This is a genomic window from Gemmatimonas sp. (assembly GCF_021298855.1).
Lineage (GTDB): Bacteria > Gemmatimonadota > Gemmatimonadetes > Gemmatimonadales > Gemmatimonadaceae > Gemmatimonas.
In genome coordinates this window covers 114,417-172,087 of sequence record NZ_JAJTHI010000005.1, presented here as the reverse complement: position 1 = coordinate 172,087, position 57,671 = coordinate 114,417, and the positions used below count along the sequence as shown (strand labels likewise).

The window sequence follows — 57,671 nt, the reverse complement described above, 5'->3', positions numbered from 1 at the left end:
CAACCGCCTCGTCGGCGAAAAACTCGCCATCACCTCGAGCAAACCACAAAGCACCAGGCACCGCATCGTCGGCATCAGAACCGAGGGCGAAGCCCAAATGGTCATCCTCGATACCCCGGGCCTCCTCGAGCCCAAGGACACCCTCCACAGCGCCATGCGCAACGCGGCCCTCGCCGCCGTGCGCGATGCCGATGTCCTCGTCCACGTCGTCGATGCCACCGCCCGCGTGCCCGAGTCCTTTCAGGCCGCCGCACAACTCGAGCACCCGCCGCGCGCCCACGTCGTGCTGGCGCTCAACAAGCTCGATCAGCTCTCCCGCCCACAACGCGAACAACTCGCCGCCGCGCACCCCGACGCGATCTTCCTCAGCGCCGCTACGGGAGAGGGGCTCGACGCACTCGTGGCTGCGGTCACCGCCGCGCTGCCCGTCAGTCCGTACCTCTACCCCGACGACGACATCTCCACACAGCCCGTGCGCTTCTTCTGCGCGGAGTTCGTGCGCGAGACCGCGCTCGAGCAGCTTGGCGACGAACTGCCCCACGCGCTCGCCTGCGAAATCGAGGAGTTCCGCGAAGGTTCGTCACCACTGTACATTCGTGCGGTCCTGCATGTCGAACGTGACAGCCAAAAGCGCATCGTGATCGGAGCAAACGGTCAGCAAATCAAGAAGCTGGGACGCAGCGCGCGAGAGAAGATCGAGCGCTTCGTCGGCGAACCCGTCTATCTCGATCTCTGGGTGAAAGTGCTGCCGAACTGGCGCAAGAACCGGAGCGCGGTGCTCCGCCTCGGCTACGGCGAACCGAACACGCGCGGGTGATGCGGCGATCCCGAACGCGTCGTGGCGTCCGCGGCGCACCAGCGGCGGAGTCCCCATCCTGGTCGCTACTCGGGGGGATCCTCCGCTGCGCCATGGCGACCGTGCTCCTGCTGGGCATGGCCGGCACCGAGGCCGCGGCCCAGAACGGCGGGCTGTTTCTGCTGGTGCCCTTCGGCGCCCGTGCCGTGGGGCAGGGCGAGGCCGTGGTTGCCGATACCACCCTGGGGACCGAAGGCATGTGGTGGAATGCCGCGGCGCTGGCGCGTCTCAAGAAGAAGGAGGTGGCCATTCACCATTCCCAAACGGTGATCGCCACCAGTGACATGCTCACGTTCGCCTTTCCGTCGAAGGTCCTCGGCACGCTTGCTGCCTCGGCCTTCCTCGTGAACTATGGCGACCAGCAGGCGACCGATGCGCAAACGGGCACGCCCATTGGCACCATTACCAACCGCAACTACCAGCTGGCGCTTTCTTACGCGACCCCCGTCGGGGCGCGCTTCAATGCCGGACTGACGTACAAGTTCGTCATGCTGCGCTTCCAGTGCAGCGGCGTCTGTGGCGCCATCCCCATCATCAGTGGCTCCACCAGCGCGCTCGATCTTGGCGCACAATACGTATTGCCCACCCGCCTCCCGGTCACGGTCGCCGCCTCGGTGCGCAACCTCGGTCCGGCCCTGCAGGTCAGGGACGCGGAGCAGGCCGACCCCCTCCCGCGCGTCATTCAGGTGGGCGCACGAGTGCGCGTGCCCATCAAGGCGCTCGAACGCTCCAAGGCCACCCTCGATGCGACCACCGACCTGATCAGCGCGCCGGCGCTCGGGGGCGGTGCCGGCGGTATCGGTGTGGCGTTGGGGTACCGGGAGCAGGCATTCGTGCGCGCCGGGTACAAGGTGCAGCAGGGGCAGGGATCGGGGCCGTCGGTTGGCCTCGGCTTTCAGCGCGGCGGATTCGGCGTGGACATCGCCCGCCGCTTCGACGCCCTGTCGGCGCAGCTCGGCGAGCCACCGACCTACGTGTCGATCCGGGCGCGCTTCTGATGCAACGTGTGCGCGGATCCTGCGGCGCCCCCGGCGCACGACCATCCGGCATGGTGTACGGTCCCGGTCGGTCCAGCCTGCGACAGCGCACCCTGGCCGGCCTGTTCGCGGTGCTCCTGAAGGCAGGCAACCTGTGGGCGCAATCCGCCCAATCGGCGCCCCCGGTGACGCCGGTGACGCCGGTGGCATATGGCACCGAGGGGCAGGGCATGGTGGCGCTCCGGCGCCCCGTGACCCCGTTGGCCCTTCTCGCGCCCCGAAGCGACCAGGGCGTCGATACCGCTGGGGTGGCCGCTGGTGTCGTCGCAGGCGTTGGCCGCGTCATCGGGAGTCCAGCGGGGAGTTTGGGCGCACCCGCACTACTGCGTGCCGACCCTTCCAGGGGACCGGCCCCCTGGTGGGCTCCGGTTGCGTCCCTGGCCATCCCGGGATCCGGACAGTTCGCCTTGCGTCAGCAGCGGAGTGTGGCGTATCTGGTCGCCGAAGTGTTCCTGCTCGTGCAGTACGTCTCGGCACAGCGCGACGGCGATCGGGAACGGACTGCGTATCGGGAACTCGCGAAGAACGTGGCCCGCAAGCCATTCGGGGGCACCCAGCCCGGGACGTGGGACTACTATGAGCGTCTCGAGCAATTCCTCGAGAGTGGGGCGTATGATCGCATACCGGGCGGGGGGCTCGATCCGGAGCTCGACGCGAGCACATTCAACGGCGCACGCTGGCGCCTGGCCCGCGAGACCTTCTGGCGCAACCCCGACGTCGCACCGGCGGTCTCCAGCGCCGAGTATCAGCGCGCCCTCGATTTCTACCGGCGGACGGCGGTGGGTGAGGCGTTCCGCTGGAGCTGGTTCGATGCGACGCTCGAGCAGGACGTCTATGTCCAGACCATTCGCAGCGCGAACCGCAGCTATCAGCGCGCGGTAAACGTGCTGGGCGCGGTGGCCATGAACCACCTGGCCAGTCTCATCGACGGCTACGTGAGCGTGCGCATCCGTCGCTACGGGGGCGTGCAGGTGGCCGGGTTCACCCTCGATGGCCTGCAGGTGACCTACCAGCCGGCGCTCGGCGCGCCCGCGGGGAGTATGCAAACCGGGCTGCGCTTCACGCGCTGAGACGCACGGGGACCGTTCCGCCGTGGGCACCCGGAGGCATGCCGCCGGTCGAATGGGCAGGAAACGACGCACTTTGTGACGGTGGTCACGTCGTGCCGAAGCGCGGCGCATGATCGTCAGTGGAGTGCGCACGAGTCCGGCCGCGGTACCCGCCAGTGACCGCACCGTGCCTCCACCGTCCGTCCTGCTCTCGGCATGCAAACGGGCGATGTGGCCCCAGCCCCTCGACGATGACGCTCACCATCAACGATCAGAGCGCTGTTCAGCTGTCGGTGCGCCCCGTTTTGCCGGCATGGCTCACGTCGTGGTGGTCGACCTACGCTGGCGCCTGCCGCACGACGCATGACGCAGGCGACGTCATGGACATGGCCCTCAAGACCCGCCCACGCCTGATCGTGCTCGATGGCTGCGGCGTGCCGGCGTGGACGACGGAGGTGCTCGACGTCTGCCGCCGGCTGAAGCGCGATGGGTTCACGGGTATCGTCCCCGTGTTCGTGATCGTGCCATCCGAGGCGTTCGCGGCGGCCTTCGTGGCTGGTGCCGACGAGGTCGTGCGTGACGACGTGGAGTCGGACGAGGCGCTGGCGCGACTGGGGGCCATGCTGCGGCGCAGCGACCGCGATACCGATGTGCACCCGTCAACCCGGCTTCCCGGGGCCCGTGAAATCGAGGCCGAACTGGAGCGGCGGGTGCGGAGCGGGGACAAGTTCGCGGCCTGTTACGCCGACCTCGATCACTTCAAGGAGTTCAACGACCGGTACGGGTACCACCATGGCGACCAGGTCATCCGCCTGGTGGCCCGTATTCTCCACGACGTGGTCAAGGGGCTCTGTGGCGAGGACGGCTTCGTCGGGCACATCGGGGGGGACGACTTCCTGTACACCATCCCGCTGCCGGCCGTCCCCCGGGTTTGTGACGAAGTGGTGCACGTGTTTGACGAATTGATTCCATGGCAGTATTCCGACCAGGACCGTCGTGTAGGATATTTCTTCGGCAAGGATCGGCGTGGGCAGTTGCACCGGGTGCCGTTGATGACGCTCTCGGTGGGAGTGGTCACGAACCAGCGGCGTCACTTCACGCGCGGTATCGAGGTCAGCGAGTTGGCGACGGAAATGAAGAGTTATGCGAAGACGTTGCCCGGCTCCGTGTGGGCCGTGGACCGCCGACGGGATGAGCCGGCAACGGTCTCGGCAACCGGCGGTGGGCTCGGGCGTGAGCAGGTGGACCAGCGTTCGGCGGGAGGCGCGTCATGACAGTCTCATGTCCGGAGTGCCGGTCGGTTTTTCGCGTGGACCCGGCCAAAGTGCCGGCGACGGGCGTGCGCGCCCGGTGCTCGGTGTGCGGCGGCGTCATGGCGATCGCCGGTGGCACGCTGCCCGTGGCGGTGACGCCCTTGGGCGGCAGTTCCGGGGGGCCGGCCTTGAGCGGCGGCGTATCGCGGGCCACTCCGGCCGCGGTGACGGTGTCTGCTGCCGTATCCGGTGCAGCCTCCGCGCAGCCTGTACCGGCGGGAACGCCGCTGAGCGCGGCGCCTGCGGTTGCTCCCGGTCTGGCGCCGTCCACTGACACCCCGGCGGATGCGCCGACTGAAGCGCCGGCTGCGCCGACGCCACGGTACGCGGCCGCTGCTCGGCTCACCCCCGTTGCCTCCCGCACACCGGTCGCGGCGCGGGCTGTGGTGCCTACCCCCGGCGTGGGGCAGCCAGCGGCAGTCCCCCGTACCCCCACTCCGCACGCGTCGATGGCCCCAAGCCCCGACGCCGTGCCGGTGAGTTTCCCACTGGCTGGCATTCGCACGCCGGCCGCGTCTGCCACTCCCGTGCGATCGGCGGCAGCGGTTCCCGCGCCAGCTTTCCCCGGGGCCATCCCGACCCCCGCTTCCGTCCCCACGCCGGTGTCCGTGGGCGCAGGGACAGGGACGGTGGCAGGGGCGGCGCCGCGGGTGTCCACGGCCGCGCCGACGCCGGCGTGGCAGGCGCCGAGTGTCGCCGCGCCCACCCCGGCAGGCGGCCGCGCACCCATCAATCCGTTCCTGCGAGCCGATCCGTCCCAGCGAGCACGTCGGCTTGCCCGGGCCCTCGTCTCCGACCTCGTGGCGTACCATCCGCAGAAGCGGGAGGAAGGATTGCGGGACGGCACACTTCGCCAGCTCTTTCGCGAAGAGATCAAGAAGAGCTACGAGGAGTACGTCGAACAGGTGGGGCGTGAGCAGGCGGAAGCCGCTCCGCACTTCCAGGACGCGCTCAACGACATTCTCGCCGGTGGTCGCCGCCTGTTCTGAGCGGCAGGCATGGCGTGCCGGGGCGGCACGGCGACGATGCGGCCGCACCGCACTGTTCCGGGACTGCGGGACCCGATAGCTTTCCGCCATACAGCGTGGGTCACGCAACGGGCACATCTCGGGCCGCTTTCCCCCTGCGGAAGGCGGCCCGCGTCGTACATGGAGAACGGCATGCAGGACGGGGAACGGCTGAAGGTGCTGGCGCGGTCGGAAGAGCGCCTTGCGGACATGCGGAGGTATCTTTGACGTCGAATCGAAGCGATCGACGCTGAACGCCTACGAAGAGGAGATGGCGGACGCGGCGTTCTGGAATGATCAGGACCACGCGCGTGACATCGTGCAGCAGGTGAAGGTGCTCAAGGGCTGGGTGGAGCCGATGGATTCGCTCACCGCCCGCATCGAGAGTGCGCGCGAGCTCGACGAGCTGTTGGCGCTGGAACCCGATGAGAGCATGTACAAGGACCTCGATCAGGAGGTGCAGCGCATCCTCGCCGATCTCGAGGCGTTCGAGCTCAAGTCGCTGTTGCGTGGCAAAGACGACTTTCGCGACGCGCAGGTGGAGATCTCGGCGGGTGCCGGCGGGACGGAGGCGCAGGACTGGGCCAGCATGCTGCTGCGCCTCTATACGCGCTGGGCGGAACGCAAGGGATTCGAGATCGAAATGCTCGATCTCTCCGAGGGAGAAGAAGCCGGCATCAAGGGGGCGGTGCTCGAGATCAAGGGGCAGTACGCCTACGGATTCCTGCGCCCCGAATCCGGGGTGCATCGGCTCGTGCGCATCTCGCCATTCGACTCGCAGGCTCGCCGGCATACCAGTTTTGCCTCGGTCTTCGTGTACCCGGTGGTGAACGAGGAGATCAACATCGAGATCCGTGAGGAAGACCTGCGGATCGACGTGTACCGGGCCTCGGGGGCCGGCGGTCAGCACGTCAACAAGACCTCGTCGGCCGTGCGCATCACCCACGTGCCCACGGGCATCGTGTGCGCATCCCAGCAGGAGCGGTCACAGTTCAAGAACAAGGCCACGGCCATGAAGCAGCTCAAGAACCGCCTGTACCAGCTCGAAGCGGACAAGCAGGCGGCGGTCAAGGCGGCGTTCGATGCGAACAAGCAGGATGTGACGTTCGGCAGTCAGATTCGCAGCTATGTCTTCCAGCCCTACACGATGGTCAACGACCACCGCACCGAACTCAAGATCGCCGACGTGCAGAAGGTGATGGACGGCGACATCGACCCGTTCATACAGGCGTATCTGAAGGCCGAGAGCGAAAGTGGCGCCCAGGGCGGTGTGTCATGAGTGCGGACTCGACACCGGGGAGCGCCGAGTCGCAGGCCGACGGGGCGGCGGAGCCGCGGCAGGAGCTCAACTTTCTCATGCAGGCGCGCCGCGAGAAGCTCGAGCGGTTGCGTGCCGCCGGGGTGGAACCGTTCGGCTACTCCTTCGATCGCTCACATACGGCCACCGAAGCGGTAGCGGCGCTCGGTGACGCCGATGAGGGGCCGACGGTCACCGTCGCCGGCCGGCTGGTCTCCTGGCGCAGCCAGGGGAAGACGGCGTTTGCGCATCTGGCCGACATGGACGGACGCGTGCAGCTGTACTTCCGCCGCGACGAGATCGGCGACGAGGTGTTCGCCCAGCTGGCCGAGTACGATCTTGGTGACTGGGTCGGGGTGCGCGGGGCCATGATGCGCACGCGGACGGGGGAGGCCACCGTGAAGGTGAGCCACGTCGAGTTGCTCGCGAAGTCGCTCCGTCCCTTGCCGCTTGGCAAGGAGCAGATGGTGGACGGCACGCTTGTCCGCTATTCGGCCTTCAGCGACACCGAACAGCGGGCGCGTCAGCGCTACGCCGACCTCGCGGTGCATCCGGAGGTCCGGGCGCTCTTTCGCGCGCGCTCGGTGTTGACGCGGGCCATTCGATCCCACCTCGACGGGCTCGGGTATCTCGAAGTCGAAACGCCGGTACTGCAGCCGCTGTACGGCGGCGCCGCCGCCCGGCCGTTCATCACGCACCACAACACGCTCGACATGCCGCTGTATCTGCGCATCGCCGACGAGTTGTATCTCAAGCGCCTCATCGTGGGCGGCTTCGAGCGGGTGTACGAGATCGGCCATGACTTCCGCAACGAAGGCATCGACCGGACACACAATCCGGAATTCACGATGCTGGAGTTCTACGAGGCATTTGCCGATTACCGCACGATGATGTCGCGGGTGGAATCGCTGCTGGTGAATGCAGCCGACGCGGTGCGCGCCATCCCGCTGGTGGGGGAGAAGGTCCCCACGCTGGTCACGCCGTTCCCGCGGATCGAGTGGGTGCCCAGCCTGTCGCAGGCGGCGGGCGTCGAGGTGATGGCGGTCAGCGATGCCGAGCTCCGCACGCTGGCCGAACGCATCGGCGTGCCGAAGGTGGCCACGCTGAGCCGGCCGAAGGTGCTCGACGAGATGTTCCAGGAACTCGTGGAATCGAAGATTCAGGTCCCCACCTTCGTGGTGGACTATCCCAAGGAGCTCTCGCCGCTGGCCAAGCCGAAGCGCGGGGGGCCTGCCGGCATTACCGAGCGTTTCGAGCTGTTCGCGCGCGGCAAGGAACTGGCCAACGCCTTCTCCGAGCTCAACGATCCCATCGACCAGCGCGAGCGCTTCGAGGCTCAGGCGGCACTACGTGCGGCCGGTGACGACGAAGCGAGCGGGGTGGACGAGGATTACCTGCGTGCCATGGAGTACGGCATGCCACCCACCGGCGGCGTGGGGATCGGCATCGACCGGTTGTTCATGTACCTCACGGACACGCCGAACATCCGCGACGTGATCCTGTTTCCCACGATGCGCCCAGAGTAGTCGGCCCCGTGAAGGAGCTCGAACTCGCCATCGCCTGGCGGTATCTGCGGAGCCGCCGTGGCTCCCGGCTGCTGTCGCTCATCAGCGTGATCGCCATTGGCGGCGTGCTGGTGGGCGTGAGCGCGCTCATCGTCATCATGGGCGTCATGAACGGACTGCAGCGTGACTTGCGCGAGAAGATCCTCGTGGGCAGCCCCGACGTGCGCGTGTTGCCGTACGGGTCGGACATGCGCATGCCGAACTGGGCGGAGATCCTCACGCGCGTGCAGCGCGTGCCGGGGGTGATGGAAGCGGCGCCTTTCGTCCAGACACAGGGATTGGTGCGCAACCTGGGTGGCTACATGGTGGGCACCCAGGTGGTGGGGATCGTACCCACGGGGCGCGCCGGTGACCGGGTGACCACCATTCGCCAGCACGCCATTCTTGGCGACTTCACGTTCGCCCGCGACAGCGTGGCACTTCCCGGGGCGGTGCTGGGCAAGTTGCTGGCTTCCAAGTTGAACGCCTTTCCCGGCGATACGGTGGTGTTGCTCGGGGCCGCCGGCCTCGACATGAACGCCGCCACCGGAGCGCTCGTCCCCCGGGCGGACAGCGTCGTCGTCTCCGGCGTCTTCGAGACGGGGATGTACGAGTACGATGACGCGTATCTGTATCTGTCACTCGAGGCGGCCCAGCGCTTCGCGGGATACGGCACCGACGTCACGGGGCTCGAGGTGCGGGCCAGGGACCGGTGGCAGGCGCCCCTGGTGGCCGATTCGCTCCGGAGCCAGCTCGAGTCGTCCGTGCGCACCATGGATTGGCAGGAGCAGAACCGCTCGCTCTTTCAGGCGCTCAAGCTCGAGAAGCTTGGCATGGGGGTGATCCTGCTGCTCATCGTGGTGGTGGCCGCGTTCAACATCGTGAGCACGCTCACCATGGTCGTGGCCGACAAGACGCGGGAAATCGGCATTCTGCGCGCCATGGGGATGCCGGCCGCCTCCATCCGGCGCATCTTTCTCTATCAGGGCACCGTCGTGGGCGCCGTCGGCACGCTTGGCGGGCTGGTGCTTGGTCTCGTGGTGGCCGTGCTCCTCGAGAGGTATCGCCTCATCGCGCTCGACCCGAGCGTGTACTTCATCGATCACCTGCCGGTGGCCATCCAGCCGCTCGACGTGGTGATGATCGTGGTGGCCAGCGTCGCCATCGCTGCGCTCGCCACGTTGTATCCGGCGAAGCAGGCGGCGAATCTCTACCCGGTCGAGGCAATCCGGCATGAATGACACGGTCGAGGGGGGCGGTGCAACGCTGCAGGCGGCGGGCGTCACGCCCGTGACCGCGCCGGCGCCCCGGCCCGGCGAGCCGGTTCTCGAGGGGGAGGGGCTGGTCAAGGAGTATCGGGGCGGGGACGGCGGCATCATCCGCGTGCTCGACCACGTCTCCATCGCCGTGCGGCGCGGGGAAATGGTGGCCATTGTGGGGGAGAGCGGCGCCGGCAAGAGCACCCTCCTGCACGTCCTGGGGGCGCTGGAACGGCCCTCGGCGGGACGCATCCGGTTGGCGGGGCAGGCGGTGGAGGGGCTGACGGAGGGAACGCTGGATGCGCTCAGGAACCGCACCGTCGGGTTCGTGTTTCAGTTCCATCACCTGCTGCGGGAGTTCTCGGCGCTCGAGAACGTCATGATGCCGCTGCGTATCGCCGGCGAGACGCTGGCATCGGCCCGCGAGCGGGCGGGCGTCCTGCTCGAGCGCGTCGGCCTGGCGTCGCGGCTGCATCATCGTCCGGGCGCGCTGTCCGGCGGCGAGCAGCAACGTACGGCCGTGGCGCGGGCCCTTGCGGCACGGCCGTCGGTCCTGCTGGCCGACGAGCCGAGTGGCAATCTGGATCGGTACAACGCGGAGGCGCTGCACGATCTGTTCGCCGAGCTGGCCCGTGATCAGTCGCTGGGGTTGGTGGTCGTCACCCACAACCAGTCCCTGGCATCGCGGGCCGACCGGGTTCTATCGTTGGGAGGAGGTCGGTTGGTGCAGTCGGACGTTCACGGGGGTGGCTGATGCTGTGCGACAACTGCAAGGAACGGGATGCGGTCGTGCACCTGACACGGATCGTGGACAACGCGGTCACGCAGCTGCACCTGTGCGAGAAGTGCGCGGCAGCCAAGGGGGTGGAAACGACCCTCTCCGTTCCGCAGCATCCGCTGGGGGACATTCTGCAGGCGGTCCAGCAGCAGGCGGCGAGCACGAGCGAAGACGCGGCCGCCTGCGCGTTCTGTGGGGCAACGGCGCGGGACTTTCGCGCGACCGGGCGTCTGGGGTGCCCCCACTGCTACGACGCCATGGAGCGCAGCCTGCGCGAGCTGTTGCGGCGCCTGCACGGCAGCTCGCGGCATGTGGGGCAGCGCTACGAAACGCCAGTGGCCCATATGGTCGACAAGCCCGATACGCTGCACGATCTGCGCGACCGTTTGCGGCGCGCCATCGCGAACGAGCAGTTCGAGGTGGCGGCCGAGTTGCGTGATCGCATCAAGGCGCTCGACACGGAGTCGGTATGAGGACCACGACATGACGGCGCCCCGGCCGGGACTCGATCTGTCGCTGCTGCCGGACGGTGGCGTGCGCTGGCTCGACGCGTCGGGACCGCACAGCGACGTGGTGATCTCCACCCGCATCCGGCTGGCGCGCAACGTGTCGGGGTATGCGTTCACCGGGCGGGCACGGGAGGGGGAGCGTCTGCGCATGCTGGCGCAGGTCCGCGACGCCCTGGGTGCGGTACCGGCGCTCAGTGGGAGCCTCCTGCTGCGGCTCGACGACCTGCCGCTGGTGGACCGGCAACTGCTGCACGAGCGGCACCTGGTCAGCAAGGAGCTGGCGGGACTCGACGCCCAGCATCCGGTGCGGGGCGGGGCGGCGGTCTTCGTTGGGGAGTCGGTCGGCCTGCTCGTGAACGAGGAAGACCATCTGCGGCTGCAGGCCCTGCGCAGCGGCTTCGCCGTGCCCCAGGCGTTCGAGGGGGTCAGTCGTCTCGACCGGGAGCTGGGCGCGCAGGTGCCCTACGCCTTCCATCGGGAGTTCGGCTTCCTGACCGCCTGTCCCACGAATGCGGGCACCGGCTTGCGGGCATCGGTGTTGATCCATCTGCCGGGGTTGGTGCTCACGAAGGAGATCGGCAAGGTGCTGGCCGGTCTTCAGCAGATGGGACTCACCTACCGTGGCCTGTATGGCGAAGGGAGCGAAGTCGTCGGCAATTTCTTCCAGTTGTCGAACCAGACGACGCTTGGCCGGTCCGAGGAGGAGTTGCAGGATCTGTTGGTCCGCGTGGTCCGGCATGTGATCGAGCGCGAGGAAGAGGCGCGGCGTGTGCTGGTTCGGGACGCGGGCTATATTATCGAGGACAAGCTGTGGCGGGCGTACGGGACGTTGCGGTACGCGCGCAGCCTCACGTTCGACGAGGCGATGAACTACCTGAGTGGCGTTCGTCTGGCGGTCGGCCTGAAACTGATCACCGGGCTCAGTGTATACACACTCAACAAGCTCCTGATCTTTGCCCAGTCGGCTCACCTCGCTCATCTCGAGGGACGGGGGCTGACGGATAGCGAGACCAACGTGGCGCGCGCGCGATACGTGCGTCAGGTATTGGTGAGCGAAGGCGGCGGCGTCGAATGATCCGCTTCTCAACGACCCTGAGGGTGCGATGAACGGCTACAACTTCACCGAGCGGGTGCGGAAGGTCCTTGCGATGGCACGCGAGGAGGCAGCACGCCTGCACCACGAGTATGTGGGCACGGAGCACATTCTGCTCGGGCTCATCCGTGAGGGTGAGGGCGTTGCGGCGGCGGTGCTGCAAAACCTCAACGTCGACCTCGACGACGTGACCCAGAAGATTGAGGACACGGTCAAGAAGGGGAAGGCGGCACAGGCCACCGGCCCCGACCTGCCGTACACGTCGCGCGCCAAGAAGGTGCTGGAACTGGCCATGGCCGAAGCGCGCGACCTCAACCACAGCTATGTCGGGACGGAGCATCTGCTGTTGGGGCTGCTTCGGGAAGAAAAGGGGATCGCCGCCCAGGTGCTGACCGATGCGGGGGTCAACCTCGAGGCGGCGCGCGCGGAAACGCTGCGCCTGCTGGGGACGGAGTTGCCACCGGGCGGGCAGCAGGCGGCGCCGGAGAAGGCCAGTACGGGCGCGCCGCCGTCGGCGGGCCAGGCGAAGGGGGAAAAGAAGTCCAAGACCCCGGCGCTGGATCATTTCTGCCGCGATCTCACGCAGCTCGCGGCCGAAGGACAGCTCGACCCCACCATCGGGCGCGCCAAGGAGATCGAGCGCGTCATGGAAGTGCTGTCGCGTCGCAAGAAGAACAATCCCGTGCTCATCGGCGAACCCGGTGTGGGCAAGACCGCGATCGTTGAAGGGCTGGCCCAGCTGATCGCCAATGGCGAGTGCCCGGAGAACCTGCGCGAGAACCGCGTGCTGTCGCTCGACATGGCGGCCGTGATTGCCGGCACGAAGTACCGTGGGCAGTTCGAAGAGCGCCTCAAGGCGGTCATGAACGAAATCGCGCAGAACAAGCAGGTCATTCTGTTCATCGACGAGCTGCACACGCTCGTGGGGGCAGGCGCGGCCGAAGGCGCGATCGATGCCAGCAACATGCTCAAGCCGGCGCTCGCGCGCGGTGAGCTGCAGTGCGTGGGAGCGTCCACCCTGAACGAGTACCGCAAGTACATCGAGAAGGACGGGGCCCTCGAGCGTCGCTTCCAGACGGTGGTGGTCGACCCGCCGTCGATCGACGAGACCGTGCAGATCCTGCAGGGGCTCCGCAAGAAGTACGAGGATCACCACCGGGTGAACATCCCCGACGAGACGCTGCTGGCGGCCGCGAAGCTCTCGGAGCGCTACATCACGGACCGCTTCCTCCCGGACAAGGCGATCGACGTGATCGACGAAGCCGGTGCCCGCGCCCGTCTGGCGGCCCAGGTGCCGCCGGCGGAGGTGGCCGACCTCAAGGAACAGCTCGAAAAGATCAACCTCGAGAAGGAAGCGGCGGTCCGCGACCAGAACTTCGAACGGGCGGCCTCGCTGCGCGACAACGAGCGCGAGCTGCAGGGCGAGATCCGGCGCAAGCAGGAAGAGTGGGAGCAGCGGCGCCAGTCGTTCCGTCCCACGCTGGGCGAAGAGGAGATCTCGTTCATCGTGAGCCGGTGGACCGGCATTCCGGTGACCAGGCTGCAGGAGGCCGAAACGTCGCGCCTGCTGCGCATGGAAGACGAGTTGCACACCAGCGTCGTGGGGCAGGACGAAGCCATCAAGGCGCTGGCCCGCTCCATCCGGCGCAGCCGTGCCGGGCTCAAGGATCCGCGTCGCCCCATCGGCTCGTTCATCTTCTCCGGTCCCACCGGCGTCGGCAAGACCGAGCTCGCCCGCTCGCTGGCCAAGTTCATGTTTGCCGATGCGTCGGCCCTCATTCGCGTCGACATGAGCGAGTACATGGAGAAGTTCTCCGTGTCGCGCCTCATCGGTGCGCCGCCGGGCTACGTCGGGTACGAGGATTCGGGCACACTCACCAAGGCGGTGCGCCGCAAGCCGTACAGCGTCATCCTGCTCGACGAGATCGAGAAGGCGCACCCGGACGTGTTCAACATCCTGCTGCAGGTGCTCGATGAAGGGCACCTTACCGACAACTACGGACGGGTCATCGACTTCAAGAACACCGTGGTGATCATGACGTCCAACGTGGGCGCCAAGGACATCACGCGCGGCAAGTCGCTGGGCTTTGCCACGAACGATGCGCGCGGGGATTTCGAGCGCATCGCCGACAAGGTGAAGGAGGAGATGGGGCGCGTGTTCAACCCCGAGTTCCTCAACCGTCTCGACGACGTGATCGTGTTCCATCCGCTGGGCAAGGAGCACATCTCGCAGATCGTGTCCATCCTCTTCGCCGACGTCCAGAAGCGGCTGTCGGAAGAGGAAATCACCATCAAGCTCACGTCGGAAGCCACCGAGTTCCTGGTGAACCACGGGCACGATGAGCACTTTGGCGCCCGGCCGCTCAAGCGGGCCATCCAGCGCTATGTCGAGGACCCGCTCTCTGAGAAGCTGCTCATGGGCGAGTTCTCCCGTGGCGACGAGATCGAGGTGGCCGTTTCGACCACCGAGAAGGAGAAGCTCGAGTTCCGCGTGCTCTCGGCCACCCCGCAGGCCAGCTGATCGGCGGCTGCGGGCAACGGTTGGTCGTACCGCGCGTGTCAAACGGCCGGGTCCCCTGCGGGATCCGGCCGTTTTTGCCGGGGGGGAGAATCCGCGCCCGAGGACTCGGCCCTTCCCGCGCACCCGTGTATATTTCGAGGCTATGCTGAAACGCGTTTCCCTGTTTCCCGTCCCTACGGCAGCGCGCCCACTGGCTGCGCGCCTGGGGGCGTTCGTGCGTGCCGCCGGTGCGATGCCCCTGCGCGTCGGCGTGCTGGCTGCCGCCATGCTCACGGCGGCGGCGCCCGCGTCGCTGTCGGCGCAGGAGGTGGCCGGGCGCTGCACGACCACCGATTCGCTCGCGGTGCGGGGCCATGCGCGCGTGAGCGAGGCGCGTATTCGCACGGAGGCGGGGATCGCGAAGGGGGCGACGCTCAACTTCCCCACGCTGCAGCGCACGCTCAAGGCCCTCTACGCCATGGGCGAGTTCGACGACGTGCAGATCCTCTGCGATCTGGAGTCGGTGCCGGGACAGGTGCTGACGGTGGTGCAGGTGCGGGAGCGGCTCATTCTCGGGGACATTACGGTGACCGGGCCCAAGGCCATCTCGGAGCGATCCATCAGGGACAAGGTCGACCTGCTCATCGGCCGGCCCATCGACCCGCTGCAGGTGGCGCGCGCGAAGGCCAAGATCGACTCGGTGTACGAGAATGCCGGCTACTATCTCGCGCAGGTCACGATCGATTCCACCGCCATGAGCGATGGGCGCATTGCCATTGCCTACACCATCGACGAAGGGCGTCGGCTGGCCATCTCGGCCATCGACATCCTCGGCAACCGCTCGGTGCGCGAGAAGACGATCGTGGGGGCGATGAAGACCAAGCCCGAAGGATTCTTCTTCTTCAAGAAGGGCGAGTACGACGACGACAAGTACGTCGGCGACCTGGGCGAGCGCATTCCTGCGCTCTATGCCCGGCTCGGGCATGTGGACGCGCGCATCACCAAGGACACGCTGGTGGTGGACCGCGACAGGGGGAAGGGGCTCGTCCAGATCACCGTCGACGAGGGGCCGCAGTTCCGGGTCGGCAGTTTCGAGATTGCCGGCAACCGGCGCTTCAACACCGAGGATTTGCGCAAGTTCTACCCCTTCGACGGCAACGAGACCAAGACGCTCACGCAGCGCGCCATGGGACTCATCTTCCGTCAGCCGGAAGCCCCGCGCGGGGTGTTCGATCAGGCCAAGTGGGACGCGGCGCTCGAGAAGGTGAACAGCGCGTACCGCGACAACGGCTACCTGTACGCCAGTGTCCGCCCCGTCGTGGAGCGTCGCTACGAAGGCAACGATTCGGTGCCCACCGCCAACCTGCGCTGGGAAATCGACGAAAAGAATCCGGCCATCGTCAATCGCATCGAGATCGTCGGCAACGACTTCACCGCCGATGACTGCATCCGCCGACAGATCTTCCTGGTGCCCGGCGGGCCGTTCAATCAGCAGGCGCTGATTCGGAGCTACCAGAGCATCGGCAACATGAACTTCTTCGAGCAGCCCATGCCGTTTCCGGACTATCGTCCGATCAACGAGCAGGGGGACGTGGACATCGTGTTCCGCGTGAAGGAGAAGCGCACCGGGTCGGTGAACTTCGGCGCCTCCATGGGCCAGGGGGGCGTGGGGTTCGGTGGCTTCATCGGCCTTGAGCAGCCCAATCTCTTCGGCCTGTGCAAGTCGGGGCGCCTCAACTGGCAGTACGGACGATTCTTCAACGACTTCACCGCCACTTACACCGACCCGGCCCTCAAGGGCACGCGTCTGTCGGGCGCCCTCAGCGCCTACCGGACCCAGTCGCGCTTCATTGTCGGCAATCTCGGCCAGAACATCCGGACCGGCTCCCAGTTCCGGCTCGGCCTCCCCACGCCGTGGTCGTACTTCTCCACGGTCGCGGTGTCGTACAACGTCGAGAATGCGACGTTCACGTCGGGCACCCTGGTGGGCAGTTGCTCACGGAACTGCCTGCGCTCCAACGTGGGACTCGAGTATCAGTACGACACCCGCGTGGACATGCCCTTCGCCACCCAGGGGTCGCTGCGCTCGTTGCAACTGGACCTGAGCGGCGGACCCTTTGGCGGGACCGTCAACTTCCAGCGGCTCACCACGGAAATGCGGGGGTATGCCCTGCTGGGGCAGTTCGGCGGCAGCAACCCGGGGTCGCAGCCGATCAAGCTGACGATGGGGCTCACCGCGCGCAGCGGCGCGCTCTTCGGCAACTCGGGCCCGTTCTTCTTCCAGCAGCAATTCGCCGTGGGGGGCGTGATGTTCGGGCAATCGCTCCGCGGGTACCCCGAATTCTCCATCACGCCGCAGGGCTTCAATCCGGGCACCGACCAGTTCCGGTCGGACCCGGCCTCGTTCGGTAACGCGTTCATGACCCTGACCGGAGAAATCGGGCTCCGGTTCAACCAGATGTTCTACTTCAACGTCTTCGCGGACGCCGGGAACAACTGGGCCTCCGCCCGACAGATCAACCCGACCCGCCTCTACCGTTCAGCTGGATTTGGGGTATCTACTGTTACGCCACTCGGTCCACTCGGGCTGGATTTGGCGTACGGCTTTGACCGGCAGGCGGTGGACGTCGTCACGCAGCGGCTCCGGCCGGATCCGCGGTGGCAGTTCCACTTCCGTCTCGGTCAGCTCTTCTAACACAGGACATCACCATGCGCGTGCTCTCGTTTGTCGGTGCCATTGCTCTCGTTGCTGCCGTGCCTTCGCTGGCCACGGCGCAGGCGGCTCAGAAGTTTGCGTTCGTCAACTCGCAGGCGCTGCTCCAGAATGCCCCGGGGCGTGCCGAAGCCGAGGCGTCGTTCGAAAAGGAAATGACGGGCGTCCGTACGCAGCTGGCCAAGCTGCAGGACTCGCTTTCCGCGATGAACGAAGCGTGGGCCAAGGAAGAGCCGACGCTGCAGGGGGCGGCCAAGGAGGCGCGCCTCAAGACGCTGCGTGAGAAGGAGCAGAAGTGGGGCGCCGAGGCCCAGAAGCTCCAGTCGCAGGCGCAGGAGCGTCAGGAAGAGCTGATGCAGCCCATCATGGAAAACTTGCGCAAGGTGCTCGACGACGTGCGCATGGACGGCGGCTACGCCTTCATTTTCGACGTGGCGGCCGGTGCGTTCATCGTGTCGGCGGACAAGAATCTGGACATCACCGACCGCGTGCTCGCCAAGATGCGGTTGGCGGCCCCCCGCGCCGCACCGGCCAAGCCGGCGCCAGCGGCCGGCCCGACGTCGGCCCCGGCTGGCATCACGAAGAAGCCGCCCACGGAGTAAGCGCCGCGTGAGCGGCGAGACGCACGCTCCGCAGACTGGCGGCGGTGATGGGCAGACGCCCATCACCGCCGCTGACGTTGCGGCACAGGTGGGTGGACGCCTCGTCGGCGACCCGACCGTGCTCGTGCGCGGCGTCGCGCCGCTCGACCGGGCCGGTCCGCACGATCTGAGCATCCTGTCGCATCGCCGGTACGGCGGCTGGTTCGCGGAGTCGCGCGCGGGCGTGGTACTGGTGGCACTCGAGATGGCTGACCAGCCTGGTCGCCCTGCCACTCGCATCGTCGTGGAGCGCCCCATGGATGCGCTGCTCGGGCTGCTCGGGCACTTCCAGCGAACCGAACCGCGTGCCGCCGGGGTGCACCCGACCGCGGTCATTGCGCCCACGGTGCGCATGGGAGCAGGGGTGACCGTCGATGCCCATGCCGTCGTTGGCGACGGCGTGGTGCTTGGCGATCGGTGCTGGATTGGCGCGGGGGCCACGGTGGGGGCGGGGAGTTCGCTGGGCGCCGACGTGCGCTTGCATCCGCACGCCGTGGTCTATCCCTTCACCGAGCTTGGCGACCGCGTGGTACTGCATGCCGGTGCGCAGGTGGGTCGCGAAGGATTCGGTTTCGTACCGCGACCCACCGGCGTGGTGCGCATTCCCCACGTGGGACGCTGCGTGCTCGAGCACGACGTCGAGGTGGGGGCCAACAGCTGTGTCGACCGCGGGAGCGTCGACGATACGGTCATCGGCGCCGGTACGAAGATCGACAACCTGGTCCAGATCGGGCACAACGTGCGCATCGGACGCTTCTGCTTCATTGCGTCGCAGGCCGGTCTCGCCGGGTCGACGCGCATTGAAGATGGTGCGCAGGTTGGCGGGCAGGCGGGGCTTGGCGGACATCTGACGGTCGGCGTCAAGGCCTCCGTTGCGGCGCAGTCGGGGGTGTTCGGGGATGTGCCCGCTGGGGAGGTCTGGTCGGGCTATCCGGCGCGTCCGCACAAGGAACAGCTGCGGACGCAGGCGGCACTGGTGCGCCTGGCGCGCCTCGTGAAGCCGCTCGAGCGGTTGCTCGGTCGCACGGACGCCTCGGTTGAAGGAGCGGGCCCATGATTGCGCGCGCTGGATCGAACGCCCCGGTGGCGGATGCGGCATCGCCGGTCGCGCCGTTGGGTGCCGCGAGCGGTGCCACAGGCGGGGTGAACGCCGGACGTCTCGGGCGTCGCACGATCGGCGCGGAGGCCAGCGTGGAGGGCGTGGGGCTGCACCTTGGCCGGCCGTGCCGGCTGGTGTTCAGGCCGGCCGCGTCTGGCGCGGGAATCGTGTTCCACCGTGCCGACCTGCCGGGGAGTGCCCCCATTCCGGCGCGCGTCGATATGGCCGTGGAAGCGGAACGCCGGACCCAGCTGGGTGAGGGAGAGGCGGCGCTGCACACCGTGGAACACGTGCTGGCCGCCGTCGGCGGTCTGGCCATTGATGATCTGATCATCGAGATGGATGGCCCGGAGCCTCCCATCATGGACGGCAGCGCCACGCCGTTCCTTGAGGCTCTCACTGGCGCCGGGCTGGTCCTCACCGAGGGGCGCCCGGATTGGCTCGTGCTGCGCAAGAGCATTCGCGTGGTCGACGGGGAGAGCGTGTACGAGGCGCATCCCTGCTTCGGGTTGTCGCTCGATGTCTCCATCGACTTCCCGCATCCGCTCATCGGTGCGCAGCGGGGCACGTACATGGTCACGCCGGCCACCTTTCGCGAAGCGCTGTCGGGGGCGCGCACCTTCGGCTTCATGCACGAAGTCGAGGCGTTGCGGGCGAAGGGACTCATTCAGGGGGCGTCCACGGCCAATGCGATCGTGCTGGACGCCAACGGGCTGGTGGACACGGCCCTGCGCTGGCCGGACGAATTCGTTCGGCACAAGGCCCTCGACTGTGTCGGGGACCTCGTCCTGGCGGGCGCGCGCGTGCGCGCCCGCATCGTTGCTCACAAGCCCAGCCACCGCGGCACGGTGGCGTTGGTGCGAGCGCTCGTTCAACACGCCACCCGGGAACCGTCCGTGTACACCGTCGAAGACATTTTGCAGGTCCTGCCGCATCGCTACCCGTTCCTGCTCGTCGATCGCATCCTCGAGCTGGAAGAAGGCAAGCGCATCGTGGGCCTCAAGAACGTCACCATCAACGAGCCGTTCTTTCAGGGGCACTTTCCGGGGCATCCCATCATGCCGGGTGTCCTCATCATCGAGGCGATGGCCCAGGTGGGAGGCATGCTGCTCATGCGCACCATCGAGGACCCCTCGTCGAAGGTGGTGTACTTCCTGTCGCTCGACAACGTGAAGTTCCGTCGCCCCGTGAAGCCCGGGGATCAGCTGCGCCTCGAGCTCGAGGTCATGCAGATGCGTGGCACGATGTGCAAGATGAAGGGCACGGCCTACGTCGATGGGCAGGTCGTGACCGAAGCGGATATGGCGGCCATGGTTCGCGATCGATGAGCACCGTACCGGAGACGATCGGAGGGACCCGCATCCATCCGAGTGCGCTCATCGATCCGACGGCGCAGATCGGCGTGGATGTCGAGATCGGCCCGTGGGCCATCGTGGGGCCGCATTGCACCATTGGCACCGGGTCGCGCGTGGGCGCGCGCGCCACGCTCGAACGCAATGTGACACTGGGCGAACGCGTCGTGATCGGCGTGGGCGCCGTGCTGGGCGGAGATCCCCAGGACCTCAAGTTCCGCGGAGAAGAAACGTGGGTCGAGATCGGTGACGACACCACCGTGCGCGAGTATGCCACGATCAACCGCGGCACCGCGCACTCCATCACCACCCGCGTGGGGAAGCACTGCTTTCTCATGAGCTACGTCCATCTGGCGCATGACTGCCAGCTGGGCGATCACATCATCATCTCGAATGGCACGCAGCTCGCGGGCCATGTGCAGGTCGAGGATCGCGCGATCATTTCCGGCTTGTGCGCGGTGCATCAGTTTGCGCGCATCGGGCGACACGCGTTCATCGGCGGCTGCTCCCGCGTCGCGCAGGACGTCCCGCCCTACGTGCGCGCCGTCGGCAACCCCATCAAGCTGTTCGGTCTCAACTCGGTGGGTCTGCAGCGCAGCGGTTTTGACGAACCGGTGGTGCGCGAGCTCAAGAAGGCCTATCGCCATTGCTTCCGTTCCGACCTCAACCTGTCGCAGGGAGTGGAGAAGGCCCGCGGCGAGCTGGATCTCATTCCCGAGGTGCAGCACTTCCTCGAATTCATCGAAGCGAGCCAGCGTGGCGTCGGCTTCTGAGTTCGTGACCTTCCGGAGCATCGCATGACGGGGCTTGCCGACCAGCAGTGGTTCAGCCGTGCCAGCGCACCGCGCGTAGGCGTGGTCGGGGCGGGCGGACTGGGAGTGCATCATGTTCGCATCCTGCGTGACCTGTGTGGCGATCGGTTCGCCGGCTTTGTCGACGAGAATCCCGCACGGGCCGCGCAGGTGGCCGCGCAGTATCACGTCACGGCGTATCCGTCGCTCGACCGGCTGCTCGACGACGTCGAGGCCGTCTCCATCGTCGTGCCCACCACGGCGCATCACGCCGTGGCATCGGTCGCGCTGTCCCGTGGCAAGCATGTGTTCGTGGAGAAGCCGTTCACGGTCACCCTGGCTGAAGCCGACGACCTCCTGCAGCAGGCGGAGCGCGCGGGGGTCATGCTGCAGGTCGGTCACGTCGAGCGCTTCAATCGGGCGGTGCGCGCGGCCATGCCCTTCATCGACGGCCCGCGCTTCATCGAGAGCGACCGTCTCGCCCCGTTCAACCCGCGCGGGTCGGATGTGGCGGTGGTGCTGGATCTCATGATCCACGACCTGGATCTTGTGCATACGCTGGTCGGATCGCCGGTAACCGATGTGCAGGCCATGGGCGTTCCGGTGCTGACACCGCAGCTCGACATCGCCAATGCGCGGCTTACCTTCGCCAACGGCGCGGTGGCGAACATCACCGCCAGTCGCGTGTCGCGGGAGCGGCTGCGCAAGCTGCGCATCTTCCAGCGAAGCGGCTATCTGTCGCTCGACCTGGCGGCCGGGACAGGCGAGTTCTTCCGTCTTCGGGGCGACTTCGATCCCATGCAGCTTGCCCGTGCTCCGCGCGCGCTGGAGGAATTCGTCGAACGTGTGGTGCTGGAGGCGCCTGAGGGGGAACCGCTGGTGCTGGAGCTGTCACAGTTTCTCGGCGCCATTGCGGGACGCAATCCGGTGGCGGTCACCGGCGCGGAAGGGCGCGAGGCACTCGAAGCGGCGCTCCGTATCGTGTCGGCCATCGAACAGGCCCACGCGAAAATGCGGGCCGACGAGGCGGCGGTTTCCGCCGCTGCGGCCCATGAAGGGGCAGCGCGTGCGTGAGGTGCTGTTCGTCGTCGGCGAAGCGTCCGGCGATCTGCACGCAGGCAAGGTGGCCGAGGTGCTGCGCCAGGTGGCACCGGCCGTGCCACTCGTTGGCGTGGGGGGCGGGCACATGCGACGCGCCGGGGTGGAGATCATCGAGGACGTCGAGCAGCTCGCCGTGATGGGGTTCGTGGAAGTGCTGCAGCATATCCCGCGGCACTGGGCCCTCCTGCGGCGGCTGCGCGCGCGCATGGCAAGCGGACGGGTCGGGCTGGTGGTGCTGCTCGATTATCCCGGGTTCAATCTCAAGGTGGCCGAGGCGGCCCGCGCGGCGGGAATTCCGGTGCTCTACTACATCACGCCACAGGTGTGGGCGTGGGGGGCCAACCGCCTGCCGAAGATCGCGCGACTGGTGACCAAGGCCGCGTCGATCCTTCCCTTCGAGGAAGCGCTGCTGCAGCAGCATGGGGTGGACGCCACGTTCGTGGGGCACCCACTCCTCGATCGTGCGCAGGCCCTGCCGTCCATGATGGACGCGCGGGCCGAGCTTGGGCTCGATGGAGACCGGCCGGTGCTTGCCCTGTTCCCGGGGAGCCGTCGCGCGGAGATCGCGCGGCACCTCGATCTCTTCGTGGCCGCCGCGCGGGCCGTACAGCGTCGCCGACCTGAGGTGCAGGTGGTCGTGGGGGTGGCCCCCACGGTGTCGATCAATGCCGCCGACTGTCCGTTTCCGCTGGTGCAGGGCGCCTCGTTCGTGGTGCAGCGCGCGGCCACCGCAGGGCTGCTCAAGAGTGGCACCAACACGCTGGAAGCCGCCGTGGCCGGGCTGCCGCACGTGATCGGGTATCGCACGAGCGGAATCACCTACGCGATTGCGAAACGGGTGGTGAAGATTCCCCATATCGGCCTGGTGAACGTCGTGGCCGAGCGGGAGGTCTCGCCCGAGTTCGTTCAGGAGCGATTCGTTCCGGAGCGTGTTGCCGCCGCCCTGCTGCCGCTGCTCGAGGAGGAATCGCCCGCACGCACTGCGGCGCTGGCAGGACTCGCCGAAGTCCGTGCGCGATTGGGAACGCCGGGGGCCTCGCGCCGGGTAGCCGAGATGATCGCGCAGCTGCTGGCCGCATGAGCACCCCACCGGCGGCGCCGGCTGCCGAACGTCGCGCTGCCGCACTCGACTGGCGTACGCGCGCTGCCATTGTACTGGGCGGATGGCTGCTGCGTCTGCTCGGCGCCACGTGGCGCGTTCGGGTACACGGACGCGAGTGGCTCCTCGCCCGCGCAGCCGGAGAGGCACCCGTGGTGTATGTCCTCTGGCACGGACAGCTGCTGCCACTCCTGTGGGCGCACAAGGCGCCCACCGGGGTGATCGTGAGTGAGCATCGCGACGGCGAGATCATTGCGCGCATCATCGCGCTCTTCGGCCTGTTCGGCGTGCGCGGCTCCAGCTCCCGTGGCGGGACGCGCGCGCTGCTCGAGTCCGTGCAGGTGGTGCGCCGTGGTACCGACATGGCGTTCACTCCCGACGGTCCGCGTGGGCCGCGGCATTCGTTTGCCCCCGGGGCGCTGATGCTGGCGAGTCGGGCACAGGTGCCGCTCGTCACGATTACCGGATATGTCGATCGCAAGTGGCAACTCGGCAGCTGGGATGGCTTCGAGATTCCCAAACCGTTTGCGCGGGTGACCGTGCGCTACGGGACGCCCCGCGCCGTTGAGGGCGAAGACATCCGCGCCGTTGCCGAGCGGGCGTCGGAGTTTGCCGAGTACATGCGGCAGGATCTCGCCTTGGTCGAGGCCCTGGCCCGCGGCGAGGTCAACTCGGCACCACCGCGCGGCGAGGCGCCGGCGCCGTGAATGGGCGCACCGTGGCGGAGTGGGTGTGGTACGACACCAGTACTCTGGCGGCGCTCGCCCGCGCGACGCTGGCTCCGGCGTCCGCGCTCTTCGGAGCGGCCGTTGCCCGGCGGAATCGGATGTTCGACGGCGTGCCGGCCGCTGCCGTACTCCCGGCGCTGTCGGTCGGGAATGTCACGGTGGGAGGAACCGGCAAGACGCCGGTGGCCTCGTGGTTTGCGAGGCAGCTGGCGGCCCGTGGCGCGCGACCGGTGATCATCCTGCGCGGGTACGGGGACGACGAGTGGCGCGTACACCAGCTGCTCACGCCTCGCGTACCGGTCGTGGTGGGTGCGGACCGGGTACACGCCATGGTCCAGGCGCAGCGGCAGGGCGCCGATTGCGCGGTGCTGGACGATGCGTTCCAGCATCGCCGCGCGCATCGGGTGGCTGATGTCGTCCTCGTCAACGTGGATCGCTTCCGTATGCCCGCGCGGCTGCTGCCGGCGGGACCGTATCGCGAGCGGCTGTCGGCGCTGCGCCGCGCCACCGCCGTGGTGCTGACGCGGAAGGCGGCCGCTGATGAGGCCGTGGCGCGTGCTGAGGCGGTGATTCGCGAGGAGGCGCCTCAGGCAGCCGTCGCCATCGTCCGCCTGCTGCCGCAGGCGGTGCAGCGCGTGCCATCTGCCGGCGCGGACGCAATCCCCGTTTCTGAAAACGCGGAGACCGCGGAGCCGCTCGGCTGGCTGCGCCATCGCCGTCTGCTGCTCACGTCGGCCATTGCCGATCCGGACGCGTTCGAGCGCCAACTCATCGCCACCGGGATGCAGCTCGTCCGACACGTGCGCTTTCCGGATCATCACGCGTTCAGTGACGCCGAGATCGCGCGGCTGGTGGACGAGGCGCGCCGGGGCGACGGGGTGCTCTGCACACTCAAGGACGCGGTGAAGCTGGGGCCGCGTTGGCCTCGCGAAGCGCCGCCGCTTTGGTATGTTTCCCAGACACTGGTGGTGGATCGAGGCGCCGAGGTCCTGGAGCGCGAATGCGACCGGGTTCTGGCGGCGCGCGACGCCACGGTTCCCACCGTCGGCTGACGCCGGCACACCAAACTCCCCGCGAAATGGCCATCGACCTCCTGCGACTGCCGACGGACAGCATCGTTCGTCCGGACAAGGATCGGTTCCTCAACGAAGAGAATCCGTTCGAAGCAATGATGTCGCGCTTCGACCGTGCCGCCGAGTTGCTCGACCTCGAGCCCGGCATCTACAAGATCCTCCGCAATCCCGAGAAGCAGCTCATCGTGTCCGTCCCCGTCATGCTCGACAATGGGGACGTTGAAGTCTTCACGGGCTATCGTGTGCTCTACAACACCTCCCGCGGCCCCGCCAAGGGTGGCATACGCTTCGATCTCAACGTCACGCTCGAGGAAGTGAAGGCGCTCGCCGCCTGGATGACCTGGAAGTGCGCCGTGGTGAACTTGCCGTTCGGTGGCGCCAAGGGCGGCGTCATCTGCGATCCGCTGTCCATGAGCGTGGGCGAACTGGAGCGGGTGACCCGCCGTTACACCAAGGGCATCATCTCGCTGCTCGGTCCCGATACCGACGTTCCGGCGCCCGACGTGAACACGAACGAGCGCGTCATGGCGTGGCTCATGGATACCTACTCGATGCACGTCGGGCGCACGGAGAATGCCGTGACGACCGGCAAGCCCGTGGAAATGGGTGGGTCGCTGGGGCGCAAGGAAGCCACCGGTCGCGGGTGCATGCTGGTGACGAAGGAGGCGCTCCAGCACCTCGGCATGGACATCAAGGGCGCCACGGTGGCCGTGCAGGGCTTCGGCAACGTCGGGTCCATTGCCGCGAAGCTCATGGCGGAGCAGGGGGCACGGATCGTCGCCATCAGTGATCGCGCGGGTGCCTTCTACAACGCCCAGGGCATCGAGGTCGATGCGGCCATCAGGCACGTGCAACAGCACCGCTCCCTCGAAGCGTTCACCGGGGGGGACGCGATCGACGCCGACGACCTGCTCACACTCGATGTGGATGTGCTCGTACCGGCGGCGCTCGAAAACGTCATCACCACGAAGAACGCGCCGCGGATTCGCGCCAAGGTGATCTGCGAGGGGGCCAACGGGCCGACGACGGCGGCAGCCGATCCCATCCTCGAGGAGAAGGGGATCTTCGTGATTCCCGACATTCTCGCCAACGCGGGCGGCGTGACGGTCTCCTATTTCGAGTGGGTGCAGGACCGCATGGGCTACTTCTGGAGCGAGGCGGTGGTCAACGAGCGGTTGGGCGACATCATGACCCGCAGCTTTGCCGACGTGCTGCAGCTCTCCAAGCAGCACCGGGTCAACATGCGTACCGCCGCGTACATGCTGTCCATCAGCCGCGTCGCGACGGTGCACCGCCTGCGCGGCATCTACGCCTGACCGGCCCGCGCCGTGCGCGTGTCGGTGGTGGTCATCGGCCGGCCTCGTCATGCGGGGCTGGCCGATGCCATTCGTGACTACGAGACGCGGGCCGCCCGCTACTGGCCCCTCGAGGTGGTCGAGGTCAAGGAGGAGCCAGGGCGCGGTCTGTCCGCCGAGCAGGTTCGCGACCGCGAAGGGGAGCGTCAGGCGGAGCGCCTCCCCGGTGACGCCATCGTGGTCGCCTGCGATCCCGGGGGAGCGGCCATGGAGTCCGAGCCCTTTGCCCGCTGGCTGCAGGAGCAGCGCGACGCGGCCCGCCGCGTCTGCTTCGTGGTAGGCGGGGCCCATGGACTGGGCGAGGCCGTGCGTCGCCGGGCCAATCGGCGGCTCTCACTGGCGCCGTGGACGCTTCCGCATGAGGTTGCACGCCTGGTGCTGGCCGAGCAGCTCTATCGTGCTGGCACCATTGCGCGCGGCGAGCCATATCACAAATGATGGCCCTGTTGTTCACACCCTGTGCCCCCTCGCGATGAGCTGTCCGTGACCAGCAGCCCCGTGGCTTCCGAAACGGCCCTTGCGGCCGAGACCGCTGCCGTGCTCATTCGGCCCGTGCCGCTCGGCGGAAGTGCGCTGTCGCAGGCGCTGCAGCGCGCCGAAACGGGCCGCGAGTGGCTGGCGGCTCGCCCGGAGAGCGCCGACGGTTGGCGCGCCCGCGCGCACGCCGTGCGCGCCAGTGTCCAGGGACGGGATTGGTTGGCACCGCTGGCTCCCGCCTTTGCCGCCACGGGGGCGGCAGGGGAGCGCCTCAGCCGCGCGGCGGCATCGGGCGTCGTGATCACGACAGGGCAGCAGCCGGGACTCTTTGGCGGACCCACGTACACGTGGACCAAGGCGCTCGGGGCGCTCGCCCTCGCCGATGAGTTGGAGGCAGCGACGGGGATGCCCGTGGCACCGGTCTTCTGGGCCGCCAGTGATGACGCCGACTGGACGGAAGCGGCCGTCACCCACTTTGCGACCGCCCGCGGTTTGCTGTCGGTGTCGCTTTCCGGACCGGCCACCGAGGGGGTCGCCATGGCCGATGTCCCGCTGGGCGAACTCCGCGAGGCCCGACAGGCGCTCGCCGCCGCCGCGGGGTCGGCGGCGCACCAGTCGGTGCTCGACACGCTCGATGCGGCCTATGTGCCCCACGCCACCATTGGCGCGGCGTACGTCCAGCTGCTGCGCGCGCTGCTCGAACCGCTGGGCATTGCCGTGCTGGATGCGGCCCACCCCGCACTGCGCGCGGCAGCCGACCCCTTCCTGCGCCTCGCGCTCAAGCAGGCAGCGCCCGTGCAGCAAGCGCTGCAGCGCCGCACGCAGGAGATCGAATCGCTCGGCTATCGCGCGCAGGTCGAGGTGGTGGACGGCCTGTCGCTGGTCTTTCGCTCGCGTCTCGAAGAGCATGGAGGCCAGGTGCGTTCGGTGCGTGAACGCGTGCCGCTGGCGCACGCCCCCACCGTGGCACGCGAGGCCGAACCGGGGACGCTGGGGGCCAATGTCCTGCTGCGTCCGGTATTGGAACGGGCCCTGCTTCCCACGCTCACCTATCTGGCGGGGCCCGGGGAGTACGCGTATTTCGCGCAGGTGGCGCCGGTCGCGGCCGCGCTGGAGGCAGAGGTCCCGGTGGTGACACCGCGGTTCGCCTGCGAGCTTGTCGAACGCGAACGGTTGGCGCGACAGGAGGCGCTGGGCATCGATGATGCCATGCTGCGCGATCCGCATGCGGCAGAAACGCATCGCGCGCGCGCGCAGCTGTCCGAGGCGCTCGCCGACTCCATGGAGCGGTTGCGACTGGCGCTGGAAACGCAGGTGCGTGGCCTGCAGGAGACGCTGGCCGGGCAGGGCGGGCCCGTGGCTGACGAGGTGGTGCAAGGACTGGCGCGCGACGTCACGCACCGGATCGACCGTTTCGAGCGTCGCGTTCTTGCCGGCATGAAACGCGTGGAGCAGGACGCGCAGTTGGAGGTCGCGGCGCTTCGTGCTGCCTTGCGACCGCAGGGCCGGTCCCCCGAACGGGTGCTCAACCTGATGCCGATGCTTGCCCGGTACGGTCCGGCGCTCCTGGCTCGCATTGCCGACGCGGCGCGCCCGTACGCCCGCTCGCTCGTCACGGGCGCCCCCACGTCGTCGTGAGCACGCGGGCATGAGCGAGGGCACGGGCGGACGCGCAGCGTTCGTCGTCGGGGCCGGCATCCTCATCAGCCGCGTCGTCGGTCTCCTGCGCAACACGGCGTTTGCGTACTTCTTCGGTGCGGGCGCCGCCTCGGACGCCTACAACGCTGCGTTCCGCATTCCGAATGCGGTGCGCAATCTGCTGGGCGAAGGCACCCTCTCGGCGGCCTTCGTCCCGGTCTACAGCCGGCTGCTCGGCTCCGGCGATGAGGCGGGCGCGCGCGCCCTGGCCAACGCCGTTCTGGGTCTGCTGTTCGTCGCCGTCAGTGCCCTCACGCTCATCGGCGTGGCCGCAGCGCCATGGCTCACCGCGGCGCTGGCCGCGGGTTTCGACGAGCCCACCCAGCAACTCGCCACCCAGCTGACCCGCGTGTTGTTCCCCATGACCGGCGTCATGGTGCTCAGCGGATGGTGCCTCGGTATCCAGAATTCCCACCGGCGCTTCTTCTGGAGCTATGCCAGTGCGGCCATGTGGTCCGTGGCACAGATCGCGCTGCTGCTCGTGGGAGGGCCGCGGGCGGCTGATGCTGCCCAACTGGCGGTGTGGTTGGCGTGGGCAACCCTCGCCGGTGCGCTGCTGCAGGTAGCGGTGCAGATGCCCGAAGTGCTGCGTCTGATGGGAGCCGTGCGTCCGTCGCTCGATGCGACCAGCACGGGCGTCCGACAGGTCCTGCGCAATCTGGTGCCCGTGGTCACGGCGCTGGGCGTGGTGCAGATCTCGGGGTTCGTCGACCTGCAGATCGCCTCCTTCCTGCCAACCGGCGCCACGACCACCATCACTTACGCCAACACGCTCGCCCTGTTGCCCGTCTCCCTCTTCGGCGTGTCCGTGGCCGCTGCTTCCTTGCCGGAGTTCTCCCGCGACAGCGCGGGCGTGGCACATGAGGCACTCCGCGAACGACTCCGGGCTGGGTGGCAGCGCATCCTGTTCTACGTGGTCCCCAGCGCCGCGCTGTTTCTTGCTCTGGGTGACTACTGCGTGGGGGTGCTGTACCGCGCCGGGCGCTTCGGTGCGGCGGAACAGCAGGCCGTGTATGCCGTGCTCGCTGGCTACGCGCTGGGGCTGGTGAGCTCTGGCTCCGTGAAGCTGTTCGGCTCGGCGTACCATGCGCTGCAGGACTATCGGACGCCGTTGCGGGCGTCGGTGATCAGCATTGTCGTGTCGGCGATGGCCGCCATCAGCATGACGCTTCCGTTGCGGAGTTCGTCGTTCGCCGCGGCTGGCATTGCCGTGGGATCGGCGCTCGGATCGTACGTGAACCTCGGGCTGCTGGCGCGCGGGTTGCAACGCCGCCTGGGACCGCTCTACACCCCGGCCATGTGGAGGGGCACGCAGCGCATCCTGCTGGCTTCGCTCGTGGCAGCCATCGCCGGCAGTGGGGCGCGGCTGCTGCATCAGCAGGTCGCGCCCGAGTGGCATGTGCGCGTGGCCGCGTTCCCGGTACTCGGTGTGTTCGGCGCGACGTATCTCATCGCCGCGTGGTGGATGGGGTCGGCCGAAGCGGCGCGCTGGTTGCGCCGTCGCCCGCGGCAGGCGGGCTCGCCCTCGGGGGGGGCATGAGCCCATCTGGTACGCAGGACGACGATCGCACCGGATCCTCGTTGGAACAGCTGCCCGTTCCCGAAGACGAGTGGACGAAGGCGGCACTCGCCCGCGGCATGCCGCTGGCGGTGGCGCGCCGGTTGCCGCATCTGCCCGAGTCACCGGGGGTGTATCTGTGGAAGGACGAACAGGGCGGCGTGTTGTATGTGGGGAAGGCCAAACGGCTCCGGTCCCGAGTGCGCAGCTATTGGGCGCAGGAGCACGAGGCGAGTCCCAAGACCCGCGGGCTGCTGCGCAAGGTGCGCGACCTGGACACGATCGTGGTGCCGAGCGAGGCGCACTCGCTCATCCTCGAAGCCACGCTGATCAAGGAGTATCGCCCGCGTTTCAACATCGCCCTGCGCGACGACAAGTCCTATCCGTACATCAAGGTCACGGTGCAGGAGCCGTTTCCCCGGGTCATCGTCACCCGGCGGGTGCAGGACGACGGGGCGCGCTACTTCGGACCGTACACCGACGTCGGATCGATGCGCCGGGCGTTGAACGTCGTGAAACGCCTCTTCACCGTGCGGTCGTGCCATTACGCGCTGCCACGCGAGGCGCCGGAGCGACCCTGCCTCGATTACTTCATCAAGCGCTGCAAGGCGCCGTGCGTCGGCTATCAGGATTCCGCGGAGTACCGCGCGATGATCGACGAAGTCGTCTGGTTTCTCGAGGGGCGCACCAGCGACGTGGTACGTCACGTGCGCGAGCGCATGCTCGAGGCCTCGGAACGGCTCGACTTCGAACGGGCCGGAGAGCTGCGCGATGCGCTGCGACATCTCGAGAAGATGGAAGAGCCCACGGTCGTGCTCGAGGTGGAGGGCGGCGATCGGGATGTGGTGGGGTATGCGCGCGATGGCGAGGACGCCTGCGTGGTGATCATGCGCATACGCGGTGGCAAGTTGCTGGCGCGTGACCACCGCCTGCTCGAGCAGGCCGAGGGCGAGGAGGACGGCGCCGTACTGGGCGCCTCGCTCGCCCAGTGGTACCGCACGGCCGATGCCCGTGCCGCCGACCTTCTCGTGCCGTTCGATTTCGACGATCGGGAGACACTCGAGGCCTCGCTGGACGGCACCCGCATCCGCATTCCGCAGCGCGGGCCCCGGCGCGCACTCGTCGACCTCGCCGACAAGAATGCGCAGCACCTGCTCGAGGAGTTCAAGCTGGCCGCACTCGAAGCCGAGGAGCGTGCCGCCGACCCGGTTTACGAACTGCAGCGGGAGCTCGGGCTGGCGCGGCTGCCGCGCTCGCTCGTCTGTTTCGACATTTCACATGCGCAGGGGACCGACGTGGTGGCCAGTGCGGTCTGGTTCGAGAATGCCCGCGCGAAGCGCAGCGAATATCGCAAGTTCAAGATCCAGGGCTTTGAAGGCAACGATGACTTCCGCTCGATGCATGAAGTGGTGACGCGGTTCTTCCGTCGACGCATCGACGAAGCGAAGCCGTTGCCCGACCTCGTGGTCATTGACGGCGGCAAGGGGCAGCTGGGCGCCGCCAGGGAGGCGCTCGACGCGCTCGGTGTGCAGCCGACGGGGCTCATCAGCCTGGCCAAGAAGGACGAGGAAATCTTCCTTCCTGGCCGCAGCGATTCGGTGCGCCTGCCGCGTCGCTCGCCGGCGCTGCGCATGCTGCAGCAGGCTCGCGACGAGGCGCACCGGTTTGCGGTAACCTTCCAGCGTCAGAAGCGGGCGGCGCGTACGCTCACATCGGAGCTCCTCAGGATTCCCGGCATCGGCCCCACCAGGCGGCGCGCCTTGCTTCACGTCTTCGGCAGCGTGCAGGGCGTGAAGGACGCGGCGGTGGAGGACATTGCCCGACTCCCCGGGTTCGGCCTCGCGTCGGCGCGCAAGGTGTTGCAGGCGTTGGGCGTGCCGCTTCCCGTTGAGGGGCCTTCCAACCTCACCGCCGACGGTTCGGCAGTGCCGGAGCCCGCCCCTCCTGCGGGTGATCCCGATGATGCGCCACCCGACTTCTCCCCTCCACCCCCTCCTGCATGACCACCGCCTCCTGGACACTGCGCTGTTCGGCCTGTGACACGCCCGCGCCGCTCGAGCGCGCCTCCCTGTGTGGCAGCTGCGGACAGCCGCTCTTCGCCCGGTATGCCCCGGTGGGCCGCCACACGACACTGGCTGATCGCTGGGACATGTGGCGGTACGCCCCGTTCATGCCCTTGCTGGCTGGGGAATCACCGGTCACGCTCGGTGAGGGGCTCACCCCCCTGATCGACGCGCCGGCGCTCGCCCAGGCCGTAGGCGTCCGGAAGCTGTGGATCAAGGACGAGGCCCAGAACCCCACCGGATCGTTCAAGGCGCGCGGCATGAGCGCCGCGGTCACCCGCGCTCGTGCGGCCGGGGTGCCGGGGTTGGTGGTGCCTACTGCCGGAAACGCGGGCGCCGCTCTCGCCGCCTATGCCGCTGCGGCCGGGATGAAGGTGCGGGTGATTGCCCCACGCACCACGCCTCGGCCCATTCTCGATACCATCGACGCCATGGGCGCCGAGCTCATTCGCATCGATGGGCATATCGGTGACGCCGGCAAGATGGCGCTGGCCTATGCCGCCGAGACCGGCTACTTCGCCATTTCCACGCTGCGTGAACCGTATCGCGTGGAAGGCATGAAGACGATGGGGTTCGAGCTGGCCGAACAGTTGGGCTGGCGCGTGCCCGACGTGGTGGTGTATCCGACCGGTGGCGGTGAAGGTACAGTGGGAATCTGGAAGGCGCTGCAGGAGTTGGCCGCCGGTGGCTGGATCGCCGCCGATCGCGTGCAGCCGCAGTACGTGGTGGCGCAGGCCGCCGGGTGTGCCCCCATCGCGCGGGCATTCGACGCCGGTGCCGACAAAGCGGAACCGTGGGTCGACCCGGTAACCCACGCCAGCGGTTTGCGTGTCCCGTCGCCCCTCGGCGATCGGCTGGTGCTCCGGATCATGCGGGAAACCGGCGGGTTTGCCGCCACGGCCACCGAAGAGGCGATCCGCGAGTGGACGCGGGCCCTTGCCGTGGCCACGGGCATCGACGCGGCACCGGAAGATGGATGCGCCCTGTCGGTCCTGCGTGACGGCGTCAACTCCGGCCGGATTCGGCACGATGCCGAGGTCGTGGTGTTCAATACGGGGAGCGGAGCCTCCTACCGGGCCTGAGCTGCAGTCTGAGGTTCGTCGCTCTTCGGGCGGCCGAAGTCCATGAAATTGATTGACTTCGGACCTCACGCCTCGTAGTATTTCTCAGGTCGGCGGCAGCGCATCCGTTGCCGCCGGCCTGATTTCCGGGGGAGGGCCATCGGGCTGCTTCCCCGTTTTGTCCCGGGCTATGGTTCGCGTTACGCACGTCGAGCCGGGGAGTATTGCCGACCAGGTCGGCATCGTTCCCGGCACTGAACTCCTCGCCATCAACGAACGGCCGCTGGAGGACTTCCTCGATTGGGAGTTCCTGACGGCCGACGAGGCGTTCGTGGTGTCGGCTCGTCTCCCGGATGGGGCCCAGGTCGAGTACGAGATCGAGCGGGAAGATGGTGACTCGATGGGGGTGGAGCTGGCGCCCCCCACCGTGCGTCGCTGCGCGAACCGGTGCGAGTTCTGCTTCATCGAAGGGCTTCCCAAGGGACTCCGCAAGGGGCTCTACATTCGCGACGACGATTACCGGTTGTCCTTCGCGTACGGCAACTTCGCGACGCTTTCCAACGTGAAGGAGCGCGACATCGCGCGCATTCTGGAGTACCGCCTCTCCCCCTTGTACGTGTCGGTGCACGCGACCCCCTGGGACGCCCGCAAGGTGCTGCTCAACAACCCGCGCGTGCCCAACATTCTCGACCAGCTGACGCGACTGGCAGAAGGGGGCATTCAGTTCCATTGCCAGATGGTCATCGTGCCGGGGCTGAATGACGGGGACGTGCTCGAGCAGTCGCTGGCCGATCTCTGGGCGCTTGAGGAGGCCGTGCTCTCCGTGGCGCTGGTGCCGGTGGGGGTCACCCAGTTCTCGCATCTGTACACCGGCAAGTCCATGGATGCACACCAGGCCGGCGTGCTGCTCGACGCCGTACATCGGTGGGAAGAACGGGCGTTGGCGGAACGCGACGATCGCTGGGTGTTCGGCTCCGACGAGCTGTATCTGTTGGCGGGGGTGGAGCTGCCGGGAGTCGAGCACTACGGCGAGTTCTCGCAGATCGAAAACGGCGTGGGTGCCGTGACGTCGCTGCGTGCGCGGCTCCGCGACGGCTTGTCGCAGCTGCCCCGTCTCGACGGCAAGCGCATCGGCGTGGTGACGGGCACGTCCATGGCACCGCTCATGCCGGAACTGCTCGCGCAGCTTGCCGACGCCACGGGGGCGGCGTTCGTCCTCATCCCCACCGAGAATTCGCTGTTCGGGCCCACCACGACCACGGCCGGACTCCTCGTGGGGGCCGATATCCGCCGGGCGCTTGCCGACCGGACCGATCTCGACCTGGCCCTCATTCCCGCCGAGTGCATCAACGACAACGGCCTGTTTCTCGACGAGGAGCAGTTCATTGCCGTGCGCGAGTCGTTGCCCATGCCGGTGTTTCCCTCGTACGACTTCATTGACGCGCTCGTGCCCGAAGGGGATGCGGCGGTCGTTCCCGCTGCCTGATTTCACGCATGAGTCTCCCCGTCGTTGCCATCGTCGGTCGCCCCAACGTGGGCAAGTCGCATCTCTTCAACCGCATCATCGGCGAGGCCACGGCCATCGTCAGTGACGAGGCGGGCACCACCCGCGATCGTCACTTCGGCGAGGCCGAGTGGGCAGGGCATCGCTTCTGGCTCGTCGATACCGGCGGTCTCGTCGAAGATTCCGATCTGCCCATGGACCTCGCCATTCGTCACCAGGTCATGGAGGCGATTGAAGAGGCGGATCTCATGCTCTTCGTGTGCGACGCCAAGGTGGGGGTGCACCCCAGCGATGCCCGCATCATGGACCTGCTGCGGAATGCGCAGAAGCCGTGGCTCCTGGTGGCCAACAAGGTCGACAACCCCGACAGCACCGACTTCTACGAGTTCTACCGACTCGGGGTGCCCGACGTCTACCCGGTCTCCGCCTCGAACGGCAAGGGCTCGGGCGATCTGCTCGACGCCGTGGTGAACGCCATTCCCGAAACCAACGAAGAACGCCCCGAGGCCATTCGTGTGGCGGTCATCGGACGGCCGAATGTCGGGAAGTCGAGTTTCGTGAACCGCCTCCTTGGTGAAGAACGGCTGGTCGTGAGCGATGAGTCCGGGACGACGCGCGATGCCATCGACGCGCCCATGCGCTACAAGGAGACCGATCTCATCTTCGTGGACACGGCCGGCCTGCGCCGTCAGGCGCGGATCGACGATGGCGTGGAATTCTATTCGTCGTTGCGCACACGCCGGGCCATCGACTCCGCCGACGTGTGCGTGCTGATGATCGACAGCACCGAGGGGTTGCAGAACCAGGATCTCAAGATCGCCACCATGGCGTGGGAGGCGGGGCGTGGCCTCATCCTGGTGCTCAACAAGTGGGACCTCTACGAGGACAAGACCGACAAGAGCGCCGACAAGTTCCGCAAGGAGTGCATCGAGAAGGCGCCCTACCTGGGGTTCGTGCCGTTCCTCTTCACCAGTGCCCTTACCGGACAACGCGTCACCAAGGCGCTCGATCTGGTACTCGAGGTGCAGGCGCAGCGCACGCGCCGCATCAGCACCTCGCAGGTCAACGATGCGCTCGGCGAGATGATCGCACGGCGGCAGCCGCCGCAGGCGGCAGGCCGCGAAGTCAAGCTGAACTACGCGACGCAGGTGGAAGTGGAACCGCCCACCATCGCCGTCTTCGGCAATCATCCCGAGCTGATCCCCGAGCATTACATCCGGTTTCTGCACAACGGCTTCCGTGAGAAGTGGGGATTCACGGGCTCACCGCTGCGCATCATCATGCGGAGAAAGAACAGTTGACCGGTGTCGCCATGCCGCTCTGGGCGCTCGGTGCGGCGTATCTCGCCGGATCGTTTCCCACCGCGTACCTCGTGGGAAAGGCCAACGGTGTGGATTTGCGAACCGTCGGCTCCGGCAACCTCGGGGCGACCAACGTGTTTCGTACGCTTGGCTGGAAGTGGGGGGCCCTGGTCTACGTGGTCGATGGCTTGAAGGGACTGCTGCCCACGTGGCTGTTGCCCGCGGCAGTCGGGGTGGCTGCGGGGTGGCCGTGGGGCGTGCTCATTGGCGTGCTCACCATCGCGGGGCATGTGAAACCGATCTTCCTGCTGGGGCGCGGGGGCGGGAAGGGGGTGGCGACGGCGAGCGGCGTCTTCTTCGCGCTGGCCCCCGCAGCCGGCGCGTGGGCGCTGGGCGCGTTCGTGATCACGGTGGCACTCACGCGGTACGTGTCCCTCGGCTCACTGGTCGGTGCCGTCGTTCTCCCGGTCACCATGCTGCTGCAGGCGCGCGCGGTAACGCCGCTGGCCATGGTGGCGGTGGCCATTGGCGCGTTCGTCTTCTGGACCCACCGCGACAACATCCGCCGGCTCCTGCGGGGAGAGGAGCGGCGCCTGGGCAATGGCAAGGCCGCTACGGCGGGAGGATCGGCGTAATGCCTGACGCTGTATCACGCACGCCAGTGCCCATGCCGGCGTCTGGCGCACGAGAGGTCACGCCACGCCGCTGTGCGGTCATTGGGGGCGGCGCCTGGGGCACCGCGATCGCCGACCGACTCGCCCGCAATGGACATCACACCGTGCTGTGGGCGCGCGAGGACGACGTCGTGACCGCCGTGAACACCACGCACGAGAACCCGCGCTTTCTGGCCGGCATTCCGCTGGCCCCGTCACTCGAGGCGCGCGGAGCCATCAACGAGGCGCTGCGTGACGCGGACCTCGTGGTCTATGCGGCCCCCTCGCATGTGCTGCGGGTGGTGGTGGCGAATTGTGCGGCGCATACACCACGCCATGCGGTACTCTCGGTGGCCACCAAGGGGATCGAGCGGGAAACGCTCGCCCTCATGACCGATGTGGTCGCCGAGGCGTCGCCGGGGCATCCGGTGGTGGCGGTGAGCGGTCCGAGCTTCGCTGCCGAGGTGGCCATGGGGCAGCCAACGGCGGTGGTGGCCGCGAGCGTCGACCACACGGCGGCGACGCTGGTGCAGGGGGCGCTGAGCGCCGCTGCGTTCCGGGTGTACACGAGCGACGACGTGGTGGGGGTCGAGTTGGGGGGCGCCCTCAAGAACGTCATGGCCGTGGCGACCGGTATCCTCGACGGGCTGGGGTTGGGGTTCAATCCGCGCGCGGCGCTCTTGACGCGCGGCCTCGCCGAAATGACCCGCCTGGGCGTAGCGTTGGGCGCACAGCCGGACACGTTTGCCGGCTTGGCCGGTCTTGGCGATCTCGTGCTCACCTGTACGGGCGCGTTGTCGCGGAATCGGGCCGTCGGTGTCGCCATTGGACAGGGGCAGTCGCTCGAGCAAGCGCTGGCCGGCAAGGACAGCGTGGCCGAAGGGGTGCTCAATACGCAGAGCGCACGTGCGCTCGCCGCGAAAACCGGGGTGGAGATGCCCATCGTCGAGGCCACCCATCGGATCCTCTTCGAAGGGTGCGCGCCGCGCGACGCGGTCGCCGAACTCATGGCGCGCGAACTGCGCCCGGAGCGCGACTGACCATGGCGGCGCCACGCGGCGAACTCGTGCAGGAGTTCTACTCCATTGGCGACGTGTGTACGCTCACCGAGCTCAAGCCACACGTGCTGCGCTACTGGGAGAGCCAGTTCAAGCTGCTCAACCCGGCCAAGAACCGGAGTGGCAATCGGGTGTACTCGCGGCGCGAGGTGGAACTGATCCTGCTCGTGAAGCATCTGTTGTACACCGAGAAGTACACCATCGATGGGGCACGCCAGAAGCTCGAGGAGCATCGCAAGGGCGGCTCGCTGCGTCTGGCCGCCCGGGCGGCCCTCGAGGTGGAGGCGCTGGAAAGCATCGAACGCGAACTCGCCGAATTGCAGGCCCTGCTCGATGACGGCCCGCGCTGACTTCAACTCACGCCATGCGCATTCTCCTCAGCAACGACGACGGCATTCTCGCCAAGGGACTTGGCGTACTCGAGCGGGCGGTGGCACCGCTCGGCGACATTCACGTCGTCGCTCCCGATCGTGAACAGAGTGCCACCAGCCACTCACTCACGTTGCATCACCCGCTGCGTCCCGTGCGGTTGGGCGAGCATCGGTGGCAGGTCGACGGAACGCCCACCGATTGCGTGATGCTGGCATGCGAGGCGCTGCTCGATGCGCGCCCCGACTTCGTGCTGAGCGGCATCAATCACGGGCCGAACATGGGCGAGGATGTGCTCTACAGTGGCACCGTGGCTGCAGCCATGGAGGGCCTCGCACTGGGCATCCCCGCCATTGCGCTGTCGTTCGCCGGCAGTGTCCTGCGCGCCGATGCGCTGCTTGACACGCAGATCGCGCAGATCCGGTCGCTCATCGACCACCTCATGCGCCTGCCGAGTTTCCCTCCGCACACCCTGCTCAACGTGAACCTGCCCGCCGTAGCCGGCGACGCGATCAAGGGGGTGCGGTTGACACGGCTGGGGAGGCGGGTGTTCAGCGACTCCATCACGCGCATGAAGGATCCGTGGGGACGCGAGATCCTTTGGATCGGCGGCGGCAGCGTGGAATGGAGCGGTCCTGACGATTCGGACTTCCGGGCCGTGCACGACGGGTTCATCTCGGTCACCCCGCTGCACCTCGACCTCACGCACCGGGATATCCTCGAGACGGCGACGGACTGGTGGCAGGCGCCATAGAGCCGGAGTTCCGCGGCGCACGCCGGCGGCTGGTCGAAGCGTTGCAGGACAAGGGCATCAAGGATCTCGCCCTGCTGCGCGCCATCGATACCGTGCCGCGCCACCTCTTCGTCCCGCCCACGGTGCGGCATCGGGCCTACGAAGACTCGGCCTTGCCCATCGGCAACGGGCAGACGATCTCCCAACCCTACGTCCATGCCCGGGCAGTCGAGCAGTTGATGCTCACGGGGAAGGAGCGCGTGCTGGAGATCGGCACGGGCTCGGCCTATCAGACGGCGCTGCTCTCCGAGCTGGCGGCCCAGGTCTTCTCCGTAGAGCGATACCGCGAACTGCTCGATCGCGCCCGCGGCGTACTGCAGCAGGCGGGGGTGCGCAATGTGTCGCTCTCGCTTGGGGATGGCTCGCTGGGGTGGCGAGAGTATGCCCCGTACGACGGCATCGTGGTGAGCGCGGGGGCACCGGATGTCCCGGCCGCCTTGGAGGAGCAACTGGCCGAGGGAGGGCGGTTGCTCATACCGGTCGGGGACAAGGACGAACAGATGCTCACGCTGTTCATCAAGCGGGGGGGGCGACTCGAGCGCCGTGACATCACCCCGGTCCGCTTCGTCCCCTTGATTGGAGCGCAGGGCTGGCCGAGCTGATTTCCACCGGCCGGGTTTGCCTTCCGTCTGGCGGTCGTTCAATTTCGCTCGTCGAGGCACGGCTGCCTCGGGCGACGCCCCGCGCACACCGTCCCAACCACAATGTCCGCATTCGTCTCGCCTCACACCCCGTCGGCTGGGCAGGACCGGCCTCGCACACCCGTGCCCCCGTATGCGGCGCCCGCGGCGACCGCCGGCGAACCGGGGCATGTTGGCCGGGTTGGCCCCTTTGTGCCGGCCGGGTGGCGAAATGAGGTGAAGAAGGGCGTGGTGGCCGCATCGGCACCGGAGGCCATCGCGGCCGTGCATCAGGTGTCCCCGGTGGAGCAGGGGATCGCCACGGCAACGGCGACGGCTGGCTCAACGAGCGCTGAATCGCCTGCGCTTGCAGCCCCGGCCGCTCCGGCGGGCATTCCGCCGTATCGACCGCTGCGCCTCACGCCGATCATCTCGGCGGCAATTCGCACGCCATTGTACATCCCGCCCATTCCCACCCCCTCCGCCGAGACGGCGGTACAGGACGAAGGGGGCATCGACCCGATGTTGGAGGACACGGCGGAGTTCCCCGTTCCCTCGGGAACGTGGCAGTCACTGACGCCGCTGGACACACCGGCCGTGGCGCCGCAGGCGGGCACCGCCGCCAACGTCGAGGAGCCGGCTGGCAGGGATGAGGTGCCGCTGCCGTGGATCGACGCGTTTCTTGCGGCGACCCCATCGTCCCCTATGGCTGCCATTGAGGTGCCGGCTCCCGTGGAGGAAGCCTGGGGCATGGAGTCCGCCACGGCGGAGGAGTTGCTTGCGGACGCGCTCGCCGTCTCCGCAGACGACGCGACTACCGCGTTCGGTGCGGACGAGGTGAGCCTCGAGCCGGAGGAGGCCACTGCGCCAGACGCGGCGCAGGGCGAAGACGGATGGCCGCTGGACGAAGCGGTGGCGGAATTCCGTAGTCTTGGAGCGCGGCTGGAGCCGTTGCCGCCGCCGGTCACCGACGACACGGACGGCACGGCGTTTGGCGACCAGAACGTGACGGCTGGCAACCTCGACGCAGACGCCTCACCGATGTCACCGCCCATGTCCGCGTGGAGCGATGACGACCTGCTCGACATCATGCCCATCCGTCATTCCGGGCGCACGCCGCTCTCCGGTGCCGCCCTGCCTGCCGACGGCGAACTGTGGGCCGAGCGGGCGTTCAAGGCGCAGGAGGATGCTCTTTCGTTCGGCGCATCCCTGGCCGCTGAGCTCCCGGGGGCCGAGCGTGAGGAGATGCCGCCCGCCGAAGTTGCCACGGCCGAGCAGGCGGCGCACGCCCTCGAACTGCTCGCCCAGCGGGTGAGAGCTGGCGAACTGCTGCTCCCTGGATACGATCCGCGCATGGGTGAACCGGCGGCTCTGGTGGCGGCGCTGGCCGCACTGCTCGGGGTCCGTCTTCGCTGAACGCCGCGGGGTGAGCGATTGCGGCCAGGGACGATAACTTGGCAGCATGCCGACCACCCTCGACCTTCCCGAACTGCGCGCTCGGCTGAAACGAGCGCTGCGCGATGTGCCCGACTTCCCGAAGCCGGGCATCCTGTTCAAAGACATCACCCCGCTGCTCGCTGATCCGCTGCTGATGCAGGAGGCCGTGGCGGCCATGTGTGCGCCCCATGCCGCGGCTGGCATCACGCATGTCGTGGCGGTCGAGAGCCGCGGATTCCTTTTCGGCATGCCCATGGCCCTGCACCTGGGCGCGGCGTTCGCGCCGGCCCGTAAGCCCGGCAAGCTCCCGTGGCGGACAACGCGCGAGGAGTACGTGCTGGAGTACCGGAGTGATGTTCTCGAAATGCACGATGATGCGCTGGCTGTCGGTGGGGCGGGGGGAGCCACACCACCGACTCCCCGGGTGCTGGTCGTCGACGACGTTCTGGCCACGGGCGGTACCGCTGCTGCGGCGAGTCGCCTTGTCGAACGATTGGGCGGAACGGTGGTCGGCGTGTCGGTTCTGGTCGAGCTCGCGTTCCTTGGAGGCCGCGAGCGCCTCGCGGCGCGACCCGTGTATAGTGTGCTGACGTTCTGAACAGCCCGGATTATCATTAGGAAGCGCGCCGTCGCAACGGACGCCGCGCGTACCGCCCCCGTAGCTCAGTTGGATAGAGCAGCAGTTTCCTAAACTGTTGGTCGGAGGTTCGAATCCTCTCGGGGGCACTGTGGGGTAGGGCGGGCTGGTCTGGCCTGCGCTGGGTGCGCGTTGGCGGGTGCCTTGCCGAGCGCAAATGCACTATGTTACGGGGCTGATCCCCGGCGGCTGATTCCGGGCCCCATCCTCTTACCGTTGGCATACTCGCATGGCGCAGGCGACCCGCAATCCACGCACCTCGCCCGGTGCATCGGCTCCGTTGAGCGACGATCCGATCGAGTCGGCGACCACCTGGCTGCAGCTCAACAGCAAGCCGATCCTGCTGGTGGTGGGCGGGGCAGCCGTTGCCGCCGCCGCGGTCATGATTTACCGCAGCAATATGGCGGCGACACGCGAGAAGGCGTCGGTCGCGCTGTACGAGGCGCAGGCCCCGTTCGTTCAGGGCAAGTTGCCCGAGGCGCAGCGCGAACTCGAGAAGGTGGCCACGCGGTTCGCCAATACGGCCTCTGGTCAGCAGGCGGCGATCCTGCTTGGGCAGGCGCTGTTCGGGCAGAACAAGGTGGATGAAGGGATCAAGTCGCTGGAGAAGGCGCTTGGCGGCGCGTCGCCCGAGTTCAAGTCGAACATCGAGGCCCTGATCGCGGCGGGCTACGAGCAGAAGAAGGATATGGTCAAGGCCGCCGAGCATTACGGAAAGGCCGCGTCGCTGGCCCCATACAAGTCGGAGAAGTACAACCACCAGGCCAGCCAGGCCCGCAGTCTCATGGCCGCCGGAAAGAACGCCGACGCCAAGAAGATCTGGGAGGAGTTGGCGAAGCTGGAGGGGGAGCCGGTGCAGCAGGAGGCGACGGTCCGCCTCGGCGAGTTGGCGGCGAAGAGCTGAGCCCACTCCACGTTTCCCGGGCACGCGGCAAGGGAGTCAGGCGGGCGACGGGACGGTCGCCCGCCTTGTTCTTTTGTGGTGTTTTATGCGTATAATACATGTTATGTAAACTAGAGCCGGTGGATAACTGTGGGAAATTCCCCACGTGGAAATCCCCCGCTTTGTGGGAAGATCGCGTAACGTATTGCCGCGCAAATAGATGACGGACCGTGCCGGCGTTCATCCATGCGGCTCGTGTCACGAACACACGAACTGTCCACCTGTCCACATCGTGGAACCGTACGATCAACAATCGCTTAGAGCGCGGCGATAACGCCTCGGAATACCACACGCCCCTCGCCGCGTAGCGACGGCTGGCCGCGTCCCTGTTCCTCGGCGTTGGCGCCATCCGAGGCTGGAAGCCGGACCTGCAATGGTCGGCCGGAACTGGACACAATGGTTACCACAGGGCCAACGGCCAGCCCCCAGGCCCCCAGCAGAACGGCCGTGGCCACGGCGCCCGTGCCGCACGCCAGCGTCTCGCCTTCCACCCCGCGCTCGAAGGTGCGATAGCGCCATCGGCCGTCGGGTTGCCGGGAGACCCAGTTCACATTGGCGCCGGCGGGACCCAGACTCGGATGATGGCGGAGAACCGGCCCCCGCTCGCGAAGAGGTACCGCTTCGGCGTCGTCGCAGAGCACCACGAGATGCGGAATGCCGGCCACAGCCAAGCCGATGGCCTGTTCACCAGGAGCCCGCTTGATGTCCAACGTTGGGCGTACGTCGGTGACCGGTTGCAGGTCGATCTCCGGCAGTTGACCGGGGCCGTGTCCCGTGAGGCGGCTCGAGATGACTCCCGCGCCAGTGGCCAGGCGCATGCCCACGGGCGAGGCCATCTCCAGCTGCGCCGCCAGCGTCGTTGAGCACAACGTCGCATTGCCGCATAGATCCGCCGGCGACCCATCGCTGTTGAAGTAATGGATCGTGACATCGGCGCCATCGCCCGTCGGTTCGAGCACGACAAGCCCGTCAGCACCTATCCCATTGTTCCTGTTGCAGATGCGACGTATCACCTCAGGTGATGTGACACGATCCAAGGGGGTAAGGCGACCGTCAAAGAAGACGAAGTCGTTCCCCGACCCGGTCATCTTGGTGAACGGAAGGCCGGCCAGCGCCGTGAAATCGACCGGTGGAACAGGGGGCGCTGGCACTACCGCGGGATCACGCATCAGTACTTGCCGGTCATGCCCCACCAACGGAGGCGCCACACCATCCAGATGGCTTCACGTACGATCCGCTTGGACATCTTGGATTCCCCTTCGGTGCGGTCGTGGAACACGATGGGGATTTCGGCAATGCGGAAGCCCCGCTTCCAGGCACGGAAGCTCATCTCGATCTGGAAGGCATACCCGTTCGACCGCACGGCGTCGAGTGGGATGGCCTCCAGGACCTCGCGGCGAAAGCACTTGAAGCCACCTGTCGCGTCACCGAGCCGAAGCCCAGTAATGGCACGCGCATAGATGTTGGCGCCATAAGACAACATGAGGCGCGTGATCGGCCAGTTGACCACCGTGACCTTGCCGTCCCGGTACCGGGAGCCAAGCACGAGATCGGCATCGCGGACGGTGGCAAGGAACTCGGGGAGGTGCGCCGGGTCATGCGAGAAATCGGCGTCCATTTCGAAGATGTAGCCGTAGTCTCGAGCCAGCGCCCAGCGGAACCCGGCCAGATACGCCCGACCCAGCCCCTCCTTCCCCGGCCGGTGCAGCACATGGACCCGAGGGTCCGCTGCGGCCAGTTCATCGGCAAGTCGACCGGTACCATCCGGGGAGTTGTCATCGACGATCAGTACATCGAGCCGCGGATCCTGTTCGAGGATCTGCGGGACGATGCGCGTGACGTTCTCACTTTCGTTGTAGGTCGGCACGATCACGACGCCCCGCTCATCGATGCTGAGCGCGCCACGGGCCGGAGTCTTGATACGGGTCATCTTGCGGCAGAGGTGAGACAGACCGGTGGCGATGCGCCAGGCAGGCATGGCGACTCGCGTGGTGTCCGTTCAACTCCGAGAATGGGAAGAAAGGCACGGGCAGGCGCCGGCAGGGCAGCCGCGCATGCACCGTGGGTGCTGGAGCAAAACTAGTGGAGCGGAGGCGAACTGGCCTGTGGCGACCGCAATGTGCCTCGATCCTGCGGCGACATGCAGAAGAGGCCGATGATCCCCGGCAGGATCTCGAGCACGGTCAGCCAGACGCGCGACGTTGCGCCAAGCAGCGCCGCATCCCCCTGCCCCGCCGCCCCCCCCGCCACGAGCAGGGCACTCAACGCGACCTCGCGAAAGCCTATCCCGCCCGGCGCAAAAAGCACCAGGAATCCCACCAGATAAGACGCGGCGAAAACGGCAATGAAGAGTGGCGGCGAGGCGGAAATGACCGGGGTGACCCCCCTGGAGAAACAGGCAAAGGCAAGCCCGTACCCAAGCCATGAGCCAGTATTGATCACCGCCGCCGTCCAGAGTTCGCGCGCGGAAAGCTGCCGTTCGGCGGCGGCCACCCCTCGCCAGCGTGCAACCCGATGGAGGAGGAGCGGCAGCACCGCCGGCAACAGCGCGACCGCCAATACGAACAGGATGCCCGCCACGATGGACACGCGGCTGAGGCCAGGGGAAATGGCGTCGAGCAGATCGGCACCGAAAATGGCCGCCACGCCGAAGCCGGCGCCCAGATTGAGCACGGTGCCCAGCACGGCAGCGCCTGCCGCGGCCACCCCCGAAACGCCTTCGCGGGCCGCGAGCACCCCAAGTGCGCCTACCGACCAGAGCTTGCCGGGGATGTAGCGACCCAGATTGGCCACGGTCCAGATCTGCGCCGCCTTGGCGTACGGCAGCGAGCCCCCCCATCCATGCAGGAGCATGCGCCAGCTCTGGATGAGCATGGCATAGGTGAGCAGCACGAGCACACTGGCCGCCATGATCCACCCCCACCGCACCTCGATACTGCGGGCAGCGCGCTCGACCTCCGCCCACTGCCCGGACAGCACCCAGGCGATGCACCCGAAGGTGACGAGCAGCAGCAGCCATTGCAGCTGCGGCGATCGCAGGCGCTGGGTGATGGTCACGCGGACGGGCCTCGGGCTCCGCCGGCAGTCGGCGGTGCCGCCAACGCACTCGCCCGTACGTTTCCGCCAGCCTGCCGATACAGTGCCTGATAGGTGGACGCCACGGCCTCTGGAGAGAATCGCGCGAGCATGTCGGCCCGGGCCAACTGCCCCAACTGCTGTCGGGTCTCGTCGGAGCCAATCACGCGGGCCAGGCTATTGGCGAGGGCCTGCACGTTGCCAACAGGCACCAGGGTCCCGCCGTGCTCAGGGCGGACCGCATCGACCAGACCGCCATCCGCATAGGCGATGACAGGCGTGCCGCACAATTGGGCCTCGACCGCGACCAGCCCCAGCCCTTCGCCGCGGGATGGAACGGCCACCGCCTGCGCCGAGGCATAGTATGACGCCAGCACGTCCTGGGAGACCGTGCCCACCCAGACGACTCGGTCGGATATCCCGAGCGCCACGGCATGCGCCGCCAGCGCCGCACGATCCGGCCCGTCCCCCAGGACACGCAGCGATGTGCCGGCCAACGCGGGCAGCGCCAGCGCCTCGAGCAGGTCCCGCAGCCCTTTCTGCGCGTTGAGCCGACCCACGAAGAGCACGCCACGTCGCACCGGTGCCGCGCCCTCCAGCGAAAATCGGCGGGTATCCACGGGCATCGGGGCCACCGTGATGTTCGCGGAGGGCGCGATCGCGCGGGCCTCGCTGGCCAGCCAGGAGGAGACGGCCGTGCATACCACCGCCTGTCCAAGGACGGCGCGCATGACGGGGTGAACCGCCGGCTTCTGGGTGGCGAGGCGCACATCCGAGCCGTGCATGGTGACCAGTAAGGGCGGGTCCTCAGGACCGAGCGCCCGCCAGAGCGCGAGTCCTGCGGGAAACCACCAGTGTGCATGCACGAGTTCGAACGGATCGCCAGCCTGTCGGGCCGCGTCGAGGCAGCGCTGCACGTGCCGGCGCATGCTGGCAAGCAACTGCAGCAGGGCCACCTTGCCTCCCCAGGAGCCGCGCACCGTTTCCGCCATCGTCCCGGTGTAGGCCAACGTCATGCGCGCATCGCTGGCGTAGCGTACCCGATCGATGGCCACACCCTCAAGGGTGGTCGTGGGGGGAAGGCCCGCCGCTCCGGGCGCCACGATATGCACGCGAGTCCCCTGCGCCTGCAGGGCCGTCGCCAGGCGGAGCACGAACGATCCGGCCGCGTCACCGGCAAAGCGCGGCGCATTGTGCGTGACGAAGAGCACCCGGCGGGGGCCAGTCACGGGAGCGGCCTGCGGGACGCCTTCAGCGGGCGTCGCGTGCGGCGTCGCGCACGGCGCCCGAATCGTCCTGCTCGAATTGGTTGGCCGCCAACTCGCTGAGCTCCCGCCGCATCTCTCGCACTTCGCTGCGCTGTTGGGCGATCTGCTCACCCAGCAGGCCGGTGGCGAAGAAGACAGAACCCAGCACCAGGCAGGTCTGGATGACGGTCCATGCCCAGCGCTGCCCCTGCCCCGTGACCAGCAGCCAGACCAGCGCGGCACAACCGGCCAGCACCCCCAGCGCAAAGAGCGCGGCGCCCAGCATGCCGAAGGCGAGCAGCGGTTTCTGGCCGAAGCGGAGTTCGAACCACACCGCCAGCATGTCGAGCACGCCCACGGGAATGCGGGACAGGCCGAACTTGGAGCGCCCCGCGTGCCGGGGGTAGAGCGGGATGGGCACTTCGGTGACCGTGAAGCCCTGCGCCGCTGCCATCACGATCATGTACCGATGGAAGTCGGGGCGCATGGGCAGCGCCGCCATGATCTCGCGCCGATACGCCTTCACGTTGTTGAGATCGCGCACGGGGACATGAAACAGCGTGCGGCTCAACTTGTTGTAGATCCCCGACACGAACGCCTTTTCGTACTTCCCCTGCTTGAAGCCCGTCACCATGTCGCTTTCGTTGGCGAGAATGGGCCCCACCAGGCTCGGGATGTCCTCGGGCTTGAACTGGAGATCGGCCGGATAGAACACCAGCACCTGCCCCCGCGCATGCAGTGCCCCCGTGCGCAGGGCTTCGGCGATCCCGCGCTGGGCGCGATGGCGCACCGGATGGAGGAAGGCGTGCTGTTCGCGCAGCTCCTGCAGCAGCGACCAGCTGCCGTCGGTCGACCCATCATCCACCACGATGACCTCATACCGCGCCTCCTGGCCGCGGATCATCGCGTCGCAGAGCTCCAGGAACAGGGGCAGGTTCCCGGCTTCGTCCTTGGCCGGCACGAGCACGCTCACGTCCACCTCAGACCGGGTGGCCGGCTGCGGTATCGTGGGAAGGGGGCGAAGACTCACGGCCATGCGAGAGGAGGAAGGGGCAACACCACTGACGGCAGAGGGGCGGGGACGGCGGCGCGTGCTAGACGCGCTTGCGCATGCGGGCGGGGAGCACGCCCAGCTGGTCACGGTACTTGGCCACCGTGCGTCGCGCAATCTGCACCCCGGTCTGCTGCAGGATTTCCACGATGGCCTGGTCGGTCAGGGGATTCTTGGGATCTTCCCCCCCCACCAGTTTTTCGATCTGGTCCTTGATCCCGCGCGCCGAGACGTCGTCGCCGTCGGCCGTGGCCAACCCCGACGAGAAGAAGAACTTCAGCGGGAGCACACCGCGAGGGGTTTGCACGAACTTCTCGTTCGTCACCCGGCTGACCGTCGATTCGTGCATGCCCACCGCCTCGGCCACCTCGCGCAGGGTGAGCGGCTTGAGCGCTTGCACGCCACGCTCGAAAAAGTCCCGCTGCCGGTCGACGATGTAGTGCATGACCTTGAGCATCGTCTGACGGCGTTGCTCGATGGCCTGAATCATCCAGTTCGCCGAATTGAGCTTGCTGGCAATGAAGTCCTTGCTCTCGGTGTCGAAGCGCTTCTTGTCGCGCGCGATCTCCTGGTACGTGCGCGACAGCTTGAGCCGCGGCAGGTTGCCGTCATTCAGGAAGATGTGGTAATGCCCGTCGATCTTCTCGACCACCAGGTCGGGAATGATGTAGTTGTCGTTGCCCGCACTGAACCGGAGCCCCGGCTTGGGGTCCAGCTTGGCGATTTCATCAGCGGCCCCCTGCACATCCTGCGCGCTGATGCCGAGTCGCTTCGACAGTTCGCTCCACCGGTGCGCGATGAGCTCCTCGAACGACTCCTCGACCAGACGGTAGGCGAGCGCCTCCCGCATGCCGGCGGCGCGCAGCTGCAACAGCAGACACTCGCGCAGGTCGCGGGCGCCAACTCCCGGGGGATCGAGATCCTGGATGATCTGCAGCATCTGCAGCATCTCGGTGTCGGTGAAGACCGGCACCTCGCTCTCGATGTCGCGCTCTTCGGCTTCCTTCAGCAGCCATTCGTTGACGCCGCGCTGGATTTCCTCCAGCGGACACGCCAGCCATCCATCGTCGTTGATGTTGCCGACGAATTCTTCCGCGAGAATTGCCTGCCGCGGTGTGAGCTCCAGCAGCGACAGCTGTTCCGTCAGGTGATCCGCCAGGTCCCGCGTGTCGACCGTGACCGGTTCGTACCATTCCCGCTGCTCGTGCTCCTCGCGCTGGCCCCCGGTCTCGAATCCGTCGAGCAGTACCGCTTCCCAGTCGACATCATCGTCACCGGTCTTCTCCGGTTCCGGTTCGGCCGACGCTTCCGGTTCGGTGAGATCCTGCGCCTCGGCGGCCGGATCGTCGGCATCGGGCGCCTCGTCATCTTCCTCTTCGGGCTCAACGAGCTCGAGGAAGGGGTTCGTGAGCAACTCCTGCTTGAGATGCTGCTGCAGATCGAGCAGCGGCATGTACAGCAGATCCATCGCCTGGTAGAGGCGGGGATTGACCTTGAGTTCCTGCCGGAGTCCGGCGTTCTGTTGCAGTCCCGTTTTCATCAAGCCCGCACTCCTTCATCGGCTTCGGCGAAGCGTGCACGGAGTCGGGCCGACAGCGTCGGGCCGAGGTAGATCTCCGCCACCGTGTCATCGAACACGAGTTCACGAACTGTACCGGAGACCTTGACCACGCCGTCGTACATGATGTAAGCGCGATCGACGATGTCGAGGGTCTGCTCGACGTTGTGGTCACTGATGAGTACGCCTATGCCACGATGGCGGAGTCCCGCCACGATCTGCTGAATGTCGTGCACCGCGATCGGGTCCACGCCGGCAAAGGGTTCATCGAGCATCATGAACTTCGGCTGGGTCACGAGCGCACGCGTGATCTCCAACCGCCGCCGTTCCCCGCCGGAGAGCTGAAAGGCGCGGCTGTTCCGCAAATGCTTGATGCTCAACTCATCGAGCAGCATTTCCAATCGTTCCTTCCGTTCGCCGGCGGAGAGATCGAGCGTTTCCAGGATGGCCAGAATGTTCTGCTCCACGGTGAGCTTTCGAAAGATGGAAGGCTCTTGCGAAAGATAACCGATCCCCTGGCGCGCCCGCTCGTACATGGGCATGCGCGTGATGTCCGTACCGTCAAGTCGGATGATGCCCGTTTGCGGGGCGATCAGCCCCACCAGCATGTAGAACGTGGTCGTCTTGCCGGCGCCGTTGGGGCCCAGCAGCCCGACGATCTCCCCCTGGGACACACGCACCGACACGTCGTTCACGACCCGCCGACCGCGATAGACCTTGACCAGTCCATCCGCCGACAGCACCGATGCGTTGGCCGCTTCCGTTGCCGCCGGTGTCGTCCCCACGGCAGCGCGATACTCGCCGGTGGCGCCCAGCACACGTGCCAGTTCGGCACGATGCGCCTGCACCGCCTCCCAGAGCGCCGGCGCGACGCGCACCTCGGCATTCGGCTCGGCCACCCCACTGGCGAACGATTCGATGACACCACTGGCAGCCAGTCGGGGCAGCAGCGCCGCCGCCAGGTGGCTGCGGACTTCGTCGGGGGCAAGGGCACGGCCCTCCCGGTGCTCCTCGATGTACCGTCGTGTGATGGCGTGCAGCGGCACCCGGCCCGTCATGTCGGCGCCGTCGACGATCGCGCCGAGTACCATTCCCAGGGACCGGTCTCCGTGCACGGCACGCTCGACGACCGACAGAATGTCGGCCGCGGAGGATGGTGTCTGGGGACGTGAGGAATCGCTCATGGACGGCGGCGGGTAGCGGAAGCAAGGGGGGGCAACGCGGCGGGAGCGGTGACGTCGTCCTCCCCGGGGGGACGGCGAGCCGGCGATCCCGTCGGCACCGGAGCACCACCAGGTCGCCCTGGGGGCCTGCGACGGCGGGGGCCCGGGGCCGCGGCCGTGTCTGCTAGACTGTCCGACGCCGGTTCGAGATACACCCCCGAGGCCGCCGAGTCCACCCGGACGTCGCGCACGGTCCCCGTGTCGAAGTTCACGAAGATGCGCAGCCCGCGCACGTAATTGATGGCGGGCGGTGCCGTGGGCCCCTTGGACGTGGCCATGTGAAAGAGCGAACTGGCGTTCCCCATGGCGCGGATCTCCTTGATGCTCACCCGGTTGCCGGTATCGCGCGGCGTCGTCGCGCCGGGAGCCGGTGCGGCGACCGGCGGGCGAACGGCGATGCTGTCGAAAAAGGCGAAGATGCTGTCGCCGCGCAGCAGATCCTTGTCGGTTGTCCGGATCTTGAGTGTATCCGGCGTGCCCACAGCCACGGCACTGCCGACCGCGCGCACCTCGCGCACCTGTTTGTCCACCAGGCGAATGCGAAGCGAATCGGCAATGACGTCCTGCTGCGGCGTGGTGGCCTTGGCCCGCCCCGACCCGAAGGCGAACGCCTCCTCGAGCTGCTGGTCCTTCAGCCGCACGTCGATGATCTCGGCATTGAGCACGAGGTCATCGCTGGTGGCCGTGGACTTGTGGCGGGCCACGACGCGGTCGAGTTTGCGCGCGGTACTGTACATGTCGATCGTGTCGCCCACCAACGTGAACTGCTGGGCGGTGTCCCGGTTCACGATGCGTGCGCCGCGCACGAGTCGCGACTGCTCGGTGATCTTGTCGAAGGAGGCGGAGTCCGCCTGGGCCTGCAGTTGCTCGCGATCGATTCGTACGTCCCCCCATGCCATGAGCAGCGAGTCGCCGGCATCCTCGAAGCGATTCGCGATGACCGTGGTGGGGGGCTGCAGCCGGCCGGTACTGTCCTTTTCGATCAACCGGGCCGTGGAACGGCTGGGCGCAATGAGGCGAGAGGCGGGGCGTTCCGGGGTGGCCCGGAAGTACTCGATGCTTGGCCCGGCAAAGGTGCTGCCGGTGGCCAACTGCGTTGCCACGACGTTGCCATCGGCATACAACCGCCCTTCGCGGGTGAAATACGTGGCGTGCATGGCCGTGATCTGCACCTTGTTGGGCTCTTCGTAGACCACGTTGCCATACAGGTTCACGATCCCCGCCGCCTGAAACTGTTCGGCGCTGTCGGCCCGCAGCCGGTTGTTCTCGCCCTGGCACCGTCCCACGAACCCGCCGCCAATGAAGGTGTTGGATACCGTCTCGCTCATGCGGCTGTACAGGAGTCGGGTCTCCGGCGGCGACTCGGTCATGTCGAGCACGCAGGGGCGCGACGGCGGTGGCGCCTTCTTGGCGGGCTTCTTGGGCACACTGTCGGTCTTCGGGGGACGGGCCCCCGTACTGTCGGTTGCCGCCGGCACCTTGGCCGAGTCACGACCGGGGCGCGGCGTGCTGTCCGTAGGGGCAACCGTGACGGGCGCGCGCGTGGCGACGCTGTCGGGCGTCACCGGGCGCCCGGCCGAGTCGGAGGGCACGACCGCCGGTGTGGATGCCGCCCGTCCAGCGCCGCGGCATCCCGCAATCAGGACGGTCGATCCCACCGCCAGCAGGAAGAGGGAACGGGCGGGGGGCACGCACCAACGGCGGCCGGCAGGCGTGGTCACCGCGTGGGCACCTGAACCGTTGCGATGATCTTGCAGCTGCGCAAGCATCGGAAGTTGTTCAGCTTGGGATCGGACTCGAAGCCGATTCCCGAGTGCTCGCGCTTGGGCTCGTTCAGCACGAATGCCTAGTCGGAGAAGAACTGGTTGCGGACCTGATCGAACACCAGCTGCTGCGACGAGAACCGCTTCCCGTCCTCACGCACCACCACCACGTCGCCGCGGGCCTCCAGACGCTGGAGACGCGTGTTGTAGGTCGCGGCCTTGGCCGTGAGGACGCCGTCCTTCAGTCCCTGCGTCGTATAGAACGTGCCGCTCACCCGCCGCATCTCGATACGTGTGCCGTCGTCGTAGAAGTAGGTCGTGTCCGACAGCAGCTCGCCGTTGCTTACCCCCTTGTTGGTGAGCACCTGCCGGGTACCGAAGGCCATCTGATCCGCCGAATCAGGCATCGTCGATGTCTGGGACCGCTTCACGGCCGGGGCGGCCGGCTTCTTCGGGCATCCCGCGCCGGTCAACAGGCTCCACGCGGCGATCGCCGCCACCACCAGCCGCCCGGTGCGCGGTGCGGCCGCACGCCACGGCCGCATCAAACCGCCCCCGCCCGCATGAGATCGTGCAGGTGCACGACACCCACCAGGCGTTGCGCGCCATCGACGACAGGCATGGCCATGATGCCATGCGTTTCCATACGGTGCACGACTGCACTCCCCAGTTCAGTATCCTCCGCCATCCGTGGCGCCGTCGTCATCACCGCAGCGACGGGAACGGTCAGCACATCGTCCTGCCGCTCGAGCAGGCGGGTGAGATCTCCTGCGGTGACGACCCCGGACACCCGGTCCTGTTCCACCACGATGGCGATCCCGCGTCGCGCGGCGAGCAGAACCACCGCCTCGCGCATCGTGGCGCCGAGTGGCAGCGTGGGGAGCTGCTCCCGTTCCATGACGTCGCCCACGCGGGTGAGCAGGCGCCGACCAAGCGCGCCGCCCGGATGCAGTTTGGCGAAATCCTCGGCGCGGAACCCCTTGGCTTGCAGCAAGGCCACGGCCAGCGCGTCACCCAGCGCCAGAGTGACCGTCGTACTGGTGGTCGGGGCGAGATCGTGCGGGCACGCTTCCTCCTTCACCAGCAGGTCGAGCGTGACATCGCAGAGGCGCCCGAGGCGTGACCCGGCCGCAGCGGTCATGGCGATGCGCTTCACCCCAAGGCGCGCCAGCGCCTCGATCAGCCCGAGCAGTTCATCGCTTTCCCCACTTTTGGAGATGAGAATGGCGACATCGTCGGGGCCGACGATTCCCAGGTCGCCATGCACACTCTCGACGGGATGGAGAAAGGTGGCCGGGGTGCCGGTGCTCGTGAAGGTGGCCGCGATCTTCCGCCCCACCAACCCCGACTTGCCGACGCCCGCCACGATGATGCGACCGGTGCACGACGCCAGCAGGCGCACCGCGTCGGCGAAGGGTTCCCCCAACGCCTGCTCGCTCAGGTGAAGCGCCTCGGCTTCGAGGGCCAGCACGCGTCGTCCGCGCTCGATGATCGTCGTCGAATCGAGCGGGGCCTCTGTCGTCTGCGTGCGGGTCACTGCGTCACCTCGGTTGCGGACGGACGGCCTGGTGCGCCGACCGCCAGTTCGCTGCGGGAGGCCACATACCGCTCTACCGCGTCGCTCCATTCGCCGCGCGCCTGCAGCAGGGCCTCGGCGAATTCGCGCACGGCACCATGTCCGCCGCGCGCCTGCAACTGCAGCACGGCGGCCCGACGTGCTTCCGTGGTGGCATTCGCCACGGCGACCGGCAGCCCCACAACCCGCAGCACAGCAAGATCGGGAAGGTCGTCACCCACGAAGGCCACCTCGTCGAGGCTGATCCCCAGCGAGCGGCACAGATCGGTGAGCGCCGGGAGTTTTCTGGCCTGCGGGTCCTGAATGCAGGCGTCAACCCGCAACTCGCGCGCGCGCATGGCCACGCTTTCCGAGACGCGTCCGGTCACGAGGGCCACCTTGAGGCCGCACTCCCGCAGCATGGCCATGCCCAGCCCATCCTGCACGTCGTACCGCTTGAATTCGCACGGGGTCGGCGCGCCGTCGTGGAGCGCGCTTCCCAAGTAGAGTCCGCCGTCGGTGAGGACTCCATCCACATCGAACGCCACCAGGCGCACGCGACGGGCCAGCGCCGCCTCGATGCGCGGCGCCTGGATCACGAGTGGCGGGAGCGGGGAACCGTGGCTGGTCACGGGCGAACGGTGCGATCCCAGATGTCCACGGCGCGATCGATCAGCGCGGGGAGGTCATCGAGCGGAATCATGTTGGGCCCGTCGCTGGGGGCCGTCGCCGGCGTGGGGTGCGTTTCGAGGAACAGCCCCTGGGCGCCCGCCGCCACCGCCGCGAACGTGAGCGGTGGAATGAACTCCCGCGCACCGCCGCTGGCGCCCCCCTGCCCCTTCCCGGGCTGCTGCACACTGTGCGTGGCATCGAAGATGACCGGCACGTTGCACGCGGCGCGCATGCGGGCGAACGCCCGCATGTCAACCACGAGGTCACCGTACCCGAAGAACGTCCCACGTTCGGTCACCGCCACATCACCCACGGTGCGTCCGGCGAGCACGGCGCCGCCCTCCACCTTGCGCACCGCGCCCAGCATTCCCTCCGGATGCATCCACTGCCCTTTCTTGACGTTCACCGCCTTGCCCGTGGCACCGGCCGCCAGCAGCAGGTCGGTTTGCCGACAGAGGAAGGCGGGAATCTGGAGCACATCCACCACGCTCGCCGCCACGGCACACTGCCCCGCCTCGTGCACATCGGTCAGGATGGGCAATCCGCTGGCGGTGCGTACGCGATCGAGGGCGGCAAGGCCGGCCTCGAGTCCCGGTCCACGCACCCCGTCCACATTCGACCGATTGGCCTTGTCGAAGCTGGCCTTGAAGATCACCCCACCGGGCACGCGCTCGGCGAGCCGCGCCAGCGCGTCGGCGACGCGCAGATTCAGCGCGTCGTCTTCCAGTTGGCACGGACCGGCAATGAGAAACAGCCGCTGATCGGGGAACGGCGTCATGAGGCGGTCGCTCACTGGTTCACGTGCGCGAGGGTGGGCGACGCGCTGACCGGCGATTCGGCACGGCGGCGCGTGTGCGCGGCCGCGACGAAACCGGCAAACAGCGGGTGCGGGCGCAGGGGGCGCGACTGCAGTTCCGGGTGGAACTGGCAGCCCACGAACCACGGGTGCGAGGGCAGCTCGATCATCTCCACCAGCGAATCATCGGGAGAGAGTCCGCTCAGGCGCATGCCGTGCTCGATGAAGCGCTCACGGTACCGGTTGGACACCTCGTACCGATGCCGATGCCGCTCGCTGACCTCGGGCTGTCCATAGATCTCCGCCGCCCGCGAGCCGCGCTGCAGGCGGCACGGGTAGGCCCCGAGGCGCATGGTGCCGCCCTTGTCCGTCACTTCGCGCTGCGAGTCCATGAGGGAAATGACGGGGTTGCTGCACTCGGGGGCGAACTCGCTGGAGTGACTGTCGTCGAGGCCGAGCGCATGCCGCGCGAACTCGATGAGGGCCACCTGCATGCCGAGGCAGATGCCGAAGAACGGCAGCTGCAGCTCGCGGGCGGCACGAATGGCCTCGACCATGCCCTCCACGCCGCGCACGCCGAATCCGCCCGGCACCAGCAGACCGTGATGCTGCGACAGGATCTCCCGTGCGCGCTCCGGACTGGTGAACAGGTCGCTGGAGGTCCAGGCGAGCTCGACGCCCACATCATTGGCGATGCCGCCGTGAATGAGCGCTTCCTGGACACTCTTGTAGCTGTCGACGTAGTCGGTGTACTTGCCCACGACGCAGATGCGCACCTTCTCGCGGGGATGCGTGATGCGCTGCACCATCGTGCGCCACGCCGAGAGATCGGGGGTGGGGGCGCTGAGGCGGAGTCGCTCCATGACGCGGTCTGCGAACCCCTGCTGTTCGAACACCAGCGGTATCTGGTAGATCGTGGGCACGTCAGGGCTCTCGATCACCGCGCCGAAGTCCACGTTGCAGAAGAGCGCGATCTTGCGCTTCACGTCGTCCTGCAGCGGCTTCTCGCTGCGACAGATGAGGAAGTCCGGCTGGATGCCGATTTCCATGAGTTCGCGCACGGAATGCTGCGTGGGCTTGGTCTTCACCTCCCCGGCGGCGGCAATGTACGGCACCAGCGTGAGGTGCACGAAGATCGCATTCTCCTTCCCCACTTCCCGGCGGAACTGCCGGATGGCTTCCAGGAAGGGCAGCGATTCGATGTCGCCGACGGTCCCGCCGATCTCGACGATCACGACGTCGTTGCCGGGGGCGATGCGCTTGACGGCGTTCTTGATCTCGTCGGTGATGTGCGGGATGACCTGGACCGTGGAGCCGAGGTACTCGCCCCGACGCTCCTTGGTGATGACGTTCGAGTAGATCCGGCCCGTCGTGATGTTGTTGGCCTGCGACAGCGGGCGGTCGAGGAACCGCTCGTAGTGTCCGAGATCGAGATCGGTCTCCGCCCCATCGTCCGTCACGAACACCTCACCGTGCTGGAACGGGGACATGGTGCCCGGATCGACGTTCAGATACGGATCGAGCTTCATCATGGTCACGCGAAAGCCGCGTTCGACGAGCAACCGCCCGAGCGAAGCCGCTGCGATACCCTTGCCGAGGGAGGACACGACGCCACCGGTGACGAAGATGTACTTCGGGGCGGACGTCTGGCCTGTCGGCGCAATGGCAGTGGACATGAGCGGAGTTCCGTGGGAGACCGGGTCGAAATTCGGGAAAGTCGCGCCCTACGGCGCGACAGGGAGCGTGAGCTCAGACCAGCGCCGATTCGCATGGCGCAGATCGTCTTCGGTGTCGATTCCGCCCTCGGCGAAGGGCACGTGCGCGACGCCGATCGGGATATCGTGTGCGAGTGGCCGCAGTTGCTCCAACCGCTCGACGCGCTCGAGCGGATGCGGTGCCAGCGTCACCCACTGATGCAGGGCGTCACGGGTATAGGCGTACACCCCCACGTGCTGGCGCACGAGCGGCGCCAGGATCGGCGCGTCCATCGCGTCACGCAGAAACGGAATGGGCGCCCGCGAAAAATAGAGGGCCCGACCGCTCTCGGTGCACACGACCTTTACCACGTCGGCTCGCTGCTGTGCGGATACCGCCACGGGGACCGCGGCCGTTCCGATGGGCGCGCGGCCGTTGGCGACGATGCCGACGGCGCCTTCCAGCGCCTCGCGTGACACAAAGGGCTCGTCCCCTTGTACATTGAGGATGATCGGCCACGCTGAGAACTCGGGCCGCGCCGCCACCTCGGCCACGCGATCCGTGCCGCTGGGGTGATCCGCTCGCGTCATCACCGCGGGGATGCCGTGAGCGGCGCAGACGGCGGCGATGTCGGGGTGGTCGGTTGCCACCACCACGCGGTCTGCCACCT

At 67.6% G+C, this 57,671-nt stretch carries 51 protein-coding genes and 1 tRNA gene (2 of these 52 cut by a window edge); 38 read left to right on the top strand and 14 right to left on the bottom strand.

Features of this window, described 5'->3' with window-relative positions; translation table 11 throughout:
- The 38 genes from era to LW840_RS01960 form a co-directional block, all read left to right on the top strand.
- Nucleotides 1-817 carry the 3' portion of a GTPase Era gene (gene era / locus LW840_RS02145; protein ID WP_291276320.1) on the top strand. The gene continues 119 nt to the left of window position 1, outside the view, so only the last 817 of its 936 coding nucleotides appear in the window; the start codon falls outside the window, past its left edge; its stop codon occupies nucleotides 815-817.
- Between the two features lie 92 nt (nucleotides 818-909).
- The gene (locus LW840_RS02140) at nucleotides 910-1,854 is read left to right on the top strand and encodes a PorV/PorQ family protein (protein WP_291269680.1); all 945 of its coding nucleotides are present in this window, start codon (nucleotides 910-912) and stop codon (nucleotides 1,852-1,854) included.
- Between the two features lie 50 nt (nucleotides 1,855-1,904).
- Nucleotides 1,905-2,963, top strand: a complete 1,059-nt coding sequence (locus tag LW840_RS02135; protein WP_291276319.1) for a hypothetical protein — start codon at nucleotides 1,905-1,907, stop codon at nucleotides 2,961-2,963.
- Between the two features lie 230 nt (nucleotides 2,964-3,193).
- Nucleotides 3,194-4,216, top strand: a complete 1,023-nt coding sequence (locus LW840_RS02130; protein ID WP_291276318.1) for a GGDEF domain-containing protein — start codon at nucleotides 3,194-3,196, stop codon at nucleotides 4,214-4,216.
- A 689-nt stretch (nucleotides 4,217-4,905) separates the two neighbouring features.
- A complete protein-coding gene (locus LW840_RS02125) occupies nucleotides 4,906-5,244 on the top strand; it encodes a hypothetical protein (RefSeq protein WP_291269682.1) in 339 nt (112 codons plus the stop codon).
- Between the two features lie 171 nt (nucleotides 5,245-5,415).
- Nucleotides 5,416-6,541 (top strand): peptide chain release factor 2 gene (prfB, locus tag LW840_RS02120; protein WP_343213665.1). Its coding sequence is split into 2 segments (ribosomal slippage): nucleotides 5,416-5,478 and nucleotides 5,480-6,541, totalling 1,125 coding nucleotides; the frame shifts between segments, so codons are not numbered across the junction.
- Nucleotides 6,538-8,085, top strand: coding sequence for a lysine--tRNA ligase (gene lysS, locus LW840_RS02115; protein ID WP_291267800.1), 1,548 nt, complete (start codon nucleotides 6,538-6,540; stop codon nucleotides 8,083-8,085). The genes prfB and lysS overlap by 4 nt, the downstream gene beginning before the upstream one ends.
- An 8-nt stretch (nucleotides 8,086-8,093) precedes the next feature.
- Nucleotides 8,094-9,344, top strand: a complete 1,251-nt coding sequence (locus LW840_RS02110; RefSeq protein WP_291263815.1) for an ABC transporter permease — start codon at nucleotides 8,094-8,096, stop codon at nucleotides 9,342-9,344.
- Entirely contained in the window at nucleotides 9,337-10,116 is a 780-nt protein-coding gene (locus LW840_RS02105; RefSeq protein WP_291263816.1) for an ABC transporter ATP-binding protein, read from the top strand. Before LW840_RS02110 ends, LW840_RS02105 begins: the two co-directional genes overlap by 8 nt.
- Nucleotides 10,116-10,613: a UvrB/UvrC motif-containing protein gene (locus LW840_RS02100; RefSeq protein WP_291263817.1), complete on the top strand. Its 498-nt coding sequence runs from the start codon at nucleotides 10,116-10,118 to the stop codon at nucleotides 10,611-10,613. Before LW840_RS02105 ends, LW840_RS02100 begins: the two co-directional genes overlap by 1 nt.
- A gap of 10 nt (nucleotides 10,614-10,623) precedes the next feature.
- Complete coding sequence (locus tag LW840_RS02095; RefSeq protein WP_291267799.1) at nucleotides 10,624-11,724, top strand: hypothetical protein; 1,101 nt, start codon at nucleotides 10,624-10,626, stop codon at nucleotides 11,722-11,724.
- 28 nt (nucleotides 11,725-11,752) lie between these two features.
- Nucleotides 11,753-14,263, top strand: a complete 2,511-nt coding sequence (locus tag LW840_RS02090) for an ATP-dependent Clp protease ATP-binding subunit (protein ID WP_291267798.1) — start codon at nucleotides 11,753-11,755, stop codon at nucleotides 14,261-14,263.
- A gap of 142 nt (nucleotides 14,264-14,405) precedes the next feature.
- Complete coding sequence (gene bamA, locus LW840_RS02085; RefSeq protein WP_291276317.1) at nucleotides 14,406-16,937, top strand: outer membrane protein assembly factor BamA; 2,532 nt, start codon at nucleotides 14,406-14,408, stop codon at nucleotides 16,935-16,937.
- A 14-nt stretch (nucleotides 16,938-16,951) separates the two neighbouring features.
- Nucleotides 16,952-17,557: an OmpH family outer membrane protein gene (locus LW840_RS02080; protein ID WP_291267796.1), complete on the top strand. Its 606-nt coding sequence runs from the start codon at nucleotides 16,952-16,954 to the stop codon at nucleotides 17,555-17,557.
- A 7-nt stretch (nucleotides 17,558-17,564) separates the two neighbouring features.
- Complete coding sequence (gene lpxD, locus LW840_RS02075) at nucleotides 17,565-18,653, top strand: UDP-3-O-(3-hydroxymyristoyl)glucosamine N-acyltransferase (RefSeq protein WP_291269685.1); 1,089 nt, start codon at nucleotides 17,565-17,567, stop codon at nucleotides 18,651-18,653.
- Nucleotides 18,650-20,023, top strand: coding sequence for a bifunctional UDP-3-O-[3-hydroxymyristoyl] N-acetylglucosamine deacetylase/3-hydroxyacyl-ACP dehydratase (locus tag LW840_RS02070; protein WP_291276316.1), 1,374 nt, complete (start codon nucleotides 18,650-18,652; stop codon nucleotides 20,021-20,023). Before lpxD ends, LW840_RS02070 begins: the two co-directional genes overlap by 4 nt.
- Nucleotides 20,020-20,820 carry an acyl-ACP--UDP-N-acetylglucosamine O-acyltransferase gene (gene lpxA, locus LW840_RS02065; RefSeq protein WP_291268295.1) on the top strand — a complete coding sequence of 267 codons (801 nt, stop codon included), beginning with the start codon at nucleotides 20,020-20,022 and terminating at the stop codon, nucleotides 20,818-20,820. Before LW840_RS02070 ends, lpxA begins: the two co-directional genes overlap by 4 nt.
- A gap of 24 nt (nucleotides 20,821-20,844) precedes the next feature.
- Nucleotides 20,845-21,912 carry a Gfo/Idh/MocA family oxidoreductase gene (locus LW840_RS02060; RefSeq protein WP_291276315.1) on the top strand — a complete coding sequence of 356 codons (1,068 nt, stop codon included), beginning with the start codon at nucleotides 20,845-20,847 and terminating at the stop codon, nucleotides 21,910-21,912.
- Nucleotides 21,890-23,020, top strand: a complete 1,131-nt coding sequence (gene lpxB / locus LW840_RS02055; RefSeq protein WP_291276314.1) for a lipid-A-disaccharide synthase — start codon at nucleotides 21,890-21,892, stop codon at nucleotides 23,018-23,020. Before LW840_RS02060 ends, lpxB begins: the two co-directional genes overlap by 23 nt.
- Nucleotides 23,017-23,745: a lysophospholipid acyltransferase family protein gene (locus LW840_RS02050; protein WP_291262906.1), complete on the top strand. Its 729-nt coding sequence runs from the start codon at nucleotides 23,017-23,019 to the stop codon at nucleotides 23,743-23,745. Before lpxB ends, LW840_RS02050 begins: the two co-directional genes overlap by 4 nt.
- Nucleotides 23,742-24,818, top strand: coding sequence for a tetraacyldisaccharide 4'-kinase (locus LW840_RS02045; protein WP_291276313.1), 1,077 nt, complete (start codon nucleotides 23,742-23,744; stop codon nucleotides 24,816-24,818). The genes LW840_RS02050 and LW840_RS02045 overlap by 4 nt, the downstream gene beginning before the upstream one ends.
- A 26-nt stretch (nucleotides 24,819-24,844) precedes the next feature.
- Complete coding sequence (locus LW840_RS02040; RefSeq protein ID WP_291262904.1) at nucleotides 24,845-26,155, top strand: Glu/Leu/Phe/Val dehydrogenase; 1,311 nt, start codon at nucleotides 24,845-24,847, stop codon at nucleotides 26,153-26,155.
- A 12-nt stretch (nucleotides 26,156-26,167) separates the two neighbouring features.
- Nucleotides 26,168-26,632: a 23S rRNA (pseudouridine(1915)-N(3))-methyltransferase RlmH gene (locus LW840_RS02035; protein ID WP_291262903.1), complete on the top strand. Its 465-nt coding sequence runs from the start codon at nucleotides 26,168-26,170 to the stop codon at nucleotides 26,630-26,632.
- 45 nt (nucleotides 26,633-26,677) lie between these two features.
- Nucleotides 26,678-28,309, top strand: coding sequence for a bacillithiol biosynthesis BshC (gene bshC, locus LW840_RS02030; RefSeq protein ID WP_291269690.1), 1,632 nt, complete (start codon nucleotides 26,678-26,680; stop codon nucleotides 28,307-28,309).
- Nucleotides 28,310-28,319: 10 nt separating this feature from the next.
- A complete protein-coding gene (gene murJ / locus LW840_RS02025) occupies nucleotides 28,320-29,909 on the top strand; it encodes a murein biosynthesis integral membrane protein MurJ (RefSeq protein ID WP_291276312.1) in 1,590 nt (529 codons plus the stop codon).
- Nucleotides 29,906-31,930, top strand: coding sequence for an excinuclease ABC subunit UvrC (gene uvrC, locus LW840_RS02020; RefSeq protein WP_291276311.1), 2,025 nt, complete (start codon nucleotides 29,906-29,908; stop codon nucleotides 31,928-31,930). The genes murJ and uvrC overlap by 4 nt, the downstream gene beginning before the upstream one ends.
- Nucleotides 31,927-33,072 carry a threonine synthase gene (locus tag LW840_RS02015; RefSeq protein ID WP_291266282.1) on the top strand — a complete coding sequence of 382 codons (1,146 nt, stop codon included), beginning with the start codon at nucleotides 31,927-31,929 and terminating at the stop codon, nucleotides 33,070-33,072. Before uvrC ends, LW840_RS02015 begins: the two co-directional genes overlap by 4 nt.
- A 169-nt stretch (nucleotides 33,073-33,241) precedes the next feature.
- Complete coding sequence (locus LW840_RS02010; protein WP_291266281.1) at nucleotides 33,242-34,537, top strand: DUF512 domain-containing protein; 1,296 nt, start codon at nucleotides 33,242-33,244, stop codon at nucleotides 34,535-34,537.
- 8 nt (nucleotides 34,538-34,545) lie between these two features.
- Nucleotides 34,546-35,856 carry a ribosome biogenesis GTPase Der gene (gene der / locus LW840_RS02005; RefSeq protein WP_291266280.1) on the top strand — a complete coding sequence of 437 codons (1,311 nt, stop codon included), beginning with the start codon at nucleotides 34,546-34,548 and terminating at the stop codon, nucleotides 35,854-35,856.
- A complete protein-coding gene (plsY, locus tag LW840_RS02000; RefSeq protein ID WP_291273175.1) occupies nucleotides 35,853-36,491 on the top strand; it encodes a glycerol-3-phosphate 1-O-acyltransferase PlsY in 639 nt (212 codons plus the stop codon). Before der ends, plsY begins: the two co-directional genes overlap by 4 nt.
- Before the next feature lie 32 nt (nucleotides 36,492-36,523).
- The gene (locus LW840_RS01995) at nucleotides 36,524-37,549 is read left to right on the top strand and encodes an NAD(P)H-dependent glycerol-3-phosphate dehydrogenase (RefSeq protein WP_343213620.1); all 1,026 of its coding nucleotides are present in this window, start codon (nucleotides 36,524-36,526) and stop codon (nucleotides 37,547-37,549) included.
- A gap of 2 nt (nucleotides 37,550-37,551) precedes the next feature.
- Nucleotides 37,552-37,917 (top strand): MerR family transcriptional regulator, encoded by a 366-nt coding sequence (locus LW840_RS01990; RefSeq protein ID WP_291263301.1) that lies wholly within the window; start codon nucleotides 37,552-37,554, stop codon nucleotides 37,915-37,917.
- 14 nt (nucleotides 37,918-37,931) lie between these two features.
- Complete coding sequence (surE, locus tag LW840_RS01985; protein ID WP_291263302.1) at nucleotides 37,932-38,690, top strand: 5'/3'-nucleotidase SurE; 759 nt, start codon at nucleotides 37,932-37,934, stop codon at nucleotides 38,688-38,690.
- Nucleotides 38,672-39,331, top strand: a complete 660-nt coding sequence (locus tag LW840_RS01980) for a protein-L-isoaspartate(D-aspartate) O-methyltransferase (protein WP_343213619.1) — start codon at nucleotides 38,672-38,674, stop codon at nucleotides 39,329-39,331. Before surE ends, LW840_RS01980 begins: the two co-directional genes overlap by 19 nt.
- Before the next feature lie 162 nt (nucleotides 39,332-39,493).
- Nucleotides 39,494-40,765, top strand: coding sequence for a hypothetical protein (locus LW840_RS01975; RefSeq protein WP_291276310.1), 1,272 nt, complete (start codon nucleotides 39,494-39,496; stop codon nucleotides 40,763-40,765).
- Nucleotides 40,766-40,811: 46 nt separating this feature from the next.
- On the top strand, nucleotides 40,812-41,384 hold the full coding sequence (locus tag LW840_RS01970; RefSeq protein ID WP_291276309.1) for an adenine phosphoribosyltransferase: 573 nt from the start codon (nucleotides 40,812-40,814) through the stop codon (nucleotides 41,382-41,384).
- 54 nt (nucleotides 41,385-41,438) lie between these two features.
- Nucleotides 41,439-41,512, top strand: a tRNA-Arg gene (locus LW840_RS01965).
- Between the two features lie 140 nt (nucleotides 41,513-41,652).
- Nucleotides 41,653-42,327 carry a tetratricopeptide repeat protein gene (locus LW840_RS01960; RefSeq protein ID WP_291266275.1) on the top strand — a complete coding sequence of 225 codons (675 nt, stop codon included), beginning with the start codon at nucleotides 41,653-41,655 and terminating at the stop codon, nucleotides 42,325-42,327.
- 296 nt (nucleotides 42,328-42,623) lie between these two features.
- On the opposite strand, the gene dapF is transcribed toward LW840_RS01960, so the two are convergent.
- The 14 genes from dapF to kdsB all read right to left on the bottom strand — a co-directional run.
- Entirely contained in the window at nucleotides 42,624-43,454 is an 831-nt protein-coding gene (gene dapF, locus LW840_RS01955; RefSeq protein ID WP_291266289.1) for a diaminopimelate epimerase, read from the bottom strand.
- Nucleotides 43,455-43,534: 80 nt separating this feature from the next.
- On the bottom strand, nucleotides 43,535-44,296 hold the full coding sequence (locus LW840_RS01950) for a polyprenol monophosphomannose synthase (RefSeq protein WP_291266274.1): 762 nt from the start codon (nucleotides 44,294-44,296) through the stop codon (nucleotides 43,535-43,537).
- 149 nt (nucleotides 44,297-44,445) lie between these two features.
- Complete coding sequence (locus LW840_RS01945; RefSeq protein WP_291260924.1) at nucleotides 44,446-45,423, bottom strand: lysylphosphatidylglycerol synthase domain-containing protein; 978 nt, start codon at nucleotides 45,421-45,423, stop codon at nucleotides 44,446-44,448.
- Nucleotides 45,420-46,670, bottom strand: coding sequence for a glycosyltransferase (locus LW840_RS01940; RefSeq protein WP_291266272.1), 1,251 nt, complete (start codon nucleotides 46,668-46,670; stop codon nucleotides 45,420-45,422). Before LW840_RS01940 ends, LW840_RS01945 begins: the two co-directional genes overlap by 4 nt.
- Nucleotides 46,671-46,692: 22 nt before the next feature.
- Entirely contained in the window at nucleotides 46,693-47,718 is a 1,026-nt protein-coding gene (locus LW840_RS01935) for a glycosyltransferase family 2 protein (RefSeq protein ID WP_291260926.1), read from the bottom strand.
- Nucleotides 47,719-47,782: 64 nt separating this feature from the next.
- Nucleotides 47,783-49,279, bottom strand: a complete 1,497-nt coding sequence (gene rpoN, locus LW840_RS01930) for an RNA polymerase factor sigma-54 (protein ID WP_291266270.1) — start codon at nucleotides 49,277-49,279, stop codon at nucleotides 47,783-47,785.
- Nucleotides 49,279-50,040 carry an LPS export ABC transporter ATP-binding protein gene (gene lptB, locus LW840_RS01925; protein ID WP_343213618.1) on the bottom strand — a complete coding sequence of 254 codons (762 nt, stop codon included), beginning with the start codon at nucleotides 50,038-50,040 and terminating at the stop codon, nucleotides 49,279-49,281. Before lptB ends, rpoN begins: the two co-directional genes overlap by 1 nt.
- Nucleotides 50,041-50,477: 437 nt before the next feature.
- The gene (locus tag LW840_RS01920; RefSeq protein ID WP_291276308.1) at nucleotides 50,478-52,211 is read right to left on the bottom strand and encodes a hypothetical protein; all 1,734 of its coding nucleotides are present in this window, start codon (nucleotides 52,209-52,211) and stop codon (nucleotides 50,478-50,480) included.
- A 155-nt stretch (nucleotides 52,212-52,366) separates the two neighbouring features.
- Nucleotides 52,367-52,828 carry an LPS export ABC transporter periplasmic protein LptC gene (lptC, locus tag LW840_RS01915; protein ID WP_291276307.1) on the bottom strand — a complete coding sequence of 154 codons (462 nt, stop codon included), beginning with the start codon at nucleotides 52,826-52,828 and terminating at the stop codon, nucleotides 52,367-52,369.
- On the bottom strand, nucleotides 52,828-53,820 hold the full coding sequence (locus LW840_RS01910) for a KpsF/GutQ family sugar-phosphate isomerase (protein ID WP_291266267.1): 993 nt from the start codon (nucleotides 53,818-53,820) through the stop codon (nucleotides 52,828-52,830). The genes lptC and LW840_RS01910 overlap by 1 nt, the downstream gene beginning before the upstream one ends.
- Nucleotides 53,817-54,470, bottom strand: coding sequence for an HAD hydrolase family protein (locus LW840_RS01905; protein WP_291266266.1), 654 nt, complete (start codon nucleotides 54,468-54,470; stop codon nucleotides 53,817-53,819). The genes LW840_RS01910 and LW840_RS01905 overlap by 4 nt, the downstream gene beginning before the upstream one ends.
- Nucleotides 54,467-55,288: a 3-deoxy-8-phosphooctulonate synthase gene (kdsA, locus tag LW840_RS01900; RefSeq protein WP_343213617.1), complete on the bottom strand. Its 822-nt coding sequence runs from the start codon at nucleotides 55,286-55,288 to the stop codon at nucleotides 54,467-54,469. The genes LW840_RS01905 and kdsA overlap by 4 nt, the downstream gene beginning before the upstream one ends.
- 11 nt (nucleotides 55,289-55,299) lie before the next feature.
- A complete protein-coding gene (locus LW840_RS01895) occupies nucleotides 55,300-56,982 on the bottom strand; it encodes a CTP synthase (RefSeq protein ID WP_291263364.1) in 1,683 nt (560 codons plus the stop codon).
- Nucleotides 56,983-57,030: 48 nt separating this feature from the next.
- On the bottom strand, nucleotides 57,031-57,671 hold the 3' portion of the coding sequence (gene kdsB / locus LW840_RS01890; protein WP_291266264.1) for a 3-deoxy-manno-octulosonate cytidylyltransferase. The gene runs 121 nt beyond the window's last position; the window shows 641 of its 762 coding nt (coding positions 122-762); its start codon lies off the right edge, out of view; it ends in the stop codon at nucleotides 57,031-57,033.

What these genes read in the sequence shown, in the direction of transcription:
- LW840_RS02015 (WP_291266282.1), top strand. Translation starts at nt 31,927, where the DNA reads ATGACCACCGCCTCCTGGACACTGCGCTGTTCGGCCTGTGACACGCCC.
- LW840_RS02070 (WP_291276316.1), top strand. Translation starts at nt 18,650, where the DNA reads ATGATTGCGCGCGCTGGATCGAACGCCCCGGTGGCGGATGCGGCATCG.
- LW840_RS02090 (WP_291267798.1), top strand. Translation starts at nt 11,753, where the DNA reads ATGAACGGCTACAACTTCACCGAGCGGGTGCGGAAGGTCCTTGCGATG.
- der (WP_291266280.1), top strand. Translation starts at nt 34,546, where the DNA reads ATGAGTCTCCCCGTCGTTGCCATCGTCGGTCGCCCCAACGTGGGCAAG.
- murJ (WP_291276312.1), top strand. Translation starts at nt 28,320, where the DNA reads ATGAGCGAGGGCACGGGCGGACGCGCAGCGTTCGTCGTCGGGGCCGGC.
- LW840_RS02040 (WP_291262904.1), top strand. Translation starts at nt 24,845, where the DNA reads ATGGCCATCGACCTCCTGCGACTGCCGACGGACAGCATCGTTCGTCCG.
- surE (WP_291263302.1), top strand. Translation starts at nt 37,932, where the DNA reads ATGCGCATTCTCCTCAGCAACGACGACGGCATTCTCGCCAAGGGACTT.
- LW840_RS01960 (WP_291266275.1), top strand. Translation starts at nt 41,653, where the DNA reads ATGGCGCAGGCGACCCGCAATCCACGCACCTCGCCCGGTGCATCGGCT.
- LW840_RS01995 (WP_343213620.1), top strand. Translation starts at nt 36,524, where the DNA reads ATGCCGGCGTCTGGCGCACGAGAGGTCACGCCACGCCGCTGTGCGGTC.
- LW840_RS01950 (WP_291266274.1), bottom strand. Translation starts at nt 44,296, where the DNA reads ATGACCCGTATCAAGACTCCGGCCCGTGGCGCGCTCAGCATCGATGAG.
- rpoN (WP_291266270.1), bottom strand. Translation starts at nt 49,279, where the DNA reads ATGAAAACGGGACTGCAACAGAACGCCGGACTCCGGCAGGAACTCAAG.
- LW840_RS01990 (WP_291263301.1), top strand. Translation starts at nt 37,552, where the DNA reads ATGGCGGCGCCACGCGGCGAACTCGTGCAGGAGTTCTACTCCATTGGC.
- bamA (WP_291276317.1), top strand. Translation starts at nt 14,406, where the DNA reads ATGCTGAAACGCGTTTCCCTGTTTCCCGTCCCTACGGCAGCGCGCCCA.
- lpxB (WP_291276314.1), top strand. Translation starts at nt 21,890, where the DNA reads ATGAAGGGGCAGCGCGTGCGTGAGGTGCTGTTCGTCGTCGGCGAAGCG.
- LW840_RS02080 (WP_291267796.1), top strand. Translation starts at nt 16,952, where the DNA reads ATGCGCGTGCTCTCGTTTGTCGGTGCCATTGCTCTCGTTGCTGCCGTG.
- LW840_RS02140 (WP_291269680.1), top strand. Translation starts at nt 910, where the DNA reads ATGGCGACCGTGCTCCTGCTGGGCATGGCCGGCACCGAGGCCGCGGCC.
- LW840_RS02010 (WP_291266281.1), top strand. Translation starts at nt 33,242, where the DNA reads ATGGTTCGCGTTACGCACGTCGAGCCGGGGAGTATTGCCGACCAGGTC.
- LW840_RS02135 (WP_291276319.1), top strand. Translation starts at nt 1,905, where the DNA reads ATGGTGTACGGTCCCGGTCGGTCCAGCCTGCGACAGCGCACCCTGGCC.
- LW840_RS02100 (WP_291263817.1), top strand. Translation starts at nt 10,116, where the DNA reads ATGCTGTGCGACAACTGCAAGGAACGGGATGCGGTCGTGCACCTGACA.
- lptC (WP_291276307.1), bottom strand. Translation starts at nt 52,828, where the DNA reads ATGCGGCCGTGGCGTGCGGCCGCACCGCGCACCGGGCGGCTGGTGGTG.
- lpxA (WP_291268295.1), top strand. Translation starts at nt 20,020, where the DNA reads ATGAGCACCGTACCGGAGACGATCGGAGGGACCCGCATCCATCCGAGT.
- dapF (WP_291266289.1), bottom strand. Translation starts at nt 43,454, where the DNA reads ATGACCGGGTCGGGGAACGACTTCGTCTTCTTTGACGGTCGCCTTACC.
- LW840_RS01895 (WP_291263364.1), bottom strand. Translation starts at nt 56,982, where the DNA reads ATGTCCACTGCCATTGCGCCGACAGGCCAGACGTCCGCCCCGAAGTAC.
- LW840_RS02050 (WP_291262906.1), top strand. Translation starts at nt 23,017, where the DNA reads ATGAGCACCCCACCGGCGGCGCCGGCTGCCGAACGTCGCGCTGCCGCA.
- LW840_RS02060 (WP_291276315.1), top strand. Translation starts at nt 20,845, where the DNA reads ATGACGGGGCTTGCCGACCAGCAGTGGTTCAGCCGTGCCAGCGCACCG.
- LW840_RS01970 (WP_291276309.1), top strand. Translation starts at nt 40,812, where the DNA reads ATGCCGACCACCCTCGACCTTCCCGAACTGCGCGCTCGGCTGAAACGA.
- uvrC (WP_291276311.1), top strand. Translation starts at nt 29,906, where the DNA reads ATGAGCCCATCTGGTACGCAGGACGACGATCGCACCGGATCCTCGTTG.
- LW840_RS02105 (WP_291263816.1), top strand. Translation starts at nt 9,337, where the DNA reads ATGAATGACACGGTCGAGGGGGGCGGTGCAACGCTGCAGGCGGCGGGC.
- lysS (WP_291267800.1), top strand. Translation starts at nt 6,538, where the DNA reads ATGAGTGCGGACTCGACACCGGGGAGCGCCGAGTCGCAGGCCGACGGG.
- kdsA (WP_343213617.1), bottom strand. Translation starts at nt 55,288, where the DNA reads ATGACGCCGTTCCCCGATCAGCGGCTGTTTCTCATTGCCGGTCCGTGC.
- LW840_RS02095 (WP_291267799.1), top strand. Translation starts at nt 10,624, where the DNA reads ATGACGGCGCCCCGGCCGGGACTCGATCTGTCGCTGCTGCCGGACGGT.
- LW840_RS02130 (WP_291276318.1), top strand. Translation starts at nt 3,194, where the DNA reads ATGACGCTCACCATCAACGATCAGAGCGCTGTTCAGCTGTCGGTGCGC.